Genomic DNA, 54,318 nt, shown 5'->3' on the forward strand with positions numbered 1-54,318 from the left:
CTCACCGCCTCGATGATCGAGGGCGCCGACTACCTCGCAGCCCGCGCCGCCAAGAAGCGCGAGCAGCACAACCCGACCGGCCCGATCGTCGCCTTCTCGGGTGGCGCCAACTGGCACGACCACGAGAGCCTGTACGAGCGGCTCGACCAGATCCAGCGCCGCATCCCGAACATGGTGCTGGTGACCACCGCCCAGATGAAGGGCTGCGACGCCATCGCCGCTGCATGGGCCGCATCGCGCGACGTGAAGCTGGTGCTGTTCCGTCTGGACCGCCGCCTCGGCAACCGCGCCGGGTTCGTGCGCAACGAGCGGATCACCGCCCTCAACCCGGTCGAGGCGATCGTCTGCGAGGGCTCGGGCGTCCAGCTCGACTTCGCCCGCAAGCTGCGCAACGCCGGCGTCCCGCTCCACGTGTTCCGGGTCGCCGAGCAGCGTCCGGTCGCGACCGCGCGTCGGGCCTGACACCTCTCCCGCAGGGGGGCTCCGGGCAACCGGAGCCTCCTTGCCTTTTTCGTCGTGCCGGGGCGGCGCTCCGGGGCATCGAGCCCCATCGCGCCGCGTGGGACTGAGCTTCCGCTCTTCCCCGCATGACGGGCGCGCACCGCCTCGCTCGCATCGCGGTCGGCCCTGCGGCCGACCAGCTTGCTACGCCTCGCCGGTGCGCGCCCGCAACGCTCATCCCGCTGCCGCCAGGCACGGCTCGCTCGCATCGTGGCGACCCATGCGGGTCGCCTACTCGCTACGCCTCGCTCGTGCCGGCGACGCGGTCGATAGCGGCCCGCACGAGCTCGCTCGCATCGCGGTCATCCCCTGCGGGATGACCAGCTTGCTACGCCTCGCCCACGCGACCGGACTGCCGGGCATCGGCACGGCTCGCTCGCGTCGTGACGACCCCTTCGGGACGCCCACTCGCTACGCCTCGCACGTGCAGCGACGCGCTCGATAGCGGCCCGCATGGCCTCGCTCGCATCGCGGTCATCCCCTGCGGGATGACCGGCTTGCTACGCCTCGCCCATGCGGCCGGACTGCCGGGCATCGGCACGGCTCGCTCGCGTCGTGGCGACCCCTTCGGGTCGCCCACTCGCTACGCCTCGCACGTGCCGATCGACGCACTATGACTTCAGGTCGACCCCGGCCCTGACGGGCCGGCCGGAACGACTACGCGCTGCGTACCACCGCGAGAGGACAGGAGGATTGAGCGAGCGTGTCAGACAGGGAGTGCCCAGCATGTCCATCAGCTTCACCGCCTCGGTTTCCGCCCCAGCATTGGCTCCAGCAGTCGCGGTCAGCGTACGCCATCTCGCCGCCTTCCGGGCGTTCGCGCGCGAGCGCGGCGAACACTTCGGCGACGAGGGTGACGAGTTCCTCGCCTACAACTTCGAGGCCCGCGTCTGTCCTTGGTCCCTCGCCAGCATCTGCGCATTGTTCGACCACGATCCCGGCGTGATCGCGGTTATCGAAGAAGCTCAGTTTCGCGGGCTCAACATCCGATTCTGGCGCGTCGATGCCAAGGGCGACGTGATGATGGGCGTTGCTCGGTCCCTCGACGGGTCAACCTCGATGGACCTCTCCAACGCGAACGCTCACGCCCTGCTCGATGCGTTGGGCGTGGACCGCGACACGTGCGGCAAAATCCCGATTACCGATCTCCGCTCGATGGTGGCTGATCCAACCGTCCGGGAGCGTATCACGAGGGGCGGGCTCGGCCACTACGCCGACCAGCTCGAAAGACTCGCAACCCTCGACCGCACCGAGGACGAGGTACACGTCATTTGGGGATAATGCCTCCACCCCAAGATGACGGATCATGGGGAGCATCGGCTTACGCCGGTGCTCCCCTTTTCTCTGCTTGCTGGGTCACCAGTCGAGCAGCTCACCCGCACATTCTCGGATGCGAGAAGGGGAGGGCCTTTCGGGCCGCTCCCCTTTTTTTGCTGGAAGGCCTTCAGGCCCGCGTCGCGCAGTCTGGGTAGTGCCTTCGATCAGGCGGTCAGACGCTTCTCGGCTTCTTCGATTCCGAGTGTCTTGAGGGCCTTCATGACGGCCTCGAACCGGGCACCATCGGCCTTCAGCAAGCCCGACTGTTCGACCAGCTTGAGACGCTCGGAGCGCTCCCGTTCGATGAGCTTCTTTCGACGGTCGGCAAGCCTCTGTTCCTCGGCTTCCAGCTGCTGACGTTCCTGCTCGATACTCAGTGCCATGGCTCGGTCGATCCTTGCGTTGATAACGCCTCCATCGACCACGATGCCAGCCCGGGGATGACCCGACAATAGGCTACAGCGCGGGACCAGATCGACCGGTCAAGACTGGACCTGGTCCGAGCTTCGCCCGACCATCGATTGAGGGAACGGACCCGGGCTTGCAGCCGGGTCCGTTTGGGGCGGGATCGCTCCGCCATCCTTTCGCCAGAGGTTCATTGACGGCCTGCGGCGCGGTGCTCTGCCGGTGACCCGACCTCGCTCAATGCTAACCCTACGAACAGGAGCCAGAACGACAGAGACAGTCCCTAGGATTTGCACACCGTATGCGGCGACCGCAGGTGTAAGTGCCTGATAACTTACGGTGTATCCGGGCGAATACGTGTATCCGGGTGAATACGTGCGGCCCAAAGTCGCCAAGCCGCTGTTTTCGCATCATTTTTCATGTATCCGCCCGGATACCGAATTGCGCTTGCGTCCCGCCTAGAAAACGCGGATTATGGCCGTGCGAAATCCCCACCAGCCCTCGCCATCGTCGAGGACTGGACATGATAGATCAGCAACGGATTCTCACCGTGCGCCTCAGCGGCGCCGACTGGGACCTGCTAGGGAAGCTCGCTGACCGACAAGGCTATACCCGGGCTCAGGCGGCTCGCTCCGCGATAGCCATGGGCATCCGGTTTGCCGACGCCGGACACACCTTCAATGTCACCCGCGCGGTGCTCCTCTTGGAGTACATGCAGGCAGCCATCGACGTGATTATCACCCGCGATCACGGCGACGTCGTGGGCGAGCTGCTCGAAGCTGCGAAGCAGCGTCTGGCGACCTACCATGCGTAAGGGCGACATCCGCTTCAGCGGCCAGGCCGCCACGATCCAGCACCACTCCGCGAGGGGTCGGATCACCCGCAACGCCGACAACTTCACACGCGGATCGCAGCTCCTTTCCCACCAGTATCAGATGACCTGGGCGGGCATCAAAATCCCGCTCTGGATCTGGGTTGGCGCAGCCGTCGTCATCTTCAATATCTTCATCTGGCTTGGCCTCGAGGAGCACGAGTTTCAACTCGATCTCATGCGGGTCTACTCGACTGTTTGGACGTGGGTCGGAGCCGATAAGTACCACCTCATCAACCTTACTCTCCCGAGCGGGAAGATGGTCCATATCCCGATGGGCTACGTTCCCTATCACCCGGCCGTCGACGCTGCGTGGACCAAGACATGGCGGATCATCTGGGCGACGCTGGTGATCTCCACGATCGTCGCCGCCCCGATCATCATGTGGTTCATCACCTTCGCGAACAAGCGCGGTAGCGACATCCTCAAGGAGCGCCACGAGCGCGGCGCCATGCTCGTCGAACGACCCATCCTGCTCCGCGAGATCAAGGCTCATAACCAGGACCAGTTCAGCCAGGAATGCCGTTCCGGCAACCCGCCGAGAAACGCGGCATCCGTATCCCAACTGAGCCTTCCGGACCGCGTCGAGTTGGGGATCCATACGCCCTACTCGATCGCCGGCATCCCCTATCCGTGGCGGCTTGAGCAGAGCCACACCATGATGATCGGCACCACCGGTACGGGTAAGACAACCCAGCTGCGATCGCTCGTTACCCAGCTTCGCAAGCGTCGCCATCGGGCCGTTATCTTCGACCTCACGGGCGCCTTCATGGAGGCCTTCTACAACCCGGAGACGGACGTCGTTCTGAACCCGATGGACAAGCGCTGTGCCCCTTGGACGCTGTTCGATGAGTGCCGGAACTATGCCGACTTCGTGTCAGCCGCAGCCGCGCTGATCCCATCCCACCCGGACGATAAGGAACCCTTCTGGCAGAACGCCGCGCGCATGCTCTTCATCGAGATGTGCATCAAGCTTCAGGAGATCGGCGAGACCAACAACGCGGCCATCGCTCACCACCTGATGCAGGCGGATTTGAAGTCGATCCATTCCAAGCTGGAGGACACCGTCGCTGGGCCGCTGACGACCGAGAAAGCGGCCCGAATGGCAGAGTCGATCCGGTCGGTTCTGAACGTCAACGGGCAGGCCCTGCGCTTCATGCCGGACCCGGTTCCGGGCGGTCCGCCCGCGTTCTCAATCCGCGACTGGATTTCGGCCAACCACCGTGATGGGTCGATCATGTTCATCACCGGCAGCTACAACGACCTGGAGCTGACGCGCGGCCTGTTCACGCTCTGGATGGACCTCGGGGTCAACAACCTCATGCGCCTGCCAAAGACCCGCGACCTGCGGACCTGGTATCTGTTCGACGAGGTTCATGCACTGCACGCCTTGCCGGCGATCGAGCATGGCCTGCAGAGCGCGCGAAACTATGGCGGTGCCTTCGTCCTCGGCATCCACTCATTTGACAAGCTGGTGTCGACCTACGGCCTTCAGAACGCGACGGCGCTTACCGGCCTTGCCCGTACCAAGCTGATCCTCGCCACGGCCGACCGGACCACCGCCGAGAAATGCTCGGAGTTCATCGGTAGCCGCGAGGTTCGGCAAATGGATGAGGCCTATAGCTACGGCTACAACAACACCCGGGATGCCTCGACGCTGACACCTCGCAAGGCGATCGAACCCCTGGTCATCCCCGATGACATCAACAACCTTCCGTCGCTTCACGGCTTCGTGAAGTTCCCCGACGGTTTCCCGGCGACCCGGGTCGAGCTCAAGTGGAAGAGCTACCCGGAAGTGGCGGTTGGTTTTGAGCCTCGACCGGAGTTCAAGGCCACGGAATATGTTTCGCCGGAGGACCGGCGTCGCAGAGCCAAACGCGCGGAAGAGGGTGGCGAGGGAGGCACCGAGCATGTGCCCAACCGACCGGTTAATGGCGCGGAGCCGGTGCTTGAGAAGCCTGAGCCACAGCGAGGGAAGAGCGAGGCGGAGCAGGCCGCTTCGGCTATCGAGATCAACCAGGGTCAGCCGGTAGTCCTCCAGACGTCGACCGCCCCCGGCGCGTCTGCCGATCAGCCTGTGGTCGCGGACGGAAAGCCCGGCGCGACGCCCTCACAATCGAACAATGCGACGGCAACGGCACCTGTCGGAATGGGCAGAGTGGACGCGACTATGGGCGGCATGGGGACGTCGACGCTGGGGGCCCGCAGCGGTCCGGACATGGGCGACCAGTCCCGCTCTGAGAGCGCCAGCAAGAGCGTCGCCCGAGCGGGGGACAGCCACAACCAGGATCGTCAGGAAGACCAGGTCATCCGCGAGCTGCGCGACGGTATCGCGGTGGATCCACGCGCTGAGCATCATCACGGACATGGTCACGATCACGACCACGGCATCGATGATGGCTACGGCATGGGGGACTGATCCGTGCTGTCCGTCGCCTCGATCAAATCCGCGTCCGGCGCGGCGAATTACTTCGCCAAGGACGATTATTACACCGCCGAGCATTCGTCGGAGGCGACCGCCTGGGAAGGAGTCGGCGCCGCCGAGATCGGACTGAAAGGCGAGGTGACCAAGGAGGCTTTCGAGAAAATCCTCAACGGTGAGATGCCGAGCGGCGAGAAGGTCGGTCAGGTTCAGAACCGGCAGTCGGGTGTCGACCTGACCTTCTCCATGCCGAAATCGGCCAGCATCCTCGCCTATGTCGCCGGGGACGAGCGGGTGCTCGCGGCGCACATGACCGCGGTCAAGAACACCATGGCCTGGGTCGAGCAGAAGTTCGCCGAAGGCCGCACCTACGAGCGGACCAAGTCCGGCGAGCCCGTGCGGACCGGCAACCTGGTCTACGCGATGTTCCAGCACGACACGAGCCGTGCGCTCGATCCGCAAGGGCACATCCACGTCCTCGTCGCCAACATGACCAAGATGGCGAACGGAGCATGGCAGGCGCTTCACAACGGTCAGCTCTGGAAGAACAACACCACGATCGGCGCCGCCTACCATGCCCAGTTCCGGGCCGAGCTGGCGAAGATCGGCTACGAGACATCCGTCACCGGCAAGCATGGTCAATTCGAGATCAATGGCGTGTCGCGGGAGGCGATCGACACCTTCAGTCAGCGCCGGCAAGAGATCCTCTCGCGTGCCGAGAAGCTGGAGATCACCTCCCCGGAAGGGCTTCGTAGCGTCACCAAGAACTCGCGCGATGCGAAGCTGAATGTCGAGGATCGCGGCGCCCTCCGGGCGGAGTGGCGCGAGCGCGCAAAAGCGATCGGCTTCGACGGCAAGGCACTGGTCGCCGCTGCCGAGGCTCGCGCGGGCGGCGCGAGGGAGGAGACACGACCTCAGACGCTCGAGCGCGCACGCGAGACTATCGCCGGCATCGCGAGTGCGCTTGGTGACATGTTCGCCCCCAAGGATCCGCTGATCAGCAGCGGGCTCGAGCGGCTTCGGATCTCGGCCGTCGAGATGCGTGCGCAGCATGCCGTCGCGTCCGCGATCCGGATCCACGCTCAGCGCGAAGCAGCGTTTTCGATCCCAGACGTTACCCAGACAGCGCTCAACCTCGGCTTGAAGGGCGTCACTGCCTCCCAGATCGACACGCGAGTCTCGCAGCTCATTCGCGACGAGAAGCTGATCCCGGGCAAGAACGATCGAATCGACGGCGTCGTCACCCACGTCACCACGCCCCAGGCCCTTGCTACCGAGCGCGGCATCCTCGCCGACGTAGAGCGAGGCAAGAATACCCTTACGCCGATCGTCTCGGCCGACACGGTGCTCGACCGGATCAATGCGGCATCGGGCGACATGAAGCTCAACGCGGGCCAGATGGCGGCCGCCACCATGATCCTGACAACCGGTGACAGCATCGTCGCTGTCCAGGGCGTGTCGGGCGCCGGCAAGTCGACCATGTTGTCAGCCGTCGCCCGGGTGGCCGAGCAGGAGGGACGCAAGGTCATCGGCCTCGCGGTGATGAAGGTAACGGCCGACCGGCTGGGGCAGGAGACCGGCATCGAAAGTCGCACGGTATCGTCCTTCATCAACACCTACGCGCGCGCAGGACTGGCGGCGCAGGGAGCAGGAAGCGACCCTGCCCGTGGACCACTCGCCGGTGCCCTGCTGTTCCTCGACGAGGCGTCGATGATCGGCAACGATCAGATGAAGCACCTGACCGGGATCGTGAACAGCCTTGGCGGGCAACTCGCCGAGATCGGCGACAGACAGCAGATTGCAGCAGTCGACGCGGGCAAGGCTTTCTCGGTCATCCAAGAGGGCGGCGTGACGATGGCCCGCATGGACGAGAATTTGCGCCAACGCACCGAGCAGCTGCGAACCGTCGCCGCTCTCTCCAACCGCGGCGCGGTTCGGGAGGCGATGGCGGTGCTTGGCGACAAGGTGATCGCGAACCCCGAGGTCGCAAAAGCGGCGTCCGAATACTGGCTGAAGCTCTCTCCCGAGCAGCGGGAGATCACGGCGATGTTCTCATCCGGCCGGGTCGCCCGTGCCGAGATCAATATCCGCATTCAGGAGGGCCTTGCGGCCGAGGGAACGCTGAAGGGCGAGGGTGTCGCCGTCGGCGTCCTCGACAAGGTCAACATCGCACGCGAGCAACTGCGCTACGCTCAGTTCTACGAGAAGGGCCAGGTCCTCGACCTGCACCGTGCCGTTCGCGAGCTCCGCCTCCCAGCCGGCACGTTCGACGTGCTGGGGGTCGACGCCAAGGGCCGCGTCCAGGTCCAGATCGGCAGCAAGGTTCACACCTTCGACCCGCAGCGGCTCTCCCCGCTCGACCAGACCGACCCGATCCAGCTCGCCAAGCGCGAGGAGATCAAGCTCTATGAGGGTGACAAGATCCGCTGGACCAAAAACGACAAGGAGCGGGGGCTCAACAACAACGAGATCGCCAAGGTCCTCTCGGCCGACAAGGACGGGATCAAGGTCGAAGGCCTCGACGGCAAGATCCACGAATTGAAGACCGGCGACCCGATGATGGAGCGGATCAGTCTCGCCTACGCGCTGAATGCTCACGCCGCGCAGGGCATCTCGATCCCGAACGAAGTCGGCGTGATGAGCCACAAGGAAAGTAATCTTTCCAACCAGCGGCTCTTCAACGTGCTCGTCACCCGCGCGCGGGACGACATGATCCTGTTCACGGACAACAAGGAAAAGCTGACCGACGCGATCGAGCGGAACGAGGGCAACAAGACCTCCTCGCTGGAAACCACCGGCGAGCTGCAGGTCGATCCAGGGCGTCAAAGCACGAGCGGGCCTCCCCCGAAAGGCGGCACAGACGTGCCCTTCAACCCGGTGCTCCCGCCCGACCTCGATCGAGGACCGGAGAAGCTGGGCGGCACCGCCCCCGACAAAGCTGGCGAGAACGGCCCCGCAAAGCCGGACCTCCGCAACAACCCGTCGCTCGACCTCACCAGCATCCGCGTGAACGTCGAGCCCAAGGGGCCCGAACTTCCCTTCCCCGAAAAGGACATCGGACTGGAGCTATGACCATGCACGCCACGCCGACCTGGGAGCAGGTCATCACCGCCAAGCACTGGCATCCCTGCGACCTCGGGACGCACACCATCGCGCAATGCCGAACCGACATGCGCCACCAGCACGCGATGGCGTGGGGCGCAGACGTGCTGTCATTCTGCGCGGTGTACGCGGTCCTGTTCTCGGTTGTCCGGCCGATCGAGCGGGCGCTCGCCCGTAAGCAAGCGGCGCCGACACGGGCGATCCCAGCATGAGCCTCGGCGATCGCCCTTACATGCGAGCGACCGATGGCCGACAGCGCACCACGCGTCTTGACCGTCCTCCAACAGACGCAATCGAGATGGATACGGCCCCCCCGTGGCGCGCTGATAGCGGCCCGCTGGAACGGCGCCAGGGCCTTGCGGGGCGTCCGGTGCCCCGAAGGTCGCCGCGCCGTCTCCTGGGGCTCCTGGCAGCTTCGACGGGCCTTCTCACGCTCGGGTGGGCAGTCGCCTGCGGCATCGTCAGCGCCAGTCTCCAGACCGAGGGTGGCACATTCGTCCCGTCAGCAGCGGAGCGTTCACATGAGAATTGAGTATCCTTTCCGGTTCCGGCGTGCGCCGGAGCCCGCGCGGCCGACTCTGACCATCGTCGGGGAAGCAGACTTCGACAGCGTCCTTCTGGGTGACCTGATCGACGGTGTCCGCCAAGGTGGTGGCAACCGCCTGGTCATCATCGACACCGACAATGGACTGATCGCGGCTCACGCCGATACCGAACGCGACCAGCTGATCGATCCTGCGCGTGGTAACTGGGACTTCTTCGCAGACCATCCGAGCGAGTACGCTCTATCGAGCGCCGTAGAGAGCTTCGTGCCGACCACGGACCAGCGGCATGCTGCGTGGTTCTATGCCGCCCGCTTCGTGCTTCTCTGGCAAATCCAGGCGCTGGCCGATCAGCCCGGCGCTTCACTTGCTCAGCTCCGGGAAGCGGTAAGGGGCCTCACGGCCGAACAGATTGCCGTTCAGGCCGGCTACGATCCCCACGAGGAGCAAGCGCGACGTTGGGCAGAAACCGTGCGCGCGACGGTTCTCAACGGAATTGACCGGGTTCGCCCTCGTGATCCGCGCATGCCACTCGTGTCGGTAGGCCGCTGGTTCCAGGGGCCGCCGTCGTCGATCCTCTTCGTGCGTGCGGGCGAGCCCCTCGATCAGGCTTCCCGTGAGGCTCACGCCGCCATCGCGGCAGTATGCGACCATGCCATGCTGGCGCGGGTCGACGTGGTGAGGGCCCTGGGCCGACATCACGTTGACCAAGCCCGCGTTGCATAAAGCTGGGGGGCGGCAATGGGCTTGGATGATCGCGACTACATGCGCGACCGATACCGACAGCGCCAGGGCGCCGGGAATGGCGGAGTACGCTGGAACGACAAAAAGGTACGGGTCGAGCATGATCCGCCAGGATACAAGAAAGCGGTCCCAAAGCCTGAGGTGCCGCTGGGCAGCGCCAGCTGGATCGGCAAGGATCGCTTCGCAGGAGGATCAGGAGGCGGTTGGTTTGAGGCGAAGAACCGCGGGCACGATTACCAGCGCGGGCGGTATCGTCGCCGCCCCGTAAAATCTCGGCAGTGGGTACGCTCCTTGCGGTTGGCGATCCCGGTCCTGTGCCTTCTGACATACGCCATTCCGATGTTCGGCGATGCCAAGAGGGGCGGCTGGTTGCCCGATTTCCGGTCAAGCATTCCCTTCCCGGAGTCGGGCAGCGTCGAAGTTGCCAAGAATCTCTCGATGAAGCGGGTGACGAGCCACCTAACGGTACAGACGAGCGACGCCAATGCTGTGGTGCAGCTCTTCGACCCGGACACAGACGACCACGTCCTCTCTGTTTACGTTGCCGGTAATGATCGGGTCGAGGTGCCTGCTCCTCGCGGCACGTATCGAATGCGCATCGTAGAAGGTCGAAAGTGGCACGGGCCGAAAGAGTTTTTCGGACCGAACACGCAGTTCGAGACGGTCATAAAGCTTCTGACCTTCCCGAAATACGGCGGGCACGGGATCGACCTTCGCCGGCGTCCAGACGGTAACCTCCATACCCGTCCCATGATCACCAACCCGGAGCCCTTGCAATGAATGGTCTCGTGCCCGTGCTCCTGATCGGAGCCGTTCTCCTGTTCATCGTGCTTGGGCTTGTGAACATGAAGCCAGGCAGGGCGGCCAAGTTCCCGGTCGAGCCTAAGCCTCTCATGACCGCGACCGAGCGCCAGGTCATCGCCATGCTGGAAGAGGCACTGCCCGCTGCGCGGGTTCACGCGAAGATAGCACTGGGCGCGATCATCAAGACGCGCGCGGGGCTTTCCCAGCGCGAGCGCATGTCCGTCCGCGGCCGATTTTCGCAGAAGATCGTCGACTTTGTCCTCGAGGACAGAGCATCCGGTCAGATTCTCGCCCTGGTTGAGCAAGGCAATCGCAGTTCGGACGCCGGCGAGCGCGCCAAGCGGGACGCGATCACCGGCTCGGCCGGTTACAAGACCATCCGCCTGCCCGACACGCGCAGGCCATCGGCCGCCGGCGTCCGCGACGTCGTGCTGGCCGCCCTCTCCGACCACGCAGGAACCGACAACACCAGCGCCCCTCAGACGCGTGGGGATGGGGCAAAGCAGCGCGAGGTGACCGCATGACTTGGCAGTTCGATGAGATGGGCGAGTTCGGCTCGGAGGCCGACGCCGATCGCTGGGCTAAGCGTAACAACCTAGCCCCACAAGACGTCCGTATCACCCGCAAAGGTGACGGCGTGGAGCTCGAGGTCCGACGTTCGGCCCTCGGGGACAGTGGCAGCCGCCACAATGACCGTCGCGACGGCCGTCGCAACGGTTTCTTCTAAGCAGGGAAGGATACACGACCATGATGCTACGACGTTTCGCCGCGCTGGGGGCTGTCGCCCTTGCAATCGGCATGCCCGCAGTGGCCAGCGCCGCTCCCGCCAGCCCGGTTCTTCTCGCCATGGCAAGCTTCGCTGGCGAGACGGGTGGCCCCGACGCTGCCAACCAAGCCAGCCTGAAGAAAGCGCATTACAAAGCGCATGCGGCTGCGCATGCGAAGGGCGATTGCAAGGATTGTCCTGACTGCGCCGATTGCGCCGACTGCGACAAGGCCAAACCGGTCGTCACTGCGGCCGAGAAAGCGGCCGGAATCTGCGATCCGACGAAGCACGGCATCGCGAAAAAGGCGGGCAAGGCTGGTGCTTAATCGCGCCGCCATTCTCGTTGTGACGGCCGCGCTCGCGGCCGTCACCCCTTCCACTGTCGCAGCTCAGAAGCTCGGCCAGGGCGGCACCGGCGTCGACGAGGCGACCGACCTGCCGCATTGCAGCGCTCCCTTGGGGGTTGCCGCACTGGTCGAGCAGAAAGCGGCCAGCGCGACTGACAACCTTTCACCCCAGCTTCAGGCGCTGATGCGCATGGCGGAGATGCAGAACGGCGGCAGCACGGCCAAGGTCGATCCGCTGCCGCTGGTCAAGCTGATGGCGGCACGCTCAGGCTGCTTTTCTGTTGCGGACAGAGGGGCTGCCTTCGACGCCTTGGAGCGCGAGCGCGCACTCGCCGGCGGGACAGCGCGCCCGGTCACGAAGGCGGACTACTTGCTGCAGGTCCAGGTCGTATATTCCGACGCCAAGTCCCGCGAATCTGGTGGCGGTGTAGGAGGCGTCTTCGGAGGCGCCGTCGGGCTCAAGTCCAAGACGCTCGAATCTCAGGTGCTCCTCACGCTGGTAAGCGTCGACACGGGCATTCAGGAGGCGGTCGCCAGCGGCTCGGCCCGGAAGAAGGACCTCGGCGTGGTCGGAGGCGGTCTGCTTCTGGGCCTCGGCGTTGGCGCGCTCGGGGGCACCTACGGATCCACGGACATCGGCAAGATCACCTCGCTTGCGATGCTCGACGCGTACCGCAAGCTGATCGCCGATGCGCAGCCAAGGCTACAGGCTCGGTTGAAGACACCGCCGCAGGCGTCTCCTGTTCCCGGCGGTGTGGCGACGGCGCCAGCCGCGTCGATCGTCTCTGCAGCTCCCGGCAAATAGGGATGGCTCGGCCGTGAATATGATGGATCGCTTCGGGCTCACCCGGTGCCCATACTGCTCCAACGGCATGTTGCCCTGGACGCCCGGGAAGCGGGTGCATCACTGCGAGCGGTGCCAACGGCCGCTCGCGATCTACCGCAGCCTCCTACGCGGACGTCGGTTCCGCATCATCCCACTCTACGCCGCGGTCCACGCGACCGCGGCCGTTCTTGCGCTTCTTGCAATGGCAGTCGTTCTCGCAGCCGGCGACAGTCCACGCCACATCATTGCCGCGATCGCGTTTCCGCTGGCTCTCTTTGGTGCGAGCGACGTTGCCGATGGGTATCTATCGGTTCGAACGGGGGTTAATCGCACCTTTGGCCGGGTTCGCTTGGGGCGAGGCGCACGGGCGCTAGGAATTGCGACGATCCTCTTTGGCCTGGCAGGCTGCTTCGTGGCGGCGATCGGGATAGTTGCTTACACCGCCTGACCTAACGACAAGGGTCAGCGTCGGACCCCGCAGAGCTCCGTCACGTCGACCAGCGACGCATGACGCACCTTGTCGCTCCCTTTCAAATGGCGAACGCGAACCCGCATGAGCGGCTCGATCCAGCGCGCCTTTTTTGAACGCGGCATGCCCGCCAGTGGCCGATCGCGGGTGAGCTGCTCGGCCGCGGCATAGAACACCTCCCGCGTATCGCTCGGAAGCGTCACAGCGGCGCCGCCAGCATATTCCAGCCCGTCGGCCGTATCTCGCGCCAGGAGGGCGGAAACCGGCTCTCCAGGCGTCGCCTCGGTGCCGACCACGACGAACTCCTCCTCCGTCCACGCCTTGATCTTGAGCCAACTCTTGCTTCGGCCGCTCTGGTAGCGAGATCCGCGCTTCTTTGAGACGATCCCCTCCAATCCCATCCCGTCAACCGCGTCGAAGAATGCTCGACCTCCGCCGCGCACGTCGGCGCTGAAATGGATCGGGCTCGAGGGGTCGAAGCCTCCAATCAACTCCTCGAGGCGATCACGTCGCTGCTCGACGGCCAGCGGCCTTAGGTTCGTGCCGTCGAGGTGCAGAATGTCGAACGCGATGAAAATCAGACGCTCGGGGGCCCGGCCGATCGCAGACCGGAGAGCGTCGAAGTCACTACGACCGGACTCATCCTGGACGATCACCTCGCCATCGATGATCGCCCGTCGGCAGGAGAGGGCGTCGGCAGCGGCGACCAGGGGCGTGTAGCGCTCTGACCAATCATGGCCGTTACGCGTGAAGGCGCGGATCTCCGGCCCATCGATCACCAGCTGGGTTCGGTAGCCGTCATACTTGATCTCATGGATCCAATCGTCGCCGTCCGGCGCGACCTCGACCAGCGTCGGAAGCATTGGCTCGACAAAACCAAGGGGAGGGCCGCTGCGAGCTTCCGGCGGCAACGGGTCATGGCCGGGCTCATCATGGTGGAGCACATCGCCGAGATTGCGGCAATCGATCGCCTGGCCGCACTCGGGGCAGGAGATGAAGTGCATCGCTTCCGGCACGTCCGGCGCGACGACGGGCAAGGCGTTCAGCTCTTCCCGGATAGAAGGCGCTCGACTTCGCTTCACCCACGAGAATCGTTTGCTGCGCGGAGTCGTTCCGAACCTGGGAGCAGACGCTCAGCGCCTGATGATAGGAACCGGCGTAACGGTAGCATGGCCCCTGCGCCGACATGCCGTACAGCGTAGGCGCGTCACTGCACGAGTAAGAGTGTCATCGGCGCCGAAGCGGAGCAGAATATTTTCTGCCGGCACGTTGATAGTGCGCCCGCAGGCGCAGACGATCCGCATATCGGAGCGGTCGGCTGCCCATTCGCTGAGCGTGTCATAGGAGAGAGGCTTTCTTGCAGTCACTAGGTCACCCCGCGGCTCATCTTGGGGTCACCTCCTCGTACTTACCGGCTCGCCGAAGCTGACGAATGATGCCATTGAACGCTGCCGTAACGCCTTGAGCCCTACCGATCTCGTTCTCCTGGGCGGCAGCATCCCAAAACAGCTCAAGCGGCCATCGCTCGGGACAGTGGGGGAGCAGGCACCGCAGAGCTAGGCGTACCTCAACGCAGTCCAGCTTCGCCTCGGACGCCCGGGCAACGCCAGACCGAAGGATATGCACCGAGAGCGCGATCACGACGCGCTGATGCCGGGGCAGGGGGCTCATGGTCAGTGGAAGTCATGCGACTTGAACCGCACGACGTCCTCGGGGTCTCGGCCCTCGGCATGGGGTGGCCAGTAGCAATTACGCGGCTCAGGACTCCATGCCTTGTCCCTCTGGTCGGGCGCACCCGGATGCTGCCCTGCGTCGCCCCGGCCTGTCCGATGCGGGAACGACATGTCACCGACGCGGTGGAGCAGGTCGCCGTGGTCGACGATGCGGTCGCAGATGACGTGGATGACCTCGCCTTCCTTCTGCACCCGCCCCTTCAGACCGACCATGGACGCCGACATCACGGTGCGTCGCTGCGCCTCGAAACGGTCGGGCCAAAGGATGCCGTTAGCAATTCCCGTCTCATCCTCGATAGTTATGAACAGCACACCCTTCGCTGATCCGGGCTTCTGGCGGACCAGGATGATGCCGGCGACCTCGACGTGGCGGCCATCGCGGACGCTGGCGAGATCCGCGCAGCGGGTGACACCTCGGCGTGTCAGCTCGTCGCGCACGAACGACAGCGGATGCGCGCGGAGCGACAGCTGCAGGTTGCGGTAATCCTCAATGACCTCGCGGCCGTCGGTAAGCGAGCGCAGCTGCACCTCGGGCTCGATCCCCTCCGCGCTCAGCGTTTCGGCTGCGCGATCGGCCGCGGCGAACAGCGGCAGCGGCGCCTCGCCGAGCCCCCTCACCTTCCAGAGACCCTGCCGGCGATCGGCGCCGAAGCTGTGGAAGGCGTCGCCGTCTGCAAGCTTCTCGATCGCGGCGCGCTGCGCGCCAGAGCGGCGCCACACATCCTCGACGCTCTCGTAGGCGGTGGTGCTGCGCGCGGCGACGATCTTGGCGCCGTCCGCGTTCGACAGCCCGCGGATTTGCCTCAGGCCGAGCCGCACCGCCAGGTAGCGTCCGCCCGTCGGCTCGAGCGTGCAGTCCCAGCGGCTGGCGTTGACGCAGGGCGGCCGCACCTCGACGCCATGCTCGCGGGCGTCGCGAACGATCTGCGCTGGCGCGTAGAAACCCATCGGCTGCGCGTTCATCAGCGCCGCGCAGAAAATATCGGGGTGGTGATGCTTCATCCAACTGCTCGCGTAGGAGATCTTGGCGAAGCTGGCGGCGTGGCTCTCGGGAAAGCCGTAGGAGCCGAAGCCCTCGAGCTGGCGGAAGGTGCGCTCAGCGAACTCGCGCGGGTAGCCGCGCGCGACCATGCCCTCGATCAGCTTCTCGCTGAAGTGGCTGACCCCGCCCGTGAACTTGAATGTCGCCATGGCGCGGCGCAGCTGGTCCGCCTCGGCCGGCGTGAAACCTGCGCCGACGATCGCGACCTTCATCGCCTGCTCCTGGAACAACGGCACGCCCAGCGTCTTCTCGAGCACCGCACGAAGCTCGGGTCGCGGATATTCGGGCCGCTCTAATCCCTCGCGCCGGCGCAGATACGGGTGGACCATGTCGCCCTGGATCGGGCCCGGCCGCACGATCGCGACCTGGATGACCAGGTCGTAAAAGCGCCGCGGCTTCATGCGCGGCAGCATGCTCATCTGCGCGCGGCTCTCGATCTGAAAGGTGCCAAGCGTGTCGGCCTTCTGGATCATGGCATAGACTTCGGGATCGTCATCCTGTAAGTCCGCCAAGCCGACACTAACACCCTTGGCTTGCTCAAGTAGATTGAAGGCCCGGTTCATGCAGCCGAGCATTCCCAATCCCAGAACGTCGACCTTCATGAACTTCAATGAGTCTATGTCATCCTTGTCCCACTCGATGATTTGCCTGTCCTCCATTGCGGCGGGCTCGATCGGGACTAGATCATCAAGCCGGTCATGGGTCAGCACGAAGCCGCCGGGGTGCTGAGACATGTGGCGCGGCACGCCGATCAGCTTGCGCGCTAGGTCCAGCGTCAGGCGCAGCCGCCGATCGGCAATGTCTAGGTTCAGCTCCTCGACCTGCTTCTCGCCGACGCCCTCGGCCGACCAGCCCCACACCAGCCCTGCCAGCGAGGATGTCAGGTCCTCCGGGAGCCCGAGCGCCTTGCCGACGTCGCGCACGGCGCCGCGCGCGCGGTAGCGGGTTACGACCGCGGTCAGCGCGGCGCGGTCCCGACCGTAGGTCTCGTAGATCCACTGGATGATCTCCTCACGGCGTTCATGCTCGAAGTCGACGTCGATGTCGGGCGGCTCGCGGCGCTCGCCTGAGACGAAGCGCTCGAAGAGCAGCTCGTGCTTGATCGGGTCGATCGAGGTCACGCCGAGAACGAAGCAGACGCAGCTGTTCGCGGCCGACCCGCGTCCCTGGCAAAGGATCCCGCGCCGGCGCGCCTCGCGCACGATCGCGTAGACGGTGAGGAAGTAGGGCGCGTAGCCGAGCTCGCCGATCAGCCGCATCTCATGCGCGATTTGCGTGGTGTAGGCCTCCGGCACATTGCCGTCGAACATCCGCCCGACCGCCTCGGTCGCCAGCTTCTGCAACGCCTCCTGGGCTGTCAGGCCCTCGATCAGCCGCTCGTGCGGGTACTGATAGGCCAGCTCGCCGAGGTCGAAGGTGCAGAGCTTGGCGATGTCGACGCTTGCCTGCAGCGCGTCGGGGTAGGCGCGAAAGCGACGCACCATCTCGTCGGGCGATTTCAGCGCGCGATCGGCGTTCACCTCGCGGCGGTAGCCGAGCTCGTCGACGGTGCATTTCTCGCGCACCGCGGTGACGACGTCCTGCAGCAGCCGCGCCTCGGGCGCATGGTAGAGCACGTCACCGGTGACGACAGCCCTCACGCCGGCGCCGCCCGCCTGCCGCGCGAGCGCATCGATGCGCACCGCGTCGCCCGGTCGGCGCCGCTGGTAGAGAGCCATGTAGCCACGGCGCCCGTAGACCGACTTGAGGTCCTTCAATGCCGCCAGATTCTCCTCGTCCGCCTCATCCGGCAGCAGGATGGCGATGACGCCCTCGGACCATGGCTCGAGGTCGTGCCAGTGGAGCAGGCAGCCGCCCTTTCCCGCCCGCTTCTTGCCGACGGTGAGCAGCCGCGTGATCCGCGACCAGGCTGGCCGATCGGTCGGATAGAGCAGGAGGCGCCGGCCGCACGACAGATCCACCCGCGTGCCCGCGATCGAGCGCACGCCGGTGGTCTTCTGCGCCTCCCATGCGCGCACGACACCCCCGACCGTACCGATGTCACTGACGCCGATCGCGGGGTAGCCGAGCAGGGCCGCGGCCGCGAACAGCTCCTCAGGCGACGACGCACCGCGCAGCAGCGAGAAGTGGGTGAGCACCTGCAGCTCGACATAGTGGGTCATCCAAAGACCCCGTGCATCCACCAGCTGAGGTCACCGGTGTCGTCCTCGAAGCCGTCGCCGCGGCGAAACACCCAGTAGCGTCCCCCCTCTTCGTCCTCGACGCGGTAATAGTCGCGTACCGCCCACACCTCCGCCTCGCGGCGCCACCACTCGCCATGGACGCGCTCCGGGCCGTCGCCGGCGACGATCTTGTAGGTCTTGCCGCGCCACTCGAAGCGACGTGGTGGCTGGTCGGGCATCAGCGCCATGACGCGCGCGAGCGGCTCCGGCCGTGCAAACAGCCGGATCGGCCGCGGCCACTTTGGCCAGGGTCCAGGCGTTTCGTTCGGGTCGGAGCGGGCGACGGCTCGCTCCGGCACATGGCTTTCGACTGGCGCCACGCGGAAGACAGCGCGTGGGCCGATCCTGCCGGCGATCAAGTCGACGAGGCGCGCCGGATCGCGCGCCAGCGTCTCGCCGGCGAGCACGGCGCCAAGGTCCACCGCATCAAGCGGCTCGGTGTGGGGCGCGACGAGCCAGAACTGCTCAAGCCCCATGCCCGGATCGATCCGCTCGATCTTGAGCTTCAGCAGCCTGAGCAGGTGCGGCACCTCGCGCGTTGGCCGAGACGTGCCGACAGCGACGACCTGCTCGGTGCCGTCGACGCGCAGGCCGGTAAGCCGCAGCGCGCGCGCGCCGAGCCCGCGCTCCTGCAGCACGCCGGCGAGATCGCGTAGCAGGTCGCCCATGACCTGCTCGATTGCCTCGGCCGTGCCGATCGGCTCGAGCAACCGGCGCTCGACGAGCGGCACCTCGGCGTCCTCGCGCGGTGTGATCGGCTCCGCGACAGCGCCAAGCGCCTGGTCGAGCCGGGTGATCGCCGGAAGACCGAGCCGGCGCGCCAGCGGCCCGCGCGCGACCGGCAGCAGATCCGCAATCGTCTCGAAGCCGAAGCGGCGAGCGGCGCCGAGCGCATTGGGCGCGAGCCGCAGCGCCACGATCGGGAGCGGTGCGAGCGCGCTTGCGGTCGTACCCGGCTCAGCGCGGATCAGGTCACCGCGGCCGTAACGTGCGAGCGCGTGCGCGGCGCCCGGCGTGTCCGCGACCGCCACCCGCGCCGTGAAGCCCGCGCGACGGCAGAAGGCCAACAGACGCCGGCAGAAGCGCTCTTCGCCGCCATGGAGGTGCTCGCAGCCTGCGAGATCGATCCAGAGACCATCGCTGGGGCTGACCGCGGCGATCGGCGACCAGCGGCGTACCGCCAGCAATGCCAGCTTGTCGAGCAGCGCGGCATCGGCCTCCGGCTCGGCCGGGCAAAAGTCGAGATCGGAGACGAGCGCGCGTGCGTGGGTCGCGGCCATCCCGGGATGCACACCGAGCGCGCGCGCACCGTCACACGCGGCAACCACCTCCTCGCGCCGACCGACCTTGCCGATCAGCGCAAGCGGCGCGTGCTCGACAGGCTTGGCAGCAGGTATGCTGACGCGGGGTGCCGGCGTCGTCGCCTTGTAGGGGTGGCTGGCAGCTTCCGAGCGTCGGCCGAGCTCGCGCATGGGCGGCTGCGCGTGCGTCGGCAACGTCGCAATCTGCGCCTCGACGTCTGCGCGGGTCTGCATCCCCTCACGCGCCCATCGCGCGCCCGGACGCCAGCCGCCGCCACGTGGGACAGAACAGGCACCTGGATCGTCGTCGACGGGTAGCTGGAGCGTCGGCCGATCAGGCAGCCGCGTGGCGAACCGTTCCAGCCGTCTCAGCCGCTCGATGGCCAAGTGCGGCAGGAACAGCGAGACGACCCGTCTCATCGCTGCCCTCCACTATCAAGGAGAATGTTTCGCCGCCTCGCTGGCGAGCAAGCTCCACCGTCCAACGCGACCGCCCTACGCCGGCAACGCTAAGCCGCTCCGAGGGAGCGGCACCTATCCGCCAACGCGTCCAAGCGGCCGACGGATCGCTAAGGGGATCCTGGTCCCGCGACTTGCGGCGCCGGAGCAAAAGAATCGGCATGTCCGCTTCAGCCGCGACCAGCTGCAAACGCCGGGTCGCCACCATCGACACTTTGCTTGCCTCCGCAACGATGGCGGAAGGCGTGCCGTCGCGTGCGGCATCCTCGACCACGGCGAGCAGCGCGGCATCATCCTGCGGCTGAGCATAGATGACACTGTCGGCCGAGAGCCCCGCTTGGGCCAGCCCAGGGGCGTACAGATCGGTTCGACAGCTGGCCCAAAGGACAGGCCCGGCAGTCGCCTTGGCCTCCCGTGCTGCTATTCCGGCGAGGAAAAGGGTTGCGGCCGCATCGTCGACCAGCGATGGCGTCAGCCCAGCGGCCTCATGCAGCGCTCCCGCGCGCAGGCCTCCGGCTCCGAGGCGGCTGTCGATGCCGCTGACCCCAAACGGCAGGACACGGAAGTCCATTGCCGGAGTCGCCACTGCGCGGAGTTGGGTCAAGGTATGCGGCAGAGAATCAGCGGCGGGAAACATGGGACTCTAGACTCGACTCGTTCCCTTTATGTTCCGTAAAAGGATGCGGGCGGTCAAGCTCGATCCCGGCCCATTCGTCGCTTCTGCGCGGAACGGGGGCGCAACAAAGCGCGGACAAATCCGGAAAAGGTGCTTCCGTTCTTCGCTTCGCTGACTCATAGAATCAGGATGCCGATCCGACCCGAAAACCGCTGGCTTTACCCGATCGATTGGCCGCAGATCTCGGTAGCCGTGCGCTTCCAGAGGGCAGGGGGCAAGTGCGAGCAGTGCGGGCGACCGCATCTCACCCGCGTCGCCCATCTCGGGGATGGTCGCTGGTGGGATGCAGATGCAAAGTGCTGGCGATCCGACCGTGGCAGACGCATTGCTGTCAAGGAGAGCTTCGTCCTGGCGGCGATCCAGATCACCTATGTCGTGCTCGCGTGTGCCCACCTCGACCATGACCCGGGCAACAGTCATCCCGCTAACCTCAAGGCGCTCTGCCAACGCTGCCACCTGATCCACGACGCCGAGGAACATCGCTGGCAGCGTTGGTGGAACCTGTACCGACTGCGCGCCATCCGCGACTTGTTCGAGGACCCGCGGGTCACGCGTGAGCGGATTGGCCGGCGTTAGAAGTCGACGTTCCGATCGCGCATCTGGTCGGCCGCGAGATCAGCGATCGGCCCCCGCCCGCCAAGCGTCTCAAAGACGTCGACCAGGTCGTGATCGCTCAGCTTTGTGAGCATCATGCGAACCGCGCCGGCGTTCGCCTCGTCCAGCACGGTCGTTGTATCGTCGTCCACCATGGCTAAGGTCTCGCCGCCTTTATCAACGGAGTAGACCTAGCATGAACATCGGTGAGCTGGCCAAGGGTGTCGCGGGAGCGACCGGCTCGAGCGAGGCGGACGCAAAGAAGACGATCACGGCGGTGTTCGATCAGATCGCCAACGCGGCCGCGAAGGGTGAAGAGATCTCGATTCCGGGCTTCGGCAAGTTCGCCGTGAAGGATCGTCCCGAGCGTCAGGGGCGCAACCCGGCCACAGGCGCGGCAATGACGATCGCGGCCTCCAAGAAGGTTGCCTTCACGCCGGCAAAAGGCCTGAAGGACAAACTCTGAGTTTAGACGCCGGCGATCACCTCGCCGGCACTCTAAAGGGAGGCGCGGATGTGCAATCGGTACAGGTTGACGGCGAAGCAGGCCGAGGTGGCTGCGACGTTCGGCATCCGCCCGCCCTACGAGCCTGATGAAACCTTCCCGGTCGGCGACATCTTCCCAACCGGGAAGAAGACCCCCTTCTACGGATCGGTTGTCGTGCAGGACGGCCCCGATCGGCGCTTCGAACGCATGGAGTGGGGTGTGCCGACCCAGGTGCCCAGCAAGCGCGACCCCTCCGTCAAGCTGACCAAGTACGTGACAAACGTGAGGAATTTGCGCTCGCCCTTCTGGGCATCGATGCTGACGACGCCGGCCCGCCGCTGCTTGGTCCCGGTCACCGCCTTCTCCGAATATGGCCTCGCGCCCGGCGAGGACGGCAAAAAGCCGCTGCATTGGTTCGACGTGCCAAGCCGGCCAATTTTCGCGTTCGCGGGCATTTGGCGGCCGACGGAGCGGGGGAACGCCTATGGCTTTCTCACGACCGAGCCGAATGCGATCGTTGCACCCATCCACCCGAAGGCAATGCCAGTGGTTCTCCACGATGAGGACTACGATCGCTGGCTTTCGGCTCCCTGGGACGATCTGAAGGACCTCGTAGCGCCATATCCTTCGCAGCTGATGCGCGTCGAATGACCGGGCTGAGCAGCGACGCGATCGAGGTCGTCAATCGCAACGCGCTCGTCACCGTTGCGCTGAACCAGGGCTACAACGCCTACCTTCCGGTCTATGACAACGGCATCGACCTGATCCTCCACAACGAAGCGACTGGCGACACCAAGCTGGTCCAGCTGAAAGGACGCTGGACCATCGACAAAAAATACATCGGACGAGGCATCTGGATCGCTTTTCCGGATGCCGGCGATTGGTATGTCGCTCCCCACGACCTCATGGTCGAACACGGCGCCAAGCACACCGCGACCAAGAGCTGGGCCAAGGGCACCTACAGCAAGGCCCCCCTCAGCAAGGCTGACCGGGCGATCCTAGCGTGCTATCGTTTCGGGAACCCGCAGGCGGTTAACGACGACGCGGCGTCGCTTCATCCCTCGATCCAGGGTGGTGCTTCAGAGTGATCCCGGCCTGCCTCATTGTCGGCGATAGCATCGGCGTTGGAATGGCGGGTGCGCTTGCGATGCAGGGCATTCACTGCGAGGTACGAGCTCAGGTTGGCGCGACGTCCAAGCGAGTGCTCGACCTTCAGCCAGTAATCGCAGCTACCGGCCACGCGGTCATCGCAGCAGGGTCGAACGACCCTGCCAATCCGGGCTTGGAGCAGAATCTGCGCCGTCTCCGCACAAGGCTTGCAGCCCAACGCGTGACCTGGATTGCCCCATATGATGCACGCGCATCGAGAGTCGTCGTGTCGCTCGCGCTCACCTTCGGCGACAAAGTCGTACCGCTTTCACTGTATGCGACGCGCGACCGCGTTCACCCCGCGAGCTATGGCCCGCTTTCGCGGAGCCTCGCATGGCCAGCTCCGGTGCCGTCAGCGCACGTCACCCCATTGAACCCAGCGCCCCCCAGACCGGTCCGGCGAGCGGTTGTCATGGCGTTCTAATCGCCCGAGCTTTGCAAAGCTTAAATGCCGTTTGCAGAGCTTAGATGTCTGTTCGTCGTGTCACCGACGGACTGCATCGCGAATGAACCTTTTCCCGATTGATCGGGAGCGCGGATCGTGCCCACTCAGAATGTGGCCCAGGATCCTAGATCACTCGACACGGCTGTCTCGTTGATGCGAATGGCTTTAGCCCTACTGGACCGCGCCGGCGAGGGTATGACTGCGCTTCACCTCCAACACGCCATCGACGTGGCAACAGGCCAGCAGCCGCTCCAGGAAGGCGATGAGATCGATGAGGAGCTTATCGAACGTCTGCTCGGCCGAGCCCCAAGCGTTCACGATCAATAGAACTCTCGGCCCCCACGTTTCTCGCGATAGGCCTTATCCCATTTCGAGCCGACTTCCGCGCTTACCGGCCGGGCACCCGGAGCAAACTGATCATGGCTATGGTCGACCGCCGGAGCCGATGGCGGCGGGCCGAATGGAGAGATCCTCAGCCGAGTTAGGTGCCAAACATAGGCTTTCTCGTGCTCGGTTACCGGCTCAGCCTTGCCCCACGCGACATCCTGAAACTGACGCTGGGCTGCGGACTTCGGCCGGCGCTCACGACGCCGCAGGGCGTCGTAAAATGCTAGGTAGCGGCCGATCAACTCCGCGTATCGCGCATCGACTTCGCCCTGAGCATCGCTGACGCCTGCTGGCCTCATCATCGAGCCCTCACCCCGGAACGGCGAACGATCGCCGCGAGTTCTTCGTTTGCCGACGGTGCCAAAAATCTGCTACCGTAGGAAGCGGAAAGGCAGGTGCGTCGTGGACGAGAGCTTTGGCAGTTACGATTACCTGACCACCGGGATGTACCGTCCTGCAGTGATCGAGGCGCAGAACCCGATTTCCGAGGAAACGGTCTACCCAGCAGTTGGTGGCGCGCCGTCAACGGTGGTCGGCTGGGTTACCAGCATCGGCTTCATCGGCTTCGCTCTCTTCATGATTTTCGGTCACTGAGGGAGTTCATCACTCCCTCGGACCGCGATGCTCTGCGTGCCAGTTCGTATTCGTTCTAGTCCGCTGATCGTCATGTAGCTGCTGGGCGCCAAGAACCGCGCCTTGATAATTTGCATCTTGGCTGGCAGCTTCATCCCTGACTACTCCCGCGCCCTCCGCAATCTCGGCGCGACGGGCGGCGCGGGCGGGTTGCTCACCAGCAGGCCCGCCATGCCCGGATACATGCCGGCCGACCCCACCGCTGAGATCCCCCACTGTTACCGGCTTCGGAGCGGTGACGCTGACGATGTCCGGCTCTATCAGCCGCGGGGTAGCGAGCTCACGTGGCTGATCGATGAAGTCGCGCATGGCCGACCGCACGATGGTGTCACGTGCCTCGCGCTGATCGGAGGTCAGATTGGTTCGGTAGATGTCCGGAGCATTCAAGGCAGACATTGAGCCATGCTGCAGCTCGAAATAGCGCGATGCGACGTACTGGCTCATGTCCTCGTTAAGCGTGTAACCGTGCGTCTCTGCATAGTTGGCGGCCTCCTCGAGACGCCGACCACGCTCATCCAGCTTCGCCGCCTCACGATTGATCCGCTCTGAGTATTCTTTGAAGCTCTCGGAAGTGGTGGTGTCACCCGAAAAGGTTTCGTTGCGGTAGAAGCTCCCGTCACGACGATAGGTTTCATCGGTCACTTGGACGTCACGCCCATTACCGTGCGCGCCATGCACACCGGCCGTGCGTGTCACATCATCCTGGTCGGAACGGGTGTTGGACGTATCGTTCGTGTACTGCGTGCCGTCTGTCATGCTGTAGCCGTAGCCACCCTTGATCCCGGCCTGTGCCGGTGACGACGAGCCGCGCCCTTCTAGCTGCTGGCCACCCTGACCTGGCTGCTGGTTCGCTCCCTGCTGTTGGTTCGGGCCGCCTCGCGAGGCACCCCTCCGGCCACCCCCCAAAGCGGGAAGGGACAAGCCGCCTTCCAAGTTCCAACGGCTCGACTCAACAGCCGCGTAGTTGTCGGCTTGTCCCTCGGACGATCGGACACCTTGACCGATGCGGCGACTTTGATCGGTGCCATTGTTCACGACCGTGCCATTACGATCATATTGCATGATGGCTGAGCCCGCACCGATGCCCGAGGAGCCTTCGCCACCGAAAGCCGCTCGAGTTCCCGATGAATGGGAATGCGAGTTACGGTGCCCGGCGCCCCAGGTCTCGCCAACCGAATTGCGCAGCTGGTCGGCCTGGTTGTGATAGGCCGCGGCCGACTGGCGCATCTCCGAAACGGCACCCTCGGTCACTGAGAACTTCTGCGGCAAATTACTGATGGAGCCGGTAGTGTTGTAGACCATCGCACCGTTCGCCATGAACCCGGTGCTCGAGCCGTCGTCGTTGATGAAGGACTGGCGGGCGAAGCCGCCCGTAATCTGCGGCGCAGTGTCCCATTTGTTCGCCTGAACCATCCCGGAGGTGAGGTTCTGGAACGACGTGTTACCGTAGGAATAGTTGCCCGTTGTGCGCTCGGTCGCCGCCTGCTCCGCCGCGTTCTGCGCCGGCATCAGCATCGATGTGGCCTGGCCCGCGATGGCCATAGCGCCCTTTGCCATTCCAGCCGCGAGGAAGGGCACACTCATCATGAGGAACCCAGCGAGCGTCGAGATATCGACGTTCACACTGTCGATGCCGTCACTGACCAGCAGGGTTGGGCCGTTGGGCGCGATTGCATGGTAGGCGCTCGCCGCACGGCTCATGACAAACATGTGCAGGATAACGTACAGCGGTCCCCAGGACGCGAGATAGAAGAACCCGACTGCGTAACCCTTCAGCGTCGAAACCCCAGTTCGCGGAAAGAGGAAGAGCGGGAAGAGGACCGGGAACATTGCATAGAAAACAACGGTGAGGACGATGCCGAGCAAGGGAACCCAGGTCATCGCCTGCTGAGCGATCGAGGTGTAGGTGTTCTTGGCCTGCGCGTCCGCCCGCTGCGAGGCGTAAGCGTCCCATCCCGCGTCGGAGAAGCTCTCGCGGGCCGCTAGGAAGGCGTCGATCGTCGAGACCTGCTTGAGATAGGTGTAGGGATCCGTCGCCGAGCCGTGCATGTGGCCCGCCACGATCGGGAGGTCATCCTTCAGCTTTTGCGCCGCGACAGTGTCGATCAGCTTGGGATAGGTGCTCTTCGAGAAGGGCAGAATGTCCTTCTCAATCTGAGCGTTGAATTGGGAATCGAGACGGCTGTACGCCTCGTTGCACGGGATAATCGATGCTTCGGTCGTACCTGGACCGGTCGAGGTGATCCAACGCTGGCTGCGCGCCGGACTCCCCGGCCCGATTGACGCCCAAACGTTGGTCGACCGGGTCAGGTCGTCCATCGACTTGAAACCGAGCAGCACGTCGTAAAAGGTGCATTGCTTCAGCTGCTCGTCGAGATTGGCGCGGAACACGGCGTCTGTGATCTGGAAGGTTCGAGCCTTCTCAAGCAGACGTGCGCCGTAGATCATGCCGTTGTTCGACAGAGACACTGCGTTCGGCATGACGAACACAGTTTCTGCCGTGCGGGTCATCCAGTCGCCAATCTGGCTGGTGAACGACGCCATCACGCCGAGCCCCAGTGGGACATTGTCGACGGCCGCTGGCGCCAGACCCGGATCGATCCGGTCGGTGACCTTCACCGTCACGGTAGGAACCATCAGCATCATGTAGATGAGCGTCGACTGGATGAACCAGTTCATCCACGCCCGCCAATCGAGGTTGAACGCGACCACGCATAGCGAATAGGCCAAGCCCATCACCATCACGACCTGCAGGAGCGAGCGGTAACCACCGCCCCCGCACCACGCCGCAACCGCGTTGAAGACGTTGACGAGGTACTCGCCTCCGCCAATCGTGAAGACCTCGAGCGTGGGCATCGTACCCGTCCTCTCTTTTACCGGAGGCCCTGAGCCGACAGGCCACGGCCGAACCGGAGCGAGGCGGTCATCTGGGGGCTCATGTTGTTCTTGAGCGTGGCCTCGAGCATCTGCGTGCGCTCGATCACACGATAGGTGTCGTTCAGGTTGGCGCTCATCTGTTGGCTCTTGCGAGCCAACTCCGTTTTGACGCTGTCGACCTGGGACCGCCAAGTCTTGAACTCGTCCATGTTGACGAACACGGCTCCACTCTGCGCACGCGAGATGACGTCAAGCATGCGGTCGATCTGGGCCATCAGCATGTCGATAGCGACGATCTCGGATAGGCTCGCCCGGTCGGCCGGCGACATGCCGAAATGGGCTGCCTCATCGACCACCAAGATCTTATAAAGCGGAATGCTGGTCATCCCGAGGAGGCTGATCTCCTCGCCCGACAGAGCGGTGTTCGTCCGGATCTTGCCGCTCATGCTGTCGAGCATCTTGACCACGCGCGTGCGGAAGGCCTGGTCGGCCGTTACGCTCAGATCCTTGGTGGTTGGATTGAGACATCCCTTCTCATCCGAAGTGTCACACTGAAGGACTTTGGTGGGCGCGGTCGACGAGCCATCGAGCAGCGTCTGGTACATGTCCCAGCTGGCGGGCGCGATGAAGTGGAAACCACCCATGCTGTCCGCCTTCTTCGTCGAATCGTAGATGATGGTGCCGACCATCGTCATGAGAAACTCGGCGTATTCCGTTGAGGGCTTGGTCGCGCTTTTCGACATGAGCGCATACCAAGTGTAGTTCTTGCTCTGGACGAGCTCGGCCGCATCGCCGGCTTTCGCGATCGTGTCCTCACGCTCGCCCTTGTTGGTGCAGCCATGCCGCGCCGCAGCCGCGTCCGAGAAGAACCCCTTGGCACCGCCGACCTGCTGACAGATGGTCGAGCTTGCACCGTCCATCGCCGGCCAAATCGAGCCGATCGCCTGCTGCGCGGCTTCGCAGCTCGACATGTTGAAGGCGTTGAGCTGCTGAACCCGCTGGCTCATGTCCTTCATCACCCCGCCGATCTGCGCGGAGATGCTGTCGATCGCGAGCTGGAAGGCGAAGCCGATCGCGTTGTTGGCGGTCGCCTTCAGCATGGCCACCATCTCATCGGCATTGATAAAGCTGAAGCTGCCGGCGAACAGATCGATGCCGCCGCACCCAGCGCGCGCGCTTGGCAATGCTAGGTTGACCGGGTTGACCGTCTTGGACGGGAACCGGCTCCACAGGCTTCCGCCGGAGTAGTAGCCCGCAGCCTGACCGTTGAAAGCGGTGGGCCCGGTGACATTCGCCGAAGCACCTGCCGAATTGAAGTAGCTGTTCATCTCGGAGCCGACGTCCGCCATCGCTGGCGTGACGACCAGGCCGCCCAGCGCCAAGATCATCGTGAGCTGCGCGAAGACGGCCGCGCAAAATCGAAGCAGCGAGCGCATCAGAAGTCACTCCCGGGTTCGACGCTGGTCAGGGTGAAGATACGGTCCATGACTTCGTCCGCGGCCATGACGCCGTAGCCGATCGGCATTGGCCGCTTGGTCTGCGTGTCGAACAGCACCAGCGCGGGCACCTGCTGGCCTTGCATCCCCATCGCACGGTACTGGCCCGTATCGACGGTGAAGTTCGGGAACGCCTTGCTGGGGCCGCCATCGAGCGACACCGCCATGACAGTCAGCCCGAAGCGATCCGACACGCTGCGCATGATTGGCCCGAACACCTCGCAGGCGGCGCAGGCGGACGAGTAGAAGTAGAAGACACCGTAGCGTTTCGAGATCGACGAGAGGACCCGGTTCTTGTCGGCCGTGCGGCTATCCAGCCAGGTCCGCTTTCCAAGCTGGTTGACGGGGCGCTGCAGCGTGTAGTCGAGTTCGGGATTTTGCCAGATGGTCCGGCGCCACATGTCGGCGAACGACGATGCGCGGTTCAGCTGCTCGCGCTGGTACGAGATGTAGGCCGAGATGTTCTCGGTGGTCGGCTCGAGGATCGCGCGCGCCTTCATTTCCTCGAGCTGCTTCGAGATCGCCGCCAAGCGTTCGGAGGAGGACTGCGCCGGCTGCTCGGCCCTCTGCTGGGACGGCTTCGCCTTCGGCTTCTCGCAATAGAACCACTCCCCGAGCCGGCGTTCGCGGCAGTAGAAGTCATCGCCCGCCTGTTCAGCCAACTGCGACGGTTCGGCTTCAGGCGCCGCCTGGTCGCCTTCCGGCGCGTCCGTGCGCGAGACCGAGTCGACGAGTTGGGCATTGGCGGCTGTCGACGGCATGCCAGACGCCGCGAGCGACAGGATCAAGGCGAGGGTCAGCGGCGCGCGCATGTCAGGAGCCTTTCGGTTTCAGGAGGTCGAGGAGGGAGGGATCCTTGAGCGAGATGAGCCGGATCAGGTCGTACCCGAGGATCCGGTAGAGCATCGCGTAGAGGGTAGTGACCGCGTCCTTGGCGCTCACATCCGGCACCAGCAGGTCGCCGGTGTGCGCGAGATAGCCAACCCGGCCCAGCCTGCGGATCGCCGGCTCGATGTCGGTCAGCCCCAGTGTCTCGCCGAACCACTCTCCCAGCGTCGGCAGGAGAAACGGGGCGGGATGCGGGCCGACCCGGCACAATGCCGTCAGGATCGCAAACTCGACAACCGAAAGGTCGGTCAGCTTACGTCGCTGGTCGTATCGGACCACGTCAGCCATCACGGCTTCGCCGGCTTGTGCGTGTCATAATAGGCTTTGATCCGCTCCTGGATCTGCTTGGACGTCTCGATCTCGTCGGGGAGCTTCGCCGCGTCCGTGAACTCGGCGTACACCTCCGAGAAATCCATCACGGACAGGTCGAGGTGCGAGAACTCGTCCAGCGTGAAGCCCTTGCAGGTTTCGCTCTTCGGCTTGCCCCACGGCTTGCCGACCTGAGGGCGGCCCTGCTCTTGCAGGATCCGCGACAGCTTGCTTTCGAAGCAGCAATAGGCATCCTTCGACGTCACGCAGATGCCGAGTACCTTGTCGGAACAGTAGGACCCGAGCTTGTGGCAAAGGCCCTTGTCGTCCTTTTCGTCGAGTTGCTTCTCGGCCGAGCTGCAGAGCCACGGCGTTAGTAGCGGCACGCCCTTGCCCGAGCAGCAGTTCGATGCGCCGAAGATCTTCTTGTTGCAGGTCTCGCGGGTGCCCGAGAACAGCGTCAGCGTGTCTGGGTTGAACTCCGCGTTGGCCTGACCGAGGACGTGCAGCCCAACCACGGCGTCCTTGAACTCCGTCGACGCCTCCCGCTCGATCGGCTCGCAATCGCCGTTGATGCAGTAGACGTCATCGCCGCAAATGTACTTCTCGGTTCCGTCGCTCGGCTTAGCCGGCAGCGGGCACTTGTAGACCTTGGTCGACACCTTGCAGGGGCCGTCCTGCGGATCGTCCAGGCACTCGTCACGGACGTACGTGCATTTGCCGTTGTTCTCGAGGTCCGAGCAGTCCGAGGCCTGCGTGATCCGCTGGCAGATGAACGGACGCGACCACGCCCAGCAGCTCTGAGTGACGGCCACGCCGTCGATGATCCGGGTTTCCGGCCCTTCGGTGCAGACCTCCGGACCCTGCGCCGTGCAGGTCGTGTCAGCGGCCATCGCAGGGCAGGTGCCCTCGTTACGTGTCACCGTGACGCTGTTGGACCCCTCGGTCTTCAACCAGGAGGTGCCGGTCTTGTAATTCACATGTGCCGGTATCTCACCGGCCGGGATCGCGGCCGAGCAGGAGTAAAGCTGGGCGTTGCCGCGCATGCTGCTCAGCCCCTTGCACCACTTTCGGTAGTCTTCGACATTGCCGCCGCCAGCGCCCATTTCGATCTGTGCGTCGCATAGCTGGGTGGCGACCGGTTCCGCGCGGCAGAGGCCCGCGCTGACCTTGGCCTGCATCACCGAGTTCTTGGCGAAGCCATTGCCCTCGTTCTTGTCCGGGGCGCCGTAGTAGAAGTAGCGCAGCGTGTTGACGACCACCGGGTCCATGTGCCCGGTGCAGCTCGCCGCCGTCTCGACCACCTGCGCGCCCTTGTTGCAGGTCGCCTCATAATAATCGGTCGCGCCCGGGTTCGGCAGCGGCTTGCAGGTTCCGTCTGCCGCTCCGAGGGCCTGACCGGACAAAAAGCTGTTCGGATCCTTCTCGACTTCCTGCGCCCCGGCGATCTCGCCGGGGGCAAGGGTCACCACCTTACGCGACGGGTCCGTCACGGTCCGCCATGCGTCGTTACCTCCGGCAGCCGAGGCACCAGCGGCGCTCAGCCCGTCCGGATCGTCCGCATAAACGGTCCCGGGCTGGGTCGCGGCGGTGTAGCCGGGGATTGTGCTCCCGAGATCGGTGCCCGTCGGGAGCCCTGCCGCGCTCTGCCTCGCGGGGGTAGCCAACGCCTTCGCGTCCGCCTTCGCCTTGGCCAGGTCGCCCTTGGGATAGACGAATGGAGTACCCGGGGCCGCCGCGGCCGCGGCCGAGGGCAACCCGCTGCTTGCCGCCTTGGCACTCGGAATCGCGGAAGGGGAGGCGGTTGTGGTGGTAGCGCTCCGTGCTTGAGGGACGGCGGGCGCTTGGGGGGCAGGGGTTGGCGTGGGGCTGGGTGCGGCCTGCGGCTCGCTGAAGTAGTTGTAGTCCTTCAGGTCATAGTAGCCGCCCTGTGATTGTGCCTGCGATGGTGCTTGCTGTTGCGCATGCAATGCGCCTTGCACTGCGAAGGCGCAGGCCAGTACGGCAACAAGGGCGGACCCCCCGCGCATATCAGGGCGCCCGACCTAGATTGGCGAGCGCGGTCTTTGCCATCAGCGCTCCAGGCCCGTTGTCCTGCGCGAACGTCTCCAGCGCGTACCGGACCGTGACATTGCCGACCATGCGATCAAACGGAGGTGGCTCCGAAACGCAGGTCAGGCCGTCGCATGGCGTGAAATCGGTCGACGACACGACGTAGGTCGGCACCGCGGTGACGTTGAAGGCGCGAAAGAGCCGCGGGTCGATCCCGATGGACGCGAACTGCTGCTGCTTGTCGACTACCTTGGAGATCGCGGCGATAAACGCCTTGCCGGAGTTGCCGGGGAAACCGCGGAACACCACCACGCCCCCAGCGGCCGACGTCTCCGCGATGATCTGCTTCAGGGCCTGCTCGGGCATGGAGGTCGAGACGAACACCATGAATTGCGGCGCCGTGCCGCGGTTGTCGCGCATGTTCGACGACGCCGCCTGGATCATCTCGTCGAAGTCGACAGCGCCATCAGGTCCCTTTGGCAGGCTCGCTTTGTCGATGGTCCGGACCTTCTCCAGCGCGACCGACCGGACCGTCTCGGCGTCCTGCCTGAACGCGTCACCGCGCCGCTGGACCTCGGCCGACAACGCCCGCGCGTCGGCCTCCATGGTGGCTGATCGCGCGCGGATCGCATCGAGGTTCAAGCCGTCCACGGTCTGCGCCAGCACGGCGCACCCGGTGCCGAGGGCGGCAAGAGCGGCTGCGGAAAGGAGGAGCTTGCGCATCGTCGGCCTCACAGCATGCAGCAGTTGCGCTTGCGCCAGAGCAGGTAGCCGAAGTCCTCGCCCCCGACAGGGTAGGCGCGTCCGGCGTCAGGCGGCAGCGTGGATGCACCGATCGGGGAACAGGCATACTTGCCGTTCACCGTCGGTGTCGGGTTGGTCATCTGAATGCGATACTGAGACTTCTTCAGGATCGGCATGATGTACTTGTTGCAGAGCGCCTTGGAGCCAGCGGTGCCCCAGGCGAGGCCTTGACGGTGCATCTTGAACAGGAGGCGTTCGGCCGCGAGGCGGGACGACTGCACCGGGGAGTTATGGGCCGCGACGTTGCCGTTCATCGGGAACATCGAACCGTTGCACCCGTCACACCAGAACATCTCGTCGATCGGCAGCTTCGCGGTCGCCGCGGCGCAGTCGCCTGCGCACGCGGCGACGGCGATCGGATTGTTGAAGAGGGCAACCTCCGGGTTGATCACCGTGGTCAGGACGTCGTCGTTCCAGAGCGGATCGATCTCGGTCATGTAGGCGATGTCGAACGAGGTCTGTTCGAAGCAGGCGAAGTCCGTCAGGATCTCCATCCAGTAGAGCAGTGGATAGACGTAATAGTGGGCCTGCCAGTTGGCGCTTGCCTGGGTCGCACCGCCCCTGATGAGCGGCCCCGTGTATTGGCCCTGCCCGATGTCGAGCCCCGGGTTGAGGCGGAGGCCTCCGAGGTTCGGGAAGCACCAGGGCTTGGTGGTGACGTCCACCATGCGGGCCGGCTCCCAGAAGCCGATCGCGATCCCGATGCGCGGCACCGGCGAACCGCAGGCGCAGACCGGCAGCGCGGGGTTTTTGGTATCGGGGCGGCTGCCCGGCCAGATCGGAAGCCCGCCCACTGACAGCGGAAACAGGCACGACCAGCAGATGTCCGTGATGGGGTTCACGAACTTGCCGGTGCAGTTCGATGGGACCGCAGCGGCGGGCGCCGGAAGCGCCGTCAGCGCGATCACGAAGCCGATCAGGGCGAGGAGCCGGCGGATCATAGCGCAGCTTCCGGAGCGTCGGCGTCACTGCCCGCGTCGAGCTCACCGCGCTCCCGCACAAGGCGGTCGAGATAGGCGCCGTCCGCCCGGTTCTTGCGGAACACATAGACAGGGACCAGCACGGCCAGCGCAAAGAGAAGCCCGGCGATAGCACCTCCGGCACCCGCGCCGAGCTGCGCCCGCATCGGCTTCAGGAGGAGGATCGACAGCGCCAGCGCAACCGCGATCGACAGCACCGCCATGCGGAGCTTGCGCAACCCTGCCGTCTCGGGGGCTGCCATCGGCGTCTTCAGGAAGTCGAGCCAGAACGTGTTCACGAGGCGCCTCCCGGCAGCTCAATCTCACTGACCTTGAGCGCCTCGCCCGCGGGCGTGACGATCGCTGGCACGTGCTCGATGCCGAAATGCCCGGTCAGTTTGCCTTGCTGGTCGAAGAAGAACCGGCGCTTCTTCTCGCCCATGCGGTCGAAGGGCGAACCGGCTACGAAGATGATCTTGGCGGTCGTCGCGCTCCACCGCTTGGTAGCCCATTCCACCTGGGCGTCGTCGCGGCCGTCGATGAAGACCAGATCCGTCTTCATGCTCACGAAGGAAAGAGGGTTCACCTTCTGGCCTGCCTGCGCGATCAGCCGACCCTTCTGATCGCGGATGTCGCGCTCGAGGACGATGGACGGATCGAAGGTCCAGCTGCGCGCTTCGCGAACGGCGCCGATGCCGGCAACGGGAAGCGGATTGCGGACGCGATCCTCGGCTTTGGCGGCGAGCGCCGCCTGCATCCGGTCTACGCTGCCGTTCGCCTGCATCGCCTTCAGCTTGGCGTCGATAGTGGTCAGCAGATCCGGCTCAGCGATCCCCCAGGTCTGACCCATGACGCCATGGTCACGCGCGAGGGCTTCCCGCGCGAAGGGATAGACGGAGGTCGCGGCGAGAAGACCGCCGAGGAGGAGCGCGCGCCGGATCACAGGATCGGTGTCCCGGTGCCGATCAGCTGCTTGCGGCAAGCAAAGCCGATCTCCGCATAGCGGCTGTCGAACCCGTCCGGATGCGGTGACCCCACATAGTAGCAGCCTTCCGGCACCCGGCCGACCGGTCCCGGTGTCAGCGTCTCACCGAAACGCGACCGCGGCTTCATGTGTGCGACGCGCGCCCCGTTCACCAGCACCCACGGCCCGTCGTGACTGACCAGGTCACCCGGCATCCCGATCACGCGCTTTCCGAACGGCCCCGAGTCCGGCCCGAAATGGCGACGGACGAGCGCATTGCTCGGCGGGACGAAGAAGACGTACTTGCCCTTCGCGACCTCTCCGCCCTTCTCGACGAAGAACGCCCAGTTGGGCAGGCTCTCGCTGGCATTGATCATGAAGGCGTGGGTTTCACGCCAACTCGTGATGCCGTTGTAGCTCGCCATGACGAAGGCCAGCAGCGCGACCGAGCTCCACTGCCGCACGCGCTTCCGGCGCAGCGCGCCTTTCAGCTTAGACGGCGTCGGCGCGCTGTTCGGCGCAACCGAGAAGAGATCGCCCTGCAGGCGGGCATCAATTCGCGACGCCATTGGTGCCTCCCGAGGCCGGGCCCGCGCTGGCGAAGGGAGATGCTGCGGGGGCAGCGGCGAAGGGCGAAAGAGCCGCGCTGGCTAGAGCGCTCGGGTCTGCGGCCGGCGCTGGCGGCAGCGGAGCGGCCGCGCCGACCTGCGGGGCCGCGGCAGGCGCGGGCGCCGCCGCAGGCAGCGGCACCTTGGCGTAGACCGCCTTGCGGACCTGGTCGGTGATGTCCGGAACGTTCTTCGAGAGGACGGCCTCGCCCACGAGCACGGTCGTGCCGTTGGCACCGATCCGTTTCAGTTCTTCCTCGATCGCGGCCATGAAGCGCCCGGTCTGCTGGGTCACCGCTTCAGGCGTTCCGTTGCTGTGGCTCTGCGCTTGAACGTACTCAGTTACGAGCGCCTCGAGGCGGACGCTTGCCATCGGGATCTGCGGGGGCGCCGCGGCGATGTGCTTGGTCACCCAAGCCGCCCAAAGCAGCATCACCACCGCGATCGCGGCGAACGCCCAGGTGATCGGCGGAAGTCCCTCTTTCCGGGCAGGCGCCGGCCGACTGGCGGCGACGCGCGGCGCACGCGGTGCCGGGGCTGGTGCGGGCGCCTCCGAAATGGGGGCAGCGGTCGGCGCGGCGACCGGCGGGGCCTGATCGAGAACATCAGCCATGGGAAGCGCCTTTCGCGGGAACGAGGATGGTGAGGAGAAGCCGTCCACGGGCGATCGCCACCAGCGCGAAGACGAGCGCTTCGACGACGTGGACCTGGCTCATGAAAGTCGCCCGGCGCAGCCCGTCGGCCGCGACGAAGCGGGTGCCGAGATTGCCGAGATGCGAGAAGAACCCGAGGGGCGTGAAGTTGCCGAGCATCAAGAAGAAGAGGACCAGAACGCCCATGCTCGCGAGCGTGGTCATGATGAGCCAGCCGGACAGCCGAAGAGCGACATAGCTGGTGTCGGCAACGGCGCGGCCGAGGTCCTGACGCCATTCAGATCGCGGGGCTGCGCGCCGAACGGTCCATTTCTCACCGTGAGCGAGGGGCTGGATCACGCTCATTCCGCGGCCTCCGCATACTGCTCTGGGAAGGCGACCCGCTCGATTGCCTCGTCCATCGAGAAGCCCTGCTCGATCAGGTGCTCGATCGAGGCGAAGGTCTGCGGGCTCGACGAGTAGAGGGTTGCCGAATAGCGATCGAGGACGAGCCGGCCGACCGCCTGGCTGTCCGGTCCCTTGATCATGATGTCCGAATACTCGGCGCCGTTCCGCTTGAGGGAGCGCAGCAGGCTCTCGGTATAGGGGTCCATGTCGAACCGCCCGTGCTTCTGGAAATCCGAGATCGTGTCGGGCTTCTGCATTAGGATGACGGACCAGTCGCTGTTCTCCAGCGCGGCGAGGCTGCCCTCCGACTTGTAATAGTCGTTGAGGCTCTGGGTCGCCGTGATCAGCGAAGCGCCGTACTTGCGGCACGTGCGGCTATAGGTCTCGACGAAGTCGGCCATCGATCCACCGCGCAGCATCTGCCACGCCTCGTCGATCAGGAACGCCTTGGGGATCTGGCGATCCATCCGGCGCATGGTCTGTGACGACAGGAACATGATCGCCGTCAGAACCACGCTCCGCAGCTCCTCGCGGCTCGATAGGTCCGAGAGCTCGAAGACCGTTAGGGCATTCGACATGTCCACCGAGGCTTCGCCCAGGAAGAAGCGGCCATAGGTGCCGCCTGCCGAGAACGGGAACATCGCGATCGCGAGGTCGGCGCCTTGCGGCGTACCGTCCGCTTTCAGAGCGGCGACGACGTCATCGACGGATCCGTTCCTGCCTTTGGCCTCCCAGACGCGATTGACCGCGCTATCGATCAGGCCCCGTTCGGTGTCGGTCAGCTTGTCGACGTGGCGACCCATCTGGCCGATGATCGACTTCAGCATGGCCAGAGCGTCGACGAGATAGTCCTCGTCCTGCGCGACCAGCGATTCATCGATCATCGAGAACGGATTGAGCGAGAACCCGTCGCGGAGCCGGAACTCGACGAAATTGCCGCCGAGGCTCTTGGCCATGTGCTCGAACGACCGGCCGTCGTCGATCACGATGATCTTGGCGCCGACGCCGGCGAACGCTGCGCACAGCTCCTGCAGCGCGACCGACTTGCCGCTGCCCGATTTACCGAACACCGCCACGTTGTGGTTGCCGGCCTTGTTCTCGAAGGGAGACCAGAAGAAGGGCTGGCCGCGCCGACCGACGAACATGAGGTGAGGTAGCGGCCCACCCAGATACTCACCTTGGATGGGCAGCATGTTGGCGGCCGTGCTGGTCAGCATAGTCCGCATGCGCTTCATGCGCTTCAGATCGGCGTCGAGCCCGTTGGCCAGCGTCATCGGCAGGCACGACATGAATGCCATGATCTGCAGGAAGCGCTCGTCCAGCAGGTCCCAGCCTGCCGCCTTGTACATCGACTTCAGCGTGCGCTCGTTGGCGTCTCCCGATCCCTTCGGGCTGATGATGCCGACCGCGTAATAGGCCTGGACCAGCTTCTTGCCGAGGCGGATCTCCTGGCTCACATGCTCCCACTCGCGGCTTTGATCCTTGAGTTGGGGCAGCAGCCGGGCGGACTTGCTGTCCGCGAGGCTCGAGGTCCGCATGAACTTGTAGTTCGCCTTCGACGACGCCGCCTGCTCGTCCTGATAGCAGAGGCACAGCGAGGTGAGGGTGGGGCATCCCGGCCGGAGCTTGTCGGAGAACATGTCGCCGATCACCTTCTGGACGTCCCATGGCGCCCAGCGGTTCGGGAAGTTGCGAACGGAGAAGAAGCGGTAGTCGAACGTGTCGGGCCGGATCTCCTCGTAACGGGTCTCGCCCGAGAGGTTCGTCACGGCACGCAGTGGTTCGACGGACACCAGCAGCCGATCCGCCTGCACGACGGTCTGGACGTCGCGCCGGACGCACTGGTCGGCGATCGGGTCGTATTCCGAATACTCGGTTGCGTGATCGGTGACGTCGAAGGCGGGTGCCGTGATGTCATCGATGAGGCTGATGAGGTCGACGGGACCGAGCCGGCTCGAGGCCATGTTGATCGACTGCAGCGTCGAGACGATGCTGTCGCGAACCGCAGAGAGCTCGGCCGGCGTCGCCTTGCTGTTCGCGATCGAGACCGAGAGGAAAATCCGGTGGTTGCGGACGTGGAAGGGGCCGTCCTTCGACATGGTGAACCACGCGCCGGATCGAAGAAATGCCGAGCGATGCTCCGCGATCTTGCGATGCACGCCACCCGCGGCGAAGCGGGGAAGGGCATAGCGGGCGATCAGGCTGCCGACCCGCGGGCTCTGGAACGCCAGCACCTGGACGCAGGAACCCGGCGCGATGTTCTCGGACAGCAGCTGCGCGATGATCTCGCCGGTGCGCTCGTCCGCGCCCATCAACGGGGCCACCTCCAGTGCGAATGCAATCGAGTTCGTTTGAAAGAAGATGTCCGTCTTGCGATCGAAGCTCCGATAGGGGAGCCATTGCGAGAGCATAGGCGCGCCGTGCGAGGGCGTGCCCTCGTCCATCCCGCGCTTGTCGCCGAGCAGACGGGCGATGAAGCCGGTTTTGGCGGCCATGGCTTATTTCTCCACCGAGGGGTCGAAGGACGCCGGCCGGTTCGCCGGCACGTTCGACGCGTACCGCTTGCCGGCATCGTCCTGACGCGAACCGACCTGAGCGGGGGCGGGCGTCGACGTTGGCGCGGGCCGGGGAGCCGCGCCGCTCGCGACCGGTTTGGGCGCGCGCGCCTTCGCGCGGGCGGCCGCAACCGCGGCGACCGTGGGCGTCGAGGCGCTCGTAGCGGGCTGAGCGTCGGGCTCCGCAGCCGAGACTTCCGGTGCGTCGCTCGGGATGGGGGCGCCGAGCTGCGAAAGGATTTCGGGGCTCACATTGAGCGTGCTGGAAGCGGTCAGGCCCGGTCCATGCCCGTTGGTCGCTGCCAGCCACTGCCCATTGTCGACGACCGCCTGGACGACGCTGGTCTCGTGGTAACGACCGGCACCGTCGGTATGCGCCGGAAAGACGATGCGGAGCACCTTCTGCGGCGAAATGCCAGCCGGCGCGCCCGTCGTATAGGCGACGCGCTGCGGCGCGGCCTGCTGCGCGGGGGCGGTGAAGGGGCCGGCAGGGCGGAAGCTGGTGTCCTGAGTGATCTCCGCCAGGGCCTTGTCGTCAATGACCGTGGCGGGCGCGCAGCTGCCGCCTTCGGCCGCGCCGCACGCAAAGCTGCCCTTGATGTTGGTCCCGAACGTCGTGCAGCTGGCCAGCATGCCGAGGCTCGCCGTCAGGGCGACGGCCGCGAGGCGCTTGCCGCGGGAGCGATACTGGGACACCGGGCACGCCGGCAGGTGGATGACACCTTTCCTCATGACTTGGCTCCCTTCAGCCATTGCGCAAGCAGGGGTTTGGGTTTGAAGCCTTCGAGCACCGCTCCGTCGGAACGGACGATGACGGGGGTGCCGTTCAGGCCGTGCGCGCGGGCGAATGCTTCGTTCTCATCCAGCCCGCTGGTGTCGCATTTCGGCCCGGGCCTGATCGGGTCCTGCGCATAGGCGGCTCGGACCGCCGCGTGACGGTCCCGCGCGCAGAGCACCTGGTCGGCGATCTCGCGGCTGCCGAGTACGGAAATTGGGCGCTCGACGACGGTGACGTTCATCGTCTCAAGCGTCTGGCTGAGCGCCCGACAATAGCCGCAGTGGAAGTCGGAAAAGACGGTCACCTTCTCCGGCCCGCTGCCCCACACGATCGCGCCCTTGTTCGAAAGGCGAGACAGGTCGAGGCGCTGCGCGACCGCCGGCTGCGTGACCCGCGTGCCCGTCCCTGCAGTGGGCGCCTCGGGCGCGTCGGCCGCGGCGTTCGCCTTCGCGGCGCTGCCGACCAGCATGTCGGGGTTGAGCGCTAGGAGACGCGCGGCCGTCAGGTCCTGCCGCGTCTGCATGTCGTACACGCGACCGATCACCAGAAACCGGGCGCTCCGGTCGACGTAGAACAGGTTCTGCCCTGCGACGACCTCGCAGAGCCCGTCGACCTTGGAGCAGTCCACCGACGTCACCTTGGTCTTGGGCAATCGCTCCTTCAGCGCTGCCTCGACCTGGGTAGCAGTCGGCGCGGTTGCGCTGCCCGTCAGCATCATCGCGGCACCCGCGAGGGCTGCGAGAAGTGTTCCTTGTGCCATGCCCATTACGCCCTTTGCTCCCGACCCGGTTTCGCCCCGATCTGGCCGGCTCAGTTCTGGATGAAGACGCCCTCGAGGAAGACGATCTCGACGTTGATCCCGGTCGGCATCTCGATGACCGGCTGGTACTGCTCGGCTCTCTCGATCAGATATTTGCTGACCATGTCCGCCGACTGCGCGACACCATTGCCGAAGCCGCCTTGCGCCAGCTCGCCCACGTCGAGCTGGCGGCGCTTACCGTTCACGGTGACGTTGGTGCCGTTCAGGATAGCGTCGGTATTGGCGGAGAAGCCGCGCCCGAACCCGCCCGCGACACCGGCAAGGAAGGCCTGGCCGACAAGACCACCCTCGCGGCTCACAACACGGCCGCGCACACCCGTCTTGCCGGCGAAGGAGATGAAGCCCTTCACGTCGGACACCGCATAGCGGCCGTTGGCTTGGGGGCAGGTCATCCGCTGCAGCTTCACGTAGACCTTCTCGCTGCTCAGATCGCCGCGGGCGGCGCCGTTGACGAGGCAACCCTGGATGCGCGTCGTGAGGAGCTTGCCGTCACGGTACACCGACCGTGCCGGGCCGGTGATGCGCAGCACGACCGGCAGCGGATCGGTCTGGGACTGGACACCCGCGGACGCGTCGACGCCGACGATGACCTTGGCTTGCGCGATCGAGTTCGGGGGTAGGTAGTTCGGGCTGTCGGTGTAGCTTGTGGTGCCGCCCGAGATCCGTGTCGCCGTGCCCGAGGGTCCGCCTTCGAACGACACCAGCTTGATCTGGCGCGACGAGCCGCCCGCGGCTGCTGCGGCGGCTTCGGCGGGTGTCATCGGTGCCGCTCCCGGGGCTCGATAGTTCGCTGCCCCCATCGGTCCATACATCGGCGCGGGGAGAGGCGCGGGGGCCGGTGTCGGGGCGCTGCGCGCCTGCGCCAGCTGCTGGCGGAGTTGGTCGTTCTCCTGCTGATAGGCGCCCATGACACGCTGACCATCGGTCGCCATCGAGGTGTTCTGGCCCTGCAGCGCGGCGACCTGTTCCTGAAGCTGGCGCATCTGCTGCGCCTGACCGTCGACCGACTTCAGCTGGTTGTTCATCGACTGCATCTGCGCTTCGGAAGCGGCCTGCCACTCCTTCTGCGACATGTTGCGATTGACGATGTCGTCGGTTGCGATCTTCGTCTCTTTGCCGCCCGCCTCGGTGACCGTGACCGACTTGCCGTCGTCCATGATGTACCAGGAGCCCAGCACCAGCGCGATCGCGGCCCCGCCCGACATGTAGAGGATCTGCTTCTTCCGAACGGCCTCGTTGCCATCCATCATGTCGGTGCTTTCGCCGTCCTCGGGCTCCGCATCGAGCTGCTTGGGTTTGCGCTTGAAGATGTCCGCAAGGCTCATGGCCGGACTCCGTTGGCGAGACCGGCGGGCGTGACGATATAGGCGGTGGTCGCCTCGCCGGGCTTGAGTTGAGGGTTGGCGACGCTGACCGCGATCGCGTTCGACGGGGCAATCGTGCCCTCACCAAGGGACACCGGCTGGCGCCCCTTATTCTCGATCTTGAGCACCCGGCCGGCGAGCGCAGCGCCGCGATACTCGGTGACCATCTGCACCTTGAGCGTGCCCACCATCACGGGGTCCGTGCCGGCTGGGATGACGTCGAAGCCATCTAGCGAGGACGATTGGTACATGGCCTGTACCAGGGTGGCCGACGCCTCCTGCGGAGACACCGATGCCTTTGCCAGCTCCGGGGCGTTCTCGCCGGCGACAATGTCCTTGTTCTCGACGAACACCTGCTGGGCGTCGTCAGCGCCGAGGCGGCAAGCGAACTTGTAGACGTAGCCCTTGGCCGTCGTGCCGAAGAAAGAGACCTTCGACCGCGAGAACCCTTCGGGCACGGACAGGTAGATGTCGCCGCGCGTCGGCTCGTTGACGACGGTGAAGTCGTCGGCTTCGACTCCGGTGGTCAGCTTCGATACGCTGGCGAAGCGATCGTCCTTGAGACTGACCCGAGTGAGGCCCGTCTTCGAGACTGTGCAGCTGACCTCGCTGTTGTCGCGCGCCAGCACATGCTCGTCGGCCCATGCTGGCGACGCGAGGACGATCGCGCCCGCGACAATCATGCCGGCGCCGATCCCGCGCGAGAGGTGGCACCAGCGGGACGCGACCGCCGCGCCGCTGGCCATCAATCCATAGGCAAAGAAGGGCGTCATGCGTCGCCTCCGATCGAGGCGCCGCTCGCATCGGCCTTGGTCACCATCCCGAAGCCCTTGAGCTGCAGGGAGAGGCCACGATACGCCCAGTAAAAGCGGAAGGTCTTCGGCTCGGCGGTGACCGACTTCGAACCGACGACGGTATGCAGCGTGCCGGAGACCTCAGACGTGAGCGCCTTGGGATCGACCTTCATGCTGGCGATGGTGAAATACTGGCTGATGCTCGAGCCGTTCTGCTCGCTCACGATCTTCATCAGGTCGCGCTTGAGCGCCCCGTGCGACTCCGGGGTCGCGATCGCGAGGATCGACTTCATCCAGTAGTCGAGATTTTCGGGACTGCGGTTGAGGGTCATCAGCGCGGTGTCGCGCGTGACCATCTCCAGATAGTCCTCCGAGACCCCGCTCGACGAGAGGGTCAGGGGTGTCCGGGCGATAGGCTGGAGAACGATCTCCCGATCGCGCGTGGCGCCGATCAGAAACAGGACCACGACCAGCGCCGCGAGGACCAGCGCGGCCAGCCCGAGGGCGTTGCGCTGCTTGATGACCCGCTGCGATTGCGCGAGCCCGACACTATAATCCATCTCAGCCCACCATCACGCGAAGGTGAGAGGGCGGCGTCGCCTTTAGACCTGTGAAACTAGCGGGCAGGTGCCAGTAGGCCATGTGGAGAACCCACGAGGAGGCCTTACCAGCTTTTAATTTGCGAAATCCCCACCAGCCGACTCCTGCAACCAACAACCCGATCACGATGTGCTGTGACAGGATCCCCCAGACGAACGGAATCGTCATCGCGAGGAACTCATCCAGCGTCCAGAAGCCGATCAGCTCCGGGTCATCGAGATGCGAGGGAATGGTATACCGGTCCATAAGCGCGCACCGCCCTCCCAGCGGTTAGTCCAGACCTCAGATCGTCGCGGTGACGGTCGAGGTGACGATCGGAACGCCGGTGCCGGCGCCGACACCGACCGCGACGGGAACCGCGACCTGGCCGAGGCTGAAGCGACCCGAAGCGAGCGCGACGATGCCGCCGGCAAGGCTCATCACGGTGATGACCTTGCCGCCCGAGCCCTCGAGGAAGTCCGTGAACTTCGTGAGAGCGGTATTGAAGGTTGCGTCGGCGCCGGCGAAGGCGGCCGAGGCGCCCAGCATCATCACGACCGCGATGATCGCCAGGCCCAGAAGGATGCCGTTGGTACGGTCCTTCTGCATCGAAAGTGCCGTCATGCTCTTTCCCCTAACAAGACGAAGCAAAGTGCATCGCCGCCGTTAGGGAAATCGAAACCTATCCGCCCCGCAAGTGTTATCTCTACTTGCTCAAATTATTACACTGTTTCGTGTAACTGGCTTACACTTGTGTGTAACCGAGTTACACTGGAGTGTAACTGGCTTACACTACTATGTAAGCTGGTTACACGGTGTGTAATCTGATTACACTGTCGGCGCCGGGGCGTGCGTATACAGATTCAGGTTCGCAACCCGGGACGCCGATACTTCCTTGGGTCATTTTTCGTGGCCGACTTCCGGGTCGCTGGAACGGCCGTCGATTGAGGCATAGGATGCGCCTCAAGATGTCTCAGGTGATCTACACGTTCCGCGTCGGGAAGCGGCTTTTCAGACTGGCCGCGGACGCGATGCGTGCGCATTCGATCGCGGTGGAGCGCTTTGAGCCTATCTCGGCTACAGCCATGAAAGGGCTGGAGCTTTTTCTCGAAGCCTCCAACCCCGACGAGATCGTGGCGAAGGCCAAGGATTTTGACGAGGCAGGTGACATCCGTATGACGCTCCGCGTCCAGCAGTCACAAAAAGAGCTGTTCCAGGCCGCTCGAGTCCGGGCAGGTGCGAGCGAGGGCGAGCCAGCGCCGACGCGGTTCACGCTGACCGTGGGGCTGCTCAGTGTCTTTCCCAGCGTTACATTCAAATCGGATGTTCATTGTCGTTAATCGGCTCTTGACAGCCTAGGCCTATACCGCCGTATAGTCGGGGCAACACCGGGGGGTTGCTGCGATGCGAGACCTGGAACTGACAGCGGCGCAAAGGCAAAGTCGGCTCGACTGCTACCGTCTCCTCATTGTCGAGGCATGGCGGAGGCAGAGGATCACCAACAAGGATATGGCGTCGCGACTCGGTCGCAGCCTCAGCCTGACGAACAAGCTGAAAGCGGGCGCAACCCCGCTGACCGGCCCGCTTATCGATCAATTTGTGCTCGTCCTCGGGATCGACTCCGTTCGCGCGTTCTTCGCGGTGAACCTTGCTTACAACCACATGAGCTACTTCGACCCGAAGTTCCAATCCGCCTGCTCCACCACGCTCTCCTTTTTCGAGAACGTGCTGCTCGAGTGTGGGTACAGCGGCTTCGAGGAGCTGGCAGCGAACGGCTCGCTCTCGACCGCGAAGGTCGATATCGCCGCACAGGCCGCGGCAGCGAGCCTCGCTGGCACTTTCCTCCGCGCCGGGCCGACCGGCCAGGGCGTATCCTAGCCGTCTAGCTTTCGATATCGCTGGTCCTGTGGTTACAGCGAGCCATGACACAGGACTCCGAGCAGCCCCCGGCGCTCAAGTATAGCACCGCCTCCATGCGTCGCCGTAAGCAGCGCGAGCACGCTGCCGGCTACCGTCGCTCCACCGTCGCACTCTCCCCCGTCTCCCTCGACGTGATCGAGCGCATTCAAGCAAACTTTAGCCTCCCCTCCCGGGAAGCGGCCATCAATGCGGTTCTGGAACTGATCAACAGCGACATGTTCCTGTGGCACGAGTTCATGTCACCCCGCCCGGCTGCAACGCCGGCCACCGACGACGTGGAGCATGACCTCGAGCAGAAAAGCTGACCTGGCCTGACGCCTACGTGCGGGTCTCGGCTTGGAGGACCATCTGGATGTACGGGACTATCGCGTCGATCGTGTCCTGGTCGCAGAAGTCGCAGCAATGCGCGCTTCTCTTCACCCGCGAGCGGGCCGCGAACAGCCACTCCAGGATCCGAACTCCGAGGGAACGGCGACGCCGGACTTTGCTCCCGAAATAGTCGACGAGTTGACGCCGGTAGCAGCTTTCCTCGCGCATCATCGCGGCGACCTGGTCGATCTTGCGCATCCGGTTCTCACGCGCAGCGGCGTTGGGCGCCTCTTGGTCCTTCCCCGATAGGTCGGCCATAAACCGCAGCCGCTTCACGTCACGGCCGTCCGACGCATTGTCGTGCATCACGATAGAAACCGACTGCCGCCCATCGCGTCCAGCTCGGCCGAGCTCCTGCATCAGGTCCTCGACCGACGCCGGTGCCTGCCAGTGGATGACGAGACGCAGGCTGGGAACGTCGATCCCCATGCCGAAGGCGGACGTCGAAATGATGCGATCGATCACCGGCTCGCTCTGGTTGGTGAAGCGCTTCACCAGCTGCTCGCGCTCGAACGGACGCCCGAGCCTCGAGTGGTAGAGAGGCACGTCCTGCCCGAATCCGCGAAGCGCCGCCTGCAGATCCTCCCCGACACGCGCCGACGGTACGAAAACCATTGCCTTCCCGCCGCTGGGCAAAGGCATCCTTAGCAGCTCCGCGATCGCGGCCGTGCGGCTGTCCTCCGGCACGATCCAACGAAGGAGAGTGATGTTGGGCCGGTCGACGCCGCTGACGAACACTTCTGCGTCTTGTGCGCCGAGAGAGGCGAGGATCCGCGCCTGCATCTCCTGTCCGGCCGTGGCGGTGAATGCCAGCACAGGCGGGTTGCCCAACTGGCGCCGGATCTCACCCAGCTTGCCATACTCGGGCCGGAAGTCCGCGCCCCACTGGTCGACGCAATGGGCCTCGTCCACGACGAGAAAGGCAGGTCGCAAAGCCGAAAGCCGCGCCTTTTCGGCTTCGCTCCGAACGAAGAACCTTTCCGGCGCGAGGTGCAGCAGCTTGATGGCACCCCGGCGCAGCAGCCCATAGCGAAGTCGCTTTTCCTCGCTCGACAGGTCGCTGTTCACGAAGCTGGCGGGCACCTTTTTTCTTAACAGGGTCGAGACCTGCTCGGCCATTAGTGCCTTCAGCGGCGACACGACGATCGTAGGCCCAGGTGTCAGGATTGCGGGCAGCTGAAAACACAGAGTCTTGCCCGATCCGGTCGGCCGGACCACGAGGATCGACTTGCCCTGCAGGGCGGCTTGGACGATCGCCAGCTGCCCTTCGCGAAAGCGCTCTACGCCGAATAAACGCAGCGCCGGCCCGAGGTGCTCCAACGCGTCGAAATCCTCACGCCCCCCGAAAAGCCGCGCAATCCGAAACGCCCATCGCTCGATCACGCGGCGCGCGAGGCCACCGGCGAGCATCGGGTGGTGAGCAGCGTGGCAGCCGTCACAAAGAGTGACCAGATTGGCGATCTCGTCCGTGCCGCCCATCGACCGTGGCAACAGATGGTGGATATCCGCATCTCGACTCACGACCTCGATCCCGCAGCTGGTGCAGCGGTGACCGTCGCGCGCGAGCACGATCCTACGCGTCTCCGCCCAGTCCGGGCCGTCGACGGGCACTTCAGGTGCAGGCGCGATCGCGGTCACAATGTGCGCGGGCGCCGGGCGGCGTGTTCGGACCTCACGCGCGGGTGCAGAAGGCTGCGGGCGGTACGGACTGACCGGTCTGCTTCTTCACCAATCGCTTGATCTCCGCGATCGGCGTGGCGATCGGCTTGAGGCCGCGGTTGAGAAGCTGGAAGATCGCGACATGAGGGAGGATCAGGACCCTCGCCCTGCCGGCGCTGGTTTCGACGCCCCATTCCCCGCCAACATATCCCTCGATCTCGACCTGGCTTCCACCGAGCCAGTGCCTGAACTCCACGCCGGAACCCGGGCGCTCCACCGCGAACCTCAGCGTCTGGAACAGGGGGTCGCGTAGCTGCGCTTCAGCCGCGAGCCGCTTCCGCTCGGCATCGCGCCGCTGCGCATTCGGATTGCTGGCTACCAGCTTCCGCAGGGCCTGTTTGTAGCTCGAGTCCGGCCCGATGTCCTCCAGCACCTCAAAGATTGGGCGGCTCTTCAGCCATGCGGCATTGGTCTCCGTCAGCCTCTTCGAAGGACCTGCGTAGAAGCGGTCGTCGAGCGACTTCATCACCGGGTTCTTCCACCCATCGGTCAAGCCCTGAGTGAAGCCGGCCGGATCGTCGCGGCGATACGCCTCGAAGTCTGCAAAGATACCCGCAGCTTCAAGGTCGCCCATCGCGACCAGGCCTTGCCTGATGTCGCTGAGGGTGCCTTCGACCAGCCTGCTGTTGTGCCCGAATTGGGCGTGGCCACCGTTGTTCACCTGGGCGAGGTAGTAGTCGACGCTATAGCCCATCAGCAGCTCGGGGGGCAGCTCGGCGCGCGTGAATCCGCCGTCGAACAGAAGCCGGTTGACGATCTCGACAACGGTTTCCGTCATGTAGGACGGATTGTGGCTGTCCATGATGGACTGCGCCATCGGCACACGTGCCGCGTGGAACGGCTGCTCAGGAACCGCGCGCGTGGGGCGTTTGCCCCAGCCGAATAGCGCCATAACTTCCCCCCTGTGGCTCCGGTGATGGCCGGCCAGTAACGTCACGCCGGCTCACGCCTGCCGATGGTGACAGGGACGCTGGTTCGCACAAGGGGGGAGTTGGAGTGATCACGCGAAAGCCGACGCAAGGCTCGCCTCCGCGCGACCAGTACAGGTTAGGCGGCCTCGGCTTCGCCAATCTTCCGTTCGAGATGGCCATGCTCATGGTCATGAACCAACTTGGTCAGCGATGGCTCGTCCATCTCGGCCAGCAAGTCGGACAGCTTCTCATTCGGCTCCGCGCCTTGGGCGAACGATGACCCATAGATCTTCCGCAGGGTCCTCACGAGAGTGTTGCCATGTTTGCGGCTGATCTCACCGTTCTTGTCACGGTGACGTCCATGCAGACCCGGTTGCTCCATCATGATCTCCCGTCTGAGCAGTTTGGTAGACGGGAGAACGCGGGGGAAGAGGCTCTGCTCCAACGCAGGCGCGAGCCAGTTCCTCACCGCCGTTGATGCTGTTCCTGATTTAGCTGGAAAAGCCGCGACAAAACCTCATCGTCTAAGAGGCGCCCGGAACGCCAATCGTCCCCCCATCCATAGGCATCTGCAACGGCTTCATCGAGCACTGCATGAGCATTGGCTAACCACTGCGGCCGTGCATTGTACAGGTTGGTCAGCGTCCGCGTTTTGAGTTCCTTTGCGGCATCCTCATCCTTGGGGATAAGACGATCGGGATAACCCGCTACGACCTCCGGAATCCGGATAATCAGCTCTTCCGGGTTGAGCCAGCTTTCGCGACCGTCGTTTAGCCGCGCTGCAGCCGAAGCTATTGCTTGGGCTCGAGGATCATCGGCATAACCGGCAGCCGGTCGGTTTGGCGTCAGACCATCAGGAAATGGGAAGGTCTCGAACCCGAGAGAGGGTGTATATTGGGGGTCGTTTCCGACGCCATGCCAGCCGCCAAGCGCCAACGACCACAGCTCGTGAAAACGGGAATGTAAGATGCCAAAGGTAGTATCGTCGTCTCGGGCGATAACAGCCACGCGGCTGTCTGGCACGGTAAGCGGCTGCGCCCAAACGAACAGGCGGTGCTTTGCGACACGGGGGGTAAAAATCGCTCTCGTGAGACCAGCGCATGCCTCGGCCATGTCACGTCCGGACCTACCCAAACGCCACCAGTTCTCACGCCGGCCCTCGTCACGATTGCGATCCCGCAAAGGTTTCACATCGGTTCTGACATACTCGAATGGAGCCTCGAAGAACGCGGCTTCGTCGAGAGCCATCTCGCCGAAGTTGACGATCCACCGATCAGAAGGCCGTCTAGTTATATCCATGCCATTTAGGAGTGGGCGCACAACCTCTGCGTTCAAACGGCCATTCGGATTCTTGGGCTTCCTCAGCCAGCTCCTTGCGGTTTCCCCTTCCACATCGAACGGCCCAACCTTGACCGGACCTTGAAACGCGACGTTCCGGTTCGCTGCGAGGCGGGCCGCAGTCGTGAGATCGGCACCGCCGCGCTCGGCTGACAGATCGGCAAAGATCCGACCGACCGGGACGCCGTTCAGCTGAGCGGGCAGCCCATGGTCACGGTCGAAGCACACCAGCGACACCCGAACCGCCGCTCCCTCGACCGTCCATCCTTCGTCACTCCAAGCAGCGAAGATGCGCCCCTGGTCAACGACCGGCTTTAGGACATCACGGTTTGCACTTCCTCGAATGCTATTCGTTGTCACGAGCCCTGCGCGATCCAGGCGTTCCCCGGCCATCATCGACCACGCTGCAGCGAACCAATAACAGACGAGATCAGCGCCTCCGGGCACCTCGGGCCACGCCTCGCGGAGTGCGCGAGTATAGTCCTCACCGAGCTCGGCGATCATCTTCTTGTTGCCCAGGAAGGGAGGATTTCCAATCACGGCATTTGCAGTCGGCCATTCGGCACGTGTGCCATCCTCCCGGAGTACCGCGTCTCGACACTCGATTGTCTCGAGTGGTCGAAGGATGGGGTTCTTGGCGGCATCAAACCCATTCCGCCGCATCCACTGGATTTCGCCGATCCAGACCGAAACTCTCGCGAGCTCCGCAGCATACGGGTTAAGCTCAATCCCGAGCACGCATTCGGGGCCAACGCGCGGAAAGCCCCGGGGCAAGCCGAGCGCCTCGGAATCGAGATTGGCTCTGTGCTCTATGTCCTTGAGCGCCCGCAGCGCGACATAAAGGAAGTTGCCCGACCCGCAGGCGGGATCGAGGACTCGGTACTGTGCCAGCTGCTCAATATAGGATTCGTGGATTGCCGCAGCCTCGGCAAGCGCGCGGGTGCGCTTGCCCAGCTCGGCGCCGCGAAGAAGCTTTTCCTTGGTTTGACGGGGGGCATTCTCGACGAGCGTGGTCATACGGGCTCTGGCTTCGGCCCACCTGGCCTCCATGGGCTCGATGATCACAGGGCGCACGATCGCCATGATCTTGTCGCGATCGGTGTAATGCGCGCCCAATTGGCTGCGCTTTGCGGGATCGAGCCCGCGCTCGAACAACGTACCAAGGATAGACGGGTCGATCTGGCTCCAGTCTCGCCCGGCTGCGCGTAGAAGCTGCTCGATGTCGTCCGCTGTCACAGGCAGAACGGCGTCGTTCTCAAATAACCCGCCGTTGAACCACTCGATAGCGGTGAAACCGACCTTGCCGCCACGATGGGCCATAGCGCCGAATAGCGTCGAGGCGTTTTGCGAAAACTCGTCTACGCTGCGGCGGCTCACCTCGAGCATTTTAGTAAACAGGTGATCCGGGAGGAGGCCAACATCCTCCGCGAACATGCAGAATACCAAGCGATTGACGAAATGCGCCACGTCGTGCGGCTCGTGGCCGCGATCACGCAACCGCTGAGCCAGTCCGGCGAACTCAGCGGCCGTTTCCTCGGTGAGTTCCTGACGCGACTTTTTGGGACGGAAGACCTCCGGATCAAGAAACGCGGCCCTGAGCCGGTCCCGCACCGCAGCGTCCACCAGGTCGTCGAGCACAAATTCGTGCTTTTCCTGCACGCTGTTGGTCCAGTTGGTCCGGATGACGATTCGGGCCATGTCGGACACGATCAGCAGCGGCGGATTCTCCAGGGCTACCGCATATTGAAGCAGTTGGGCGTTCGCCTTGTCGAGATTGGCATGACGTCCTTTATATTCCCAGGCGAAGCAGCCTTTGCGCCAGACATCGGCCCACCCCTCTCCGCCGCTCGTTTTGCTGGCACCCTTCTCGAAGGTGAACCAGTCACCCGTAGGATCGGCCGACACCGGATCTGGCAAGCCAAGGAGCGCGCAGAGATCGATGAAGTGGCTCTGTGACGCCGACCGCTCCTTCAGTTCGTTCGCACGCCACTTGGTGAGAAAGTCGTAGGGCGTCATAACATCCAAATCGAAGCAGCGGGGAGGATGCAGGGCATAACTGATTGTGCTCCCCGGGCAATCGCGCTGGAGCAGCGGTCAGCCTCGTGGACCGACGCCACGCCCACATGGCGCCCATCCGGCACCCGCTGGAGCGAGTCCGGCGGACTGAACTCGATCGAGCGTCCGCATCCGGCGAACATAGTCGTATTTCCGGCATTACCAGACGCCGGCGACGCAACATCGGCAGTATGGCAGCTGCTTCCGGCTTTGCGATTGTAGGTTTCCCTGAAATAGTGGACGTAATCCGTCCACAGCAGCACCAGAAAAGAGTAGATTTGTGCCTTAACCAGTGGACGTCGGGCGCACTGGTCGACCGCGCCGCATCCGCGTGAGCCTGCCGCACCCAAAAGCACGAATGTGCGACTACTCTGCCGGAGGGCGCACGTTGGTGATGGTGATGCCTACATCAGCGCTCGCTAGTGGTCCGTCCGTCGTGAGCATCTCGGCCTGCAAGTCGATCGCCAAGGCAAGGCACGCCCGATCGCCGAGAGACAGACCGAGCGCCTTCGTTGCTGGCCGGAGGTCGCCTACTATGAGTGCCTGGGCAGGAGTGAGCGGCCGGACATCGAGGTGCAGCCCGCCAAGCGCCTCACGCACCTCGTCGAGCGGCAATCCCCGGTCCCGAAGCTTGGAAACGACCTCAGCGAGATTGGCCGTTCCGATGATGCTGCGGGTCAGGACGTCGACTACCCGATCCGCACCGGGTTCATCGTTCAGAAGGCAGAGCAGGGCGGAGGCGTCGAGTACGACTTTGCTACTCACGCTCCGCCTCACGCCGACGCTCCGCGATCAGCTCGTCAGCCAAGCCGACACCTTCGGGCACATACTTGCGCAGGATCGCGCGAGCACGCTCAAGTGCCTTAGGTACGGAACGTACCCGCAACTCGCCATCGTCCACATCGACGAGAACGGTGTCACCCGTGGTGATCCCGAGCTCACGGCGCATTGCTGCCGGGATAACGAGCTTACCACCGTCCACGATCTTGACCCTCTGTGCTTCCATCTGCACCAAACCCGCTGTTCCGACCTGTCCAACGGCTTTATACCGGAGAACAAAGTCGGACGCCAGTGCGCAGGTGAGGATCGATGCACGGCCGATCACCGAAATAGCGTTCATCGATGATGGAGCAGCTACTTAGACCCGGTCCGCTTGGCTACGCTACGTAGGATCGGTAGTTGCCGTTCTGAGCCGACTGGGGCATGACTGGCTCACAAGGGTATATGTAGATTGGCTATGGTTGACGAAAGCACCCCACCCGCGATCCGCGCCGCACGCGTGTATCTACGTGTCAGCACCGAAGAGCAGGATCTGACTCGGCAGGAGGCGATTGTCGCCAGCGCGCGTGCCGCAGGCTATTACGTCGCCGCAGTTTATCGCGAGAAGGCGTCGGGCGCTCGGCCGGATCGGCCCGAGCTGCTGCGAATGATTGCCGACCTGCAGCCGGGTGAGGTGGTGGTGGCAGAGAAGATCGACCGGATCAGCCGCCTGCCTTTACCGGACGCCGAGCTGCTGGTGGCGACGATCAGGTCAAAGGGCGCCCGGCTCGCAGTGCCGGGTATTGTGGACTTGACCGACTTGGTTGCGGACAGCGCTGGTGTCGCCAGGATCGTGCTGGAGGCGGTACAGGACATGCTGCTGCGCGTTGCCCTTCAGACCGCACGCGACGATTACGAGACGCGGCGCGAGCGTCAGCGGGAGGGGATCGAGATTGCCAAAAGGGCGGGGCGATATACCGGGCGCAAGCCCGACCTGGCCCATCACCGTCGTATCATTGGCTTGCGAGAGGCAGGAATGAGCATCGCGAAGACGGCCGAACTGGCAGGTTGCAGCATTGCCCAGGTTAAGCGCGTAACGGCATTGCATCGCGCCAGGGCCGCAGGCGTAACAACAGACGTGGCTAGCTGAGTCCTACCCCGCTACAGCGATTGAACGTCGTCATTTAGGCTACCAAGGTCAGGGGTTGTCCGCGAGCCATCATGTTTGCCGCGCGATCAGTAGCCGATCGCGTCTCCCCCGCGAGCCTCTTGACCTCGCTCGCGACCACGGCGACCCCGCGCCCCGAGTCACCCGCGCGTGCCGCCTTGATGGTCGCATTCAGCGCGAGAAGGTTGGACTGCGTGGCGATCGCGCCGATGCTGGCGACGATACCGGACAGTTCTTCCATCGTCGCCTTAAGCTGCGCGTTGCCGCGCTGCAGTTCGGCCTGAAAGCGCCAGCGGTCCTCCAGCCGTTCCTGCACCTCGCGCTCGAGCGCGACCTGGCGTGAGATGTCCGAGGCGATCTTGACCACCTTCCGGGGCCGACCCTCGGCATCGAGGCTTGATGCTCCAGATCCACCCCGGCCTTTGCCAGCGCGTCGCAATGGAGGTCGATGACCTGGCTGCCATCTGCCTTCGACACCCGCGCATAACCGATCAGAGTCGTCACTTTAACGAGCGTATGTGTGACGGAGCGCCTGTCTAGCTCGATTGTAGATATCAGAGCTGTTTGACACCGTTCTGTCAGCGCTAATTGACGCCAATCACAAGCGTGCTGCGCGCCGCTTCCACCACGTCGTCGGTGATTACGTTCAGGCCGTTGATCCGCAGGATACGCTCGATCTGGACGAACAGGCGATGGAGCAGACGGAAATTACCGCCCGTGATCCGCACAATGGTGGCGACCGCCTGAGCGTCAGTGAAATCCGCCTCGTCCATCGCCAACCCGAGGTCGCGCCAACGCCGGGTCCAGCACGAAGGTCAGTTTGAACTGATGGGGTGGATGCCCCCTTCGAGCGGCGTCGTATGATGCCGGACCGGCACCGGGAGGTGCCAAGCGAAGGAGGAGCAGATGACCGACGTCCACATCCTCGCCATCGACCTGGCGAAGCGC

At 64.6% G+C, this 54,318-nt stretch carries 58 protein-coding genes and 1 pseudogene; 22 read left to right on the top strand and 37 right to left on the bottom strand.

Annotated elements, in window-relative coordinates; genetic code table 11:
• The 3 genes from MF607_RS19415 to MF607_RS19420 all read left to right on the top strand — a co-directional run.
• A partial coding sequence (locus tag MF607_RS19415; RefSeq protein ID WP_242121814.1) for a DUF2493 domain-containing protein occupies nucleotides 1–462 on the top strand: 462 nt, incomplete at its 5' end.
• A 527-nt stretch (nucleotides 463–989) separates the two neighbouring features.
• The gene (locus tag MF607_RS22825; protein WP_277926008.1) at nucleotides 990–1,118 is read left to right on the top strand and encodes a hypothetical protein; all 129 of its coding nucleotides are present in this window, start codon (nucleotides 990–992) and stop codon (nucleotides 1,116–1,118) included.
• A gap of 109 nt (nucleotides 1,119–1,227) precedes the next feature.
• Entirely contained in the window at nucleotides 1,228–1,782 is a 555-nt protein-coding gene (locus tag MF607_RS19420; protein ID WP_242121815.1) for a hypothetical protein, read from the top strand.
• A 200-nt stretch (nucleotides 1,783–1,982) separates the two neighbouring features.
• On the opposite strand, the gene MF607_RS19425 is transcribed toward MF607_RS19420, so the two are convergent.
• On the bottom strand, nucleotides 1,983–2,201 hold the full coding sequence (locus MF607_RS19425; RefSeq protein ID WP_242121816.1) for a hypothetical protein: 219 nt from the start codon (nucleotides 2,199–2,201) through the stop codon (nucleotides 1,983–1,985).
• 545 nt (nucleotides 2,202–2,746) lie between these two features.
• Here MF607_RS19425 and MF607_RS19430 point away from each other — a divergent pair.
• The 10 genes from MF607_RS19430 (at nucleotide 2,747) to MF607_RS19475 (ending at nucleotide 12,626) form a co-directional block, all read left to right on the top strand.
• On the top strand, nucleotides 2,747–3,037 hold the full coding sequence (locus MF607_RS19430; protein WP_242121817.1) for a hypothetical protein: 291 nt from the start codon (nucleotides 2,747–2,749) through the stop codon (nucleotides 3,035–3,037).
• Nucleotides 3,030–5,513 carry a type IV secretion system DNA-binding domain-containing protein gene (locus MF607_RS19435; protein ID WP_242121818.1) on the top strand — a complete coding sequence of 828 codons (2,484 nt, stop codon included), beginning with the start codon at nucleotides 3,030–3,032 and terminating at the stop codon, nucleotides 5,511–5,513. Before MF607_RS19430 ends, MF607_RS19435 begins: the two co-directional genes overlap by 8 nt.
• A 3-nt stretch (nucleotides 5,514–5,516) precedes the next feature.
• Nucleotides 5,517–8,588, top strand: coding sequence for a MobF family relaxase (gene mobF / locus MF607_RS19440; RefSeq protein ID WP_242121819.1), 3,072 nt, complete (start codon nucleotides 5,517–5,519; stop codon nucleotides 8,586–8,588).
• Nucleotides 8,585–8,830 (top strand): hypothetical protein, encoded by a 246-nt coding sequence (locus tag MF607_RS19445; protein ID WP_242121820.1) that lies wholly within the window; start codon nucleotides 8,585–8,587, stop codon nucleotides 8,828–8,830. The genes mobF and MF607_RS19445 overlap by 4 nt, the downstream gene beginning before the upstream one ends.
• A gap of 309 nt (nucleotides 8,831–9,139) precedes the next feature.
• On the top strand, nucleotides 9,140–9,886 hold the full coding sequence (locus tag MF607_RS19450) for a type IV secretion system DNA-binding domain-containing protein (RefSeq protein ID WP_242121821.1): 747 nt from the start codon (nucleotides 9,140–9,142) through the stop codon (nucleotides 9,884–9,886).
• A 15-nt stretch (nucleotides 9,887–9,901) separates the two neighbouring features.
• Nucleotides 9,902–10,684 (top strand): hypothetical protein, encoded by a 783-nt coding sequence (locus MF607_RS19455; RefSeq protein ID WP_242121822.1) that lies wholly within the window; start codon nucleotides 9,902–9,904, stop codon nucleotides 10,682–10,684.
• A complete protein-coding gene (locus MF607_RS19460; RefSeq protein WP_242121823.1) occupies nucleotides 10,681–11,232 on the top strand; it encodes a DUF2726 domain-containing protein in 552 nt (183 codons plus the stop codon). The genes MF607_RS19455 and MF607_RS19460 overlap by 4 nt, the downstream gene beginning before the upstream one ends.
• Nucleotides 11,229–11,435, top strand: a complete 207-nt coding sequence (locus MF607_RS19465) for a hypothetical protein (RefSeq protein ID WP_242121824.1) — start codon at nucleotides 11,229–11,231, stop codon at nucleotides 11,433–11,435. Before MF607_RS19460 ends, MF607_RS19465 begins: the two co-directional genes overlap by 4 nt.
• Before the next feature lie 20 nt (nucleotides 11,436–11,455).
• The gene (locus MF607_RS19470; protein WP_242121825.1) at nucleotides 11,456–11,800 is read left to right on the top strand and encodes a hypothetical protein; all 345 of its coding nucleotides are present in this window, start codon (nucleotides 11,456–11,458) and stop codon (nucleotides 11,798–11,800) included.
• A complete protein-coding gene (locus MF607_RS19475; RefSeq protein WP_242121826.1) occupies nucleotides 11,793–12,626 on the top strand; it encodes a CsgG/HfaB family protein in 834 nt (277 codons plus the stop codon). Before MF607_RS19470 ends, MF607_RS19475 begins: the two co-directional genes overlap by 8 nt.
• 483 nt (nucleotides 12,627–13,109) lie before the next feature.
• On the opposite strand, the gene ligD is transcribed toward MF607_RS19475, so the two are convergent.
• The 4 genes from ligD to MF607_RS19495 all read right to left on the bottom strand — a co-directional run bounded on the left by ligD (nucleotide 13,110) and on the right by MF607_RS19495 (nucleotide 20,444).
• Nucleotides 13,110–14,153 (bottom strand): non-homologous end-joining DNA ligase, encoded by a 1,044-nt coding sequence (ligD, locus tag MF607_RS19480; protein ID WP_242121827.1) that lies wholly within the window; start codon nucleotides 14,151–14,153, stop codon nucleotides 13,110–13,112.
• 636 nt (nucleotides 14,154–14,789) lie between these two features.
• The gene (locus MF607_RS19485; protein ID WP_242121828.1) at nucleotides 14,790–18,053 is read right to left on the bottom strand and encodes an error-prone DNA polymerase; all 3,264 of its coding nucleotides are present in this window, start codon (nucleotides 18,051–18,053) and stop codon (nucleotides 14,790–14,792) included.
• A complete protein-coding gene (locus MF607_RS19490; RefSeq protein WP_242121829.1) occupies nucleotides 18,050–19,834 on the bottom strand; it encodes a DNA polymerase Y family protein in 1,785 nt (594 codons plus the stop codon). The genes MF607_RS19485 and MF607_RS19490 overlap by 4 nt, the downstream gene beginning before the upstream one ends.
• The gene (locus MF607_RS19495; protein WP_242121830.1) at nucleotides 19,749–20,444 is read right to left on the bottom strand and encodes an ImuA family protein; all 696 of its coding nucleotides are present in this window, start codon (nucleotides 20,442–20,444) and stop codon (nucleotides 19,749–19,751) included. The genes MF607_RS19490 and MF607_RS19495 overlap by 86 nt, the downstream gene beginning before the upstream one ends.
• A gap of 234 nt (nucleotides 20,445–20,678) precedes the next feature.
• Between MF607_RS19495 and MF607_RS19500 the strand changes: the two genes are divergently transcribed.
• Complete coding sequence (locus MF607_RS19500; protein ID WP_242121831.1) at nucleotides 20,679–21,125, top strand: hypothetical protein; 447 nt, start codon at nucleotides 20,679–20,681, stop codon at nucleotides 21,123–21,125.
• On the opposite strand, the gene MF607_RS19505 is transcribed toward MF607_RS19500, so the two are convergent.
• Nucleotides 21,122–21,298 (bottom strand): hypothetical protein, encoded by a 177-nt coding sequence (locus MF607_RS19505; protein ID WP_242121832.1) that lies wholly within the window; start codon nucleotides 21,296–21,298, stop codon nucleotides 21,122–21,124. The genes MF607_RS19500 and MF607_RS19505 overlap by 4 nt on opposite strands.
• Nucleotides 21,299–21,339: 41 nt before the next feature.
• Between MF607_RS19505 and MF607_RS19510 the strand changes: the two genes are divergently transcribed.
• The 3 genes from MF607_RS19510 to MF607_RS19520 are packed head-to-tail and all read left to right on the top strand — an operon-like array spanning nucleotide 21,340 to nucleotide 22,718.
• Entirely contained in the window at nucleotides 21,340–21,609 is a 270-nt protein-coding gene (locus tag MF607_RS19510) for an HU family DNA-binding protein (protein ID WP_242121833.1), read from the top strand.
• Between the two features lie 48 nt (nucleotides 21,610–21,657).
• Entirely contained in the window at nucleotides 21,658–22,281 is a 624-nt protein-coding gene (locus tag MF607_RS19515; protein WP_277926009.1) for an SOS response-associated peptidase, read from the top strand.
• Nucleotides 22,278–22,718 carry a hypothetical protein gene (locus MF607_RS19520; RefSeq protein WP_242121835.1) on the top strand — a complete coding sequence of 147 codons (441 nt, stop codon included), beginning with the start codon at nucleotides 22,278–22,280 and terminating at the stop codon, nucleotides 22,716–22,718. Before MF607_RS19515 ends, MF607_RS19520 begins: the two co-directional genes overlap by 4 nt.
• A 677-nt stretch (nucleotides 22,719–23,395) precedes the next feature.
• Here MF607_RS19520 and MF607_RS19525 read toward each other — a convergent pair.
• Together MF607_RS19525 and MF607_RS19530 are read right to left on the bottom strand one after the other, a co-directional pair.
• The gene (locus MF607_RS19525; protein ID WP_242121836.1) at nucleotides 23,396–23,542 is read right to left on the bottom strand and encodes a hypothetical protein; all 147 of its coding nucleotides are present in this window, start codon (nucleotides 23,540–23,542) and stop codon (nucleotides 23,396–23,398) included.
• Between the two features lie 2 nt (nucleotides 23,543–23,544).
• On the bottom strand, nucleotides 23,545–23,913 hold the full coding sequence (locus MF607_RS19530) for a hypothetical protein (RefSeq protein WP_242121837.1): 369 nt from the start codon (nucleotides 23,911–23,913) through the stop codon (nucleotides 23,545–23,547).
• A gap of 100 nt (nucleotides 23,914–24,013) precedes the next feature.
• Here MF607_RS19530 and MF607_RS19535 point away from each other — a divergent pair, with 100 nt between their 5' ends.
• Nucleotides 24,014–24,205 (top strand): hypothetical protein, encoded by a 192-nt coding sequence (locus MF607_RS19535; RefSeq protein WP_242121838.1) that lies wholly within the window; start codon nucleotides 24,014–24,016, stop codon nucleotides 24,203–24,205.
• A 9-nt stretch (nucleotides 24,206–24,214) separates the two neighbouring features.
• On the opposite strand, the gene MF607_RS19540 is transcribed toward MF607_RS19535, so the two are convergent.
• The 20 genes from MF607_RS19540 to MF607_RS19635 all read right to left on the bottom strand — a co-directional run bounded on the left by MF607_RS19540 (nucleotide 24,215) and on the right by MF607_RS19635 (nucleotide 43,755).
• Nucleotides 24,215–27,100 carry a conjugal transfer protein TraG N-terminal domain-containing protein gene (locus MF607_RS19540; RefSeq protein WP_242121839.1) on the bottom strand — a complete coding sequence of 962 codons (2,886 nt, stop codon included), beginning with the start codon at nucleotides 27,098–27,100 and terminating at the stop codon, nucleotides 24,215–24,217.
• 17 nt (nucleotides 27,101–27,117) lie between these two features.
• Nucleotides 27,118–28,557, bottom strand: coding sequence for a conjugal transfer protein TraH (locus MF607_RS19545; protein WP_242121840.1), 1,440 nt, complete (start codon nucleotides 28,555–28,557; stop codon nucleotides 27,118–27,120).
• Complete coding sequence (gene traF / locus MF607_RS19550) at nucleotides 28,557–29,429, bottom strand: conjugal transfer protein TraF (RefSeq protein ID WP_242121841.1); 873 nt, start codon at nucleotides 29,427–29,429, stop codon at nucleotides 28,557–28,559. Before traF ends, MF607_RS19545 begins: the two co-directional genes overlap by 1 nt.
• 1 nt (nucleotide 29,430) lies before the next feature.
• Entirely contained in the window at nucleotides 29,431–29,793 is a 363-nt protein-coding gene (locus tag MF607_RS19555; protein ID WP_242121842.1) for a hypothetical protein, read from the bottom strand.
• Complete coding sequence (locus MF607_RS19560; RefSeq protein ID WP_242121843.1) at nucleotides 29,793–31,844, bottom strand: conjugal transfer protein TraN; 2,052 nt, start codon at nucleotides 31,842–31,844, stop codon at nucleotides 29,793–29,795. The genes MF607_RS19555 and MF607_RS19560 overlap by 1 nt, the downstream gene beginning before the upstream one ends.
• Before the next feature lies 1 nt (nucleotide 31,845).
• Nucleotides 31,846–32,589: a type-F conjugative transfer system pilin assembly protein TrbC gene (gene trbC, locus MF607_RS19565; RefSeq protein ID WP_242121844.1), complete on the bottom strand. Its 744-nt coding sequence runs from the start codon at nucleotides 32,587–32,589 to the stop codon at nucleotides 31,846–31,848.
• Between the two features lie 8 nt (nucleotides 32,590–32,597).
• The gene (gene traU, locus MF607_RS19570; protein ID WP_242121845.1) at nucleotides 32,598–33,611 is read right to left on the bottom strand and encodes a conjugal transfer pilus assembly protein TraU; all 1,014 of its coding nucleotides are present in this window, start codon (nucleotides 33,609–33,611) and stop codon (nucleotides 32,598–32,600) included.
• The gene (locus tag MF607_RS19575; RefSeq protein ID WP_242121846.1) at nucleotides 33,608–33,928 is read right to left on the bottom strand and encodes a hypothetical protein; all 321 of its coding nucleotides are present in this window, start codon (nucleotides 33,926–33,928) and stop codon (nucleotides 33,608–33,610) included. The genes traU and MF607_RS19575 overlap by 4 nt, the downstream gene beginning before the upstream one ends.
• Nucleotides 33,925–34,572 carry a type-F conjugative transfer system protein TraW gene (traW, locus tag MF607_RS19580; RefSeq protein WP_242121847.1) on the bottom strand — a complete coding sequence of 216 codons (648 nt, stop codon included), beginning with the start codon at nucleotides 34,570–34,572 and terminating at the stop codon, nucleotides 33,925–33,927. The genes MF607_RS19575 and traW overlap by 4 nt, the downstream gene beginning before the upstream one ends.
• Complete coding sequence (locus tag MF607_RS19585; protein WP_242121848.1) at nucleotides 34,569–35,162, bottom strand: S26 family signal peptidase; 594 nt, start codon at nucleotides 35,160–35,162, stop codon at nucleotides 34,569–34,571. Before MF607_RS19585 ends, traW begins: the two co-directional genes overlap by 4 nt.
• Complete coding sequence (locus tag MF607_RS19590; RefSeq protein ID WP_242121849.1) at nucleotides 35,146–35,814, bottom strand: TrbI F-type domain-containing protein; 669 nt, start codon at nucleotides 35,812–35,814, stop codon at nucleotides 35,146–35,148. Before MF607_RS19590 ends, MF607_RS19585 begins: the two co-directional genes overlap by 17 nt.
• A complete protein-coding gene (locus tag MF607_RS19595) occupies nucleotides 35,807–36,199 on the bottom strand; it encodes a hypothetical protein (RefSeq protein WP_242121850.1) in 393 nt (130 codons plus the stop codon). The genes MF607_RS19590 and MF607_RS19595 overlap by 8 nt, the downstream gene beginning before the upstream one ends.
• Nucleotides 36,196–38,736, bottom strand: a complete 2,541-nt coding sequence (gene traC, locus MF607_RS19600; RefSeq protein ID WP_242121851.1) for a type IV secretion system protein TraC — start codon at nucleotides 38,734–38,736, stop codon at nucleotides 36,196–36,198. Before traC ends, MF607_RS19595 begins: the two co-directional genes overlap by 4 nt.
• 3 nt (nucleotides 38,737–38,739) lie before the next feature.
• The gene (locus MF607_RS19605; RefSeq protein WP_242121852.1) at nucleotides 38,740–39,528 is read right to left on the bottom strand and encodes a conjugal transfer protein; all 789 of its coding nucleotides are present in this window, start codon (nucleotides 39,526–39,528) and stop codon (nucleotides 38,740–38,742) included.
• On the bottom strand, nucleotides 39,525–40,292 hold the full coding sequence (locus MF607_RS19610; protein ID WP_242121853.1) for a DsbC family protein: 768 nt from the start codon (nucleotides 40,290–40,292) through the stop codon (nucleotides 39,525–39,527). Before MF607_RS19610 ends, MF607_RS19605 begins: the two co-directional genes overlap by 4 nt.
• Before the next feature lie 92 nt (nucleotides 40,293–40,384).
• Nucleotides 40,385–41,719, bottom strand: coding sequence for a TraB/TrbI/VirB10 family type IV secretion system protein (locus MF607_RS19615; RefSeq protein ID WP_242121854.1), 1,335 nt, complete (start codon nucleotides 41,717–41,719; stop codon nucleotides 40,385–40,387).
• A complete protein-coding gene (locus tag MF607_RS19620) occupies nucleotides 41,716–42,531 on the bottom strand; it encodes a type-F conjugative transfer system secretin TraK (RefSeq protein ID WP_242121855.1) in 816 nt (271 codons plus the stop codon). Before MF607_RS19620 ends, MF607_RS19615 begins: the two co-directional genes overlap by 4 nt.
• Nucleotides 42,528–43,112 carry a type IV conjugative transfer system protein TraE gene (locus MF607_RS19625; protein WP_242121856.1) on the bottom strand — a complete coding sequence of 195 codons (585 nt, stop codon included), beginning with the start codon at nucleotides 43,110–43,112 and terminating at the stop codon, nucleotides 42,528–42,530. Before MF607_RS19625 ends, MF607_RS19620 begins: the two co-directional genes overlap by 4 nt.
• Before the next feature lies 1 nt (nucleotide 43,113).
• Nucleotides 43,114–43,398 (bottom strand): type IV conjugative transfer system protein TraL, encoded by a 285-nt coding sequence (gene traL, locus MF607_RS19630; protein ID WP_242121857.1) that lies wholly within the window; start codon nucleotides 43,396–43,398, stop codon nucleotides 43,114–43,116.
• Nucleotides 43,399–43,434: 36 nt separating this feature from the next.
• Nucleotides 43,435–43,755, bottom strand: a complete 321-nt coding sequence (locus tag MF607_RS19635) for a TrbC/VirB2 family protein (protein WP_298274651.1) — start codon at nucleotides 43,753–43,755, stop codon at nucleotides 43,435–43,437.
• A 332-nt stretch (nucleotides 43,756–44,087) separates the two neighbouring features.
• Here MF607_RS19635 and MF607_RS19640 point away from each other — a divergent pair, with 332 nt between their 5' ends.
• The 3 genes from MF607_RS19640 (at nucleotide 44,088) to MF607_RS19650 (ending at nucleotide 45,356) form a co-directional block, all read left to right on the top strand.
• Nucleotides 44,088–44,471: a hypothetical protein gene (locus tag MF607_RS19640; protein ID WP_242121858.1), complete on the top strand. Its 384-nt coding sequence runs from the start codon at nucleotides 44,088–44,090 to the stop codon at nucleotides 44,469–44,471.
• A gap of 64 nt (nucleotides 44,472–44,535) precedes the next feature.
• On the top strand, nucleotides 44,536–45,009 hold the full coding sequence (locus MF607_RS19645; protein ID WP_242121859.1) for a hypothetical protein: 474 nt from the start codon (nucleotides 44,536–44,538) through the stop codon (nucleotides 45,007–45,009).
• Between the two features lie 95 nt (nucleotides 45,010–45,104).
• On the top strand, nucleotides 45,105–45,356 hold the full coding sequence (locus MF607_RS19650; protein ID WP_242121860.1) for a hypothetical protein: 252 nt from the start codon (nucleotides 45,105–45,107) through the stop codon (nucleotides 45,354–45,356).
• A gap of 13 nt (nucleotides 45,357–45,369) precedes the next feature.
• Here MF607_RS19650 and MF607_RS19655 read toward each other — a convergent pair whose 3' ends face one another.
• The 6 genes from MF607_RS19655 to MF607_RS19680 all read right to left on the bottom strand — a co-directional run bounded on the left by MF607_RS19655 (nucleotide 45,370) and on the right by MF607_RS19680 (nucleotide 52,563).
• On the bottom strand, nucleotides 45,370–47,058 hold the full coding sequence (locus tag MF607_RS19655; RefSeq protein WP_242121861.1) for a RecQ family ATP-dependent DNA helicase: 1,689 nt from the start codon (nucleotides 47,056–47,058) through the stop codon (nucleotides 45,370–45,372).
• A 34-nt stretch (nucleotides 47,059–47,092) separates the two neighbouring features.
• On the bottom strand, nucleotides 47,093–48,031 hold the full coding sequence (locus MF607_RS19660) for a DMP19 family protein (RefSeq protein ID WP_242121862.1): 939 nt from the start codon (nucleotides 48,029–48,031) through the stop codon (nucleotides 47,093–47,095).
• A 155-nt stretch (nucleotides 48,032–48,186) separates the two neighbouring features.
• Nucleotides 48,187–48,435, bottom strand: coding sequence for a hypothetical protein (locus tag MF607_RS19665; RefSeq protein WP_198355615.1), 249 nt, complete (start codon nucleotides 48,433–48,435; stop codon nucleotides 48,187–48,189).
• An 80-nt stretch (nucleotides 48,436–48,515) separates the two neighbouring features.
• A complete protein-coding gene (locus MF607_RS19670) occupies nucleotides 48,516–51,404 on the bottom strand; it encodes a class I SAM-dependent DNA methyltransferase (RefSeq protein ID WP_242121863.1) in 2,889 nt (962 codons plus the stop codon).
• Nucleotides 51,405–51,809: 405 nt separating this feature from the next.
• Nucleotides 51,810–52,208, bottom strand: coding sequence for a type II toxin-antitoxin system VapC family toxin (locus MF607_RS19675; protein ID WP_116463056.1), 399 nt, complete (start codon nucleotides 52,206–52,208; stop codon nucleotides 51,810–51,812).
• Nucleotides 52,201–52,563, bottom strand: a complete 363-nt coding sequence (locus MF607_RS19680) for an AbrB/MazE/SpoVT family DNA-binding domain-containing protein (protein ID WP_242121864.1) — start codon at nucleotides 52,561–52,563, stop codon at nucleotides 52,201–52,203. The genes MF607_RS19675 and MF607_RS19680 overlap by 8 nt, the downstream gene beginning before the upstream one ends.
• A gap of 117 nt (nucleotides 52,564–52,680) precedes the next feature.
• Between MF607_RS19680 and MF607_RS19685 the strand changes: the two genes are divergently transcribed.
• Nucleotides 52,681–53,352 (top strand): recombinase family protein, encoded by a 672-nt coding sequence (locus tag MF607_RS19685; protein ID WP_242121865.1) that lies wholly within the window; start codon nucleotides 52,681–52,683, stop codon nucleotides 53,350–53,352.
• A gap of 34 nt (nucleotides 53,353–53,386) precedes the next feature.
• On the opposite strand, the gene MF607_RS22835 is transcribed toward MF607_RS19685, so the two are convergent.
• From MF607_RS22835 to MF607_RS19700, 3 genes and pseudogenes are all read right to left on the bottom strand, one after another.
• A complete protein-coding gene (locus tag MF607_RS22835; RefSeq protein ID WP_347340904.1) occupies nucleotides 53,387–53,737 on the bottom strand; it encodes a methyl-accepting chemotaxis protein in 351 nt (116 codons plus the stop codon).
• Nucleotides 53,738–53,778: 41 nt separating this feature from the next.
• Nucleotides 53,779–53,874 (bottom strand): annotated as a pseudogene (locus MF607_RS19695) (recombinase family protein); the annotation flags it as partial.
• Nucleotides 53,875–53,954: 80 nt separating this feature from the next.
• Complete coding sequence (locus tag MF607_RS19700) at nucleotides 53,955–54,143, bottom strand: TniB family NTP-binding protein (protein WP_242121866.1); 189 nt, start codon at nucleotides 54,141–54,143, stop codon at nucleotides 53,955–53,957.
• Nucleotides 54,144–54,318: the final 175 nt, after the last annotated feature.

This window comes from Sphingomonas lacusdianchii, from assembly GCF_022664395.1.
Taxonomy (GTDB): Bacteria; Pseudomonadota; Alphaproteobacteria; order Sphingomonadales; family Sphingomonadaceae; genus Sphingomonas; species Sphingomonas lacusdianchii.

Coding starts and splice junctions, on each gene's coding strand:
- MF607_RS19645 (WP_242121859.1), top strand. CDS start 44,536: ATGCGAGACCTGGAACTGACAGCGGCGCAAAGGCAAAGTCGGCTCGAC.
- MF607_RS19620 (WP_242121855.1), bottom strand. CDS start 42,531: ATGACGCCCTTCTTTGCCTATGGATTGATGGCCAGCGGCGCGGCGGTC.
- MF607_RS19470 (WP_242121825.1), top strand. CDS start 11,456: ATGATGCTACGACGTTTCGCCGCGCTGGGGGCTGTCGCCCTTGCAATC.
- MF607_RS19610 (WP_242121853.1), bottom strand. CDS start 40,292: ATGATGCTGACGGGCAGCGCAACCGCGCCGACTGCTACCCAGGTCGAG.
- MF607_RS19450 (WP_242121821.1), top strand. CDS start 9,140: ATGAGAATTGAGTATCCTTTCCGGTTCCGGCGTGCGCCGGAGCCCGCG.
- MF607_RS19485 (WP_242121828.1), bottom strand. CDS start 18,053: ATGACCCACTATGTCGAGCTGCAGGTGCTCACCCACTTCTCGCTGCTG.
- trbC (WP_242121844.1), bottom strand. CDS start 32,589: ATGCGCAAGCTCCTCCTTTCCGCAGCCGCTCTTGCCGCCCTCGGCACC.
- MF607_RS19515 (WP_277926009.1), top strand. CDS start 21,658: ATGTGCAATCGGTACAGGTTGACGGCGAAGCAGGCCGAGGTGGCTGCG.
- MF607_RS19665 (WP_198355615.1), bottom strand. CDS start 48,435: ATGATGGAGCAACCGGGTCTGCATGGACGTCACCGTGACAAGAACGGT.
- traU (WP_242121845.1), bottom strand. CDS start 33,611: ATGATCCGCCGGCTCCTCGCCCTGATCGGCTTCGTGATCGCGCTGACG.
- MF607_RS19460 (WP_242121823.1), top strand. CDS start 10,681: ATGAATGGTCTCGTGCCCGTGCTCCTGATCGGAGCCGTTCTCCTGTTC.
- MF607_RS19555 (WP_242121842.1), bottom strand. CDS start 29,793: ATGGCTGACGTGGTCCGATACGACCAGCGACGTAAGCTGACCGACCTT.
- MF607_RS19530 (WP_242121837.1), bottom strand. CDS start 23,913: ATGATGAGGCCAGCAGGCGTCAGCGATGCTCAGGGCGAAGTCGATGCG.
- MF607_RS19490 (WP_242121829.1), bottom strand. CDS start 19,834: ATGAGACGGGTCGTCTCGCTGTTCCTGCCGCACTTGGCCATCGAGCGG.
- traC (WP_242121851.1), bottom strand. CDS start 38,736: ATGGCCGCCAAAACCGGCTTCATCGCCCGTCTGCTCGGCGACAAGCGC.
- MF607_RS19435 (WP_242121818.1), top strand. CDS start 3,030: ATGCGTAAGGGCGACATCCGCTTCAGCGGCCAGGCCGCCACGATCCAG.
- MF607_RS19505 (WP_242121832.1), bottom strand. CDS start 21,298: ATGGTGGACGACGATACAACGACCGTGCTGGACGAGGCGAACGCCGGC.
- MF607_RS19560 (WP_242121843.1), bottom strand. CDS start 31,844: ATGCGCGGGGGGTCCGCCCTTGTTGCCGTACTGGCCTGCGCCTTCGCA.
- MF607_RS19510 (WP_242121833.1), top strand. CDS start 21,340: ATGAACATCGGTGAGCTGGCCAAGGGTGTCGCGGGAGCGACCGGCTCG.
- MF607_RS22825 (WP_277926008.1), top strand. CDS start 990: ATGACCGGCTTGCTACGCCTCGCCCATGCGGCCGGACTGCCGGGCATC.
- MF607_RS19540 (WP_242121839.1), bottom strand. CDS start 27,100: ATGCCCACGCTCGAGGTCTTCACGATTGGCGGAGGCGAGTACCTCGTC.
- MF607_RS19455 (WP_242121822.1), top strand. CDS start 9,902: ATGGGCTTGGATGATCGCGACTACATGCGCGACCGATACCGACAGCGC.
- MF607_RS19590 (WP_242121849.1), bottom strand. CDS start 35,814: ATGGCTGATGTTCTCGATCAGGCCCCGCCGGTCGCCGCGCCGACCGCT.
- MF607_RS19670 (WP_242121863.1), bottom strand. CDS start 51,404: ATGACGCCCTACGACTTTCTCACCAAGTGGCGTGCGAACGAACTGAAG.
- MF607_RS19605 (WP_242121852.1), bottom strand. CDS start 39,528: ATGAGGAAAGGTGTCATCCACCTGCCGGCGTGCCCGGTGTCCCAGTAT.
- MF607_RS19680 (WP_242121864.1), bottom strand. CDS start 52,563: ATGAACGCTATTTCGGTGATCGGCCGTGCATCGATCCTCACCTGCGCA.
- MF607_RS19500 (WP_242121831.1), top strand. CDS start 20,679: ATGCCGATCCGACCCGAAAACCGCTGGCTTTACCCGATCGATTGGCCG.
- MF607_RS19640 (WP_242121858.1), top strand. CDS start 44,088: ATGCGCCTCAAGATGTCTCAGGTGATCTACACGTTCCGCGTCGGGAAG.
- traL (WP_242121857.1), bottom strand. CDS start 43,398: ATGGACCGGTATACCATTCCCTCGCATCTCGATGACCCGGAGCTGATC.
- traF (WP_242121841.1), bottom strand. CDS start 29,429: ATGCGCGCGCCGCTGACCCTCGCCTTGATCCTGTCGCTCGCGGCGTCT.
- MF607_RS19425 (WP_242121816.1), bottom strand. CDS start 2,201: ATGGCACTGAGTATCGAGCAGGAACGTCAGCAGCTGGAAGCCGAGGAA.
- MF607_RS19660 (WP_242121862.1), bottom strand. CDS start 48,031: ATGGCGCTATTCGGCTGGGGCAAACGCCCCACGCGCGCGGTTCCTGAG.
- MF607_RS19545 (WP_242121840.1), bottom strand. CDS start 28,557: ATGCGCTCGCTGCTTCGATTTTGCGCGGCCGTCTTCGCGCAGCTCACG.
- MF607_RS19650 (WP_242121860.1), top strand. CDS start 45,105: ATGCGTCGCCGTAAGCAGCGCGAGCACGCTGCCGGCTACCGTCGCTCC.
- MF607_RS19420 (WP_242121815.1), top strand. CDS start 1,228: ATGTCCATCAGCTTCACCGCCTCGGTTTCCGCCCCAGCATTGGCTCCA.
- MF607_RS19585 (WP_242121848.1), bottom strand. CDS start 35,162: ATGGCGTCGCGAATTGATGCCCGCCTGCAGGGCGATCTCTTCTCGGTT.
- MF607_RS19430 (WP_242121817.1), top strand. CDS start 2,747: ATGATAGATCAGCAACGGATTCTCACCGTGCGCCTCAGCGGCGCCGAC.
- MF607_RS19595 (WP_242121850.1), bottom strand. CDS start 36,199: ATGAGCGTGATCCAGCCCCTCGCTCACGGTGAGAAATGGACCGTTCGG.
- MF607_RS19685 (WP_242121865.1), top strand. CDS start 52,681: ATGGTTGACGAAAGCACCCCACCCGCGATCCGCGCCGCACGCGTGTAT.
- MF607_RS19615 (WP_242121854.1), bottom strand. CDS start 41,719: ATGAGCCTTGCGGACATCTTCAAGCGCAAACCCAAGCAGCTCGATGCG.
- MF607_RS19465 (WP_242121824.1), top strand. CDS start 11,229: ATGACTTGGCAGTTCGATGAGATGGGCGAGTTCGGCTCGGAGGCCGAC.
- MF607_RS19520 (WP_242121835.1), top strand. CDS start 22,278: ATGACCGGGCTGAGCAGCGACGCGATCGAGGTCGTCAATCGCAACGCG.
- MF607_RS19700 (WP_242121866.1), bottom strand. CDS start 54,143: ATGGACGAGGCGGATTTCACTGACGCTCAGGCGGTCGCCACCATTGTG.
- MF607_RS19635 (WP_298274651.1), bottom strand. CDS start 43,755: ATGACGGCACTTTCGATGCAGAAGGACCGTACCAACGGCATCCTTCTG.
- MF607_RS19625 (WP_242121856.1), bottom strand. CDS start 43,112: ATGGATTATAGTGTCGGGCTCGCGCAATCGCAGCGGGTCATCAAGCAG.
- MF607_RS19445 (WP_242121820.1), top strand. CDS start 8,585: ATGACCATGCACGCCACGCCGACCTGGGAGCAGGTCATCACCGCCAAG.
- MF607_RS19495 (WP_242121830.1), bottom strand. CDS start 20,444: ATGGACTTCCGTGTCCTGCCGTTTGGGGTCAGCGGCATCGACAGCCGC.